The following is a 55,858-nucleotide window of genomic DNA, read 5'->3' on the forward strand; positions in this document are numbered from 1 at the left end:
GTCCGGTGCGGGTGACCGACGTGGTCCCCGCACCGGACGAGCCGGTGATGGCGATGATGGGGTGGCGCTCAGACATGGGTGTGTCCCGGGAGTTTGAAAAGCGGGGGAGGGCAGCGCCGTCAGGCGCGGAACAGGCTGCGCTCGCGAAACAGGGGGTTGTCCAGTGACTTCTGGAAGGGCTCGGCGTGGTAGCGCTCGATGCGCTCCACCTCGTTCTTCGATCCAAACACCAGGCCCACGCGCTGGTGCAGCGACGCAGGCTGCACACCCAGCACCGGCGCGCGCCCCGTGCTGGCGCGCCCGCCGGCCTGCTCCATGATGAAACCGATGGGGTTGGCCTCGTAGAGCAGGCGCAGGCGCCCGGGCTTGCTGGCGTCCTTGGTGTCGCGCGGGTAGAGGAACACGCCGCCACGCATCAGGATGCGGTGCGCCTCGGCCACCATGCTGGCGATCCAGCGCATGTTGAAGTCCTTGCCGCGCGGCCCGGTCTTGCCCGCCAGGCATTCGTCCACATAGCGCTTCACGGGGGCTTCCCAGAAGCGGCTGTTGGACGCGTTGATGGCGAACTCCTGCGTGTCTTCGGGCACGGTGAGGTGGGGGTGCGTGAGCATGAACTCGCCCAGGTTGGGGTTGAGCGTGAAGCCGGCCACGCCATTGCCCACGGTGAGCACCAGCATGGTGGTGGGGCCGTAGAGCGCGTAGCCGGCAGCCACCTGTTGCGTGCCGGGTTGCAGGAAGTCGGCCTCGGTGACGTCGCGGCCATCGGTGGCCGGCGCGCGCAGCACCGAGAAGATGCTGCCCACCGACACGTTGACGTCGATATTGCTGGAGCCATCGAGCGGATCGAACGCCAGCAGGTACTTGCCGCGCGGGTGCTGCGGCGGGATCTGGTGCGGCGCTTCGAGCTCTTCCGATGCCATGCCGGCCAGGTGGCCACCCCACTCGGTGATGCGCAGGAAGTAGTCGTTGCTGAGCACGTCGAGCTTCTTCTGCGCTTCGCCCTGCACATTGACCGACCCGCCGGCCTCCGCTGCGTGGTTGCCCAGCACGTCGCCCAGCGCACCAAAGGCCACTTCGCGCGCGATGGCCTTGCAGGCCATGGCCACGTCGAGGATGAGGGCGTTGAAGTCGCCGCTGGCTTCGGGGAAGCGGCGGCGTTGCTCGATGAGGTACTGCGTGAGGGTGCGGCGGCCGGTGAGTGGCATGGCGATCTCTTGGGATGGGGGCGTGAAGGGCTTCAAACAGGGGCGCCGACCGGTGCGCCGGCATGCCAGCGCCGCAGCGCCGCCACGGTGACCCATGGCGGTTGTGTGTCTGCCACGCCAGGGGGCAGCGGATCGTTCGGATCGCCCAGGTGCGGCAGCACCCGCAGCGCGCCGTCAAAGCCGTGGCTGGCGGTGTGCACGGTGGGCGTGACCAGCGTCTGCAGGCCGGCGGCCGTGGCCGCGCGCAGCCCGTTGTCGGAATCTTCAAAGGCCAGACAGGCCGAGGCGGGCAGCGCCAGCGCGGCGAGAACCTGCCCGTACACCTGGGGGTCGGGCTTCTTGCGCGCGGCGGTCGAGGCGTCGCCCACGGCGGCAAATTGGATGCGCCAGCCGGCGCCGAGCGGCTGGCGCAGCAGCGCATCGATGTTGGCGGGTGTGGTGGTGGTCGCAATCGCCAGACGCAGGCCGGCGCCCCGCGCTTCTCGAATCAGGCGCAGCACACCCGGGCGCAGGGGCAGCCGCCCGCCGCTCACGCGGCTCTCGTAAATGCGCGTCTTCATCGCGTGAACCCGCTCGATGGTGGCGCGTGCGGCAGCGCTTCGCGCCATGTCGGGCTCCACCGTGCGCCAGTGGTGCGCCATGCGCTCTTTGCCACCCGCCACCTGCAGCAGCCGGATGTAGGTGGCCTCGTCCCAGTGCCAGTCCAGGCCTGCTTGCGCGAAGGCTTCGTTGAAGGATTCGCGGTGCGCGGCCTCGGTGTCGGCGAGCGTGCCGTCGACATCAAAGATCAGGGCTTCAAGCATGGGGCGCACCGTCCTGCTGAAACAGGCGGCTGCCGAGAATGTCGGCCGCCTGCAAGGTGGTGAGCTCTTCGGCGGTCCATTCGCGGTCCGGTTGTGAAAACAGCCGGCTGGCCTGGCGCAGGCGCGCGCGGTCCAGCGCGTTGCGCACGCTGCGCGCATTGGCGAAATGCGGTTGCGCCAGGCGCAGGGCAAGGTAGCGCTCGAAGGCTTGCGCGGCCTCGTCGCTGAACTGGTGGTTCTGCTCGGCCAGCATGCTTCTGGAGATCTGCATGAGTTCGTCGGCGGCGTAGTCCGGGAACTCCAGGTGGTGGGCGATGCGCGAGCGCATGCCGGGGTTGGACTGGAAGAAGGTGTTCATGCGGTCGCCGTAGCCCGCGAGGATCACCACGAGATCGTCGCGGTGGTTCTCCATCACCTGTAGCAGGATTTCAATGGCCTCCTGGCCATAGTCGCGCTCGTTCTCGGGGCGGTAGAGGTAGTAGGCCTCGTCGATGAAGAGCACACCGCCCATGGCCTTCTTCAAAACCTCGCGCGTCTTGGGGGCCGTGTGCCCGATGTACTGGCCCACCAGGTCGTCGCGCGTGACGGCCACCAGATGGCCTTTGCGCACGTAGCCCAGCCGGTGCAGGATCTGCGCCATGCGGTAGGCGACCGTGGTCTTGCCGGTGCCCGGGTTGCCCGAAAAGCACATGTGCAGGCTGGGCGCCTGCGACGCCAGCCCCAGCCCGGCGCGCAGCTTGTCGATGACCAGCAGCGCCGCAATGTCGCGCACGCGCGCCTTGACCGGCGCCAGCCCCACCAACTGGTCGTCCAGCTCCTGGAGCACGGCCTGCACCTGCGTTTGCGCCAGCACGGCGCCCACCGAGCGCGGCGTGTCAACGGCGGGCGGTTCCACCGTGGCCGCCACCGGCGGTGCCTCCACCGGTGGCGTGCTGCCAGGAATGAAATAGGACATGGCTGCGCACGCTTTCAGGTCGTGTCGCGATACCGTTCACCTTCGGGCTGCAGGGCGCCGTACCCGCGTGTCGTGTAGCGCAGGCTGCGGCCATTCACCTCCTGGCGCTCCAGCATGAAGCCGGGTTCGCTGGCTGGCCGGTTGACGATGAAGCTCATGGCGATGGTCTCGACGTTGCGCGTCGAGTCGAAGGCCATCATGCGGATGTAGTGGTGCGGGAAAGCCTGGCGGCACGCGTTCAGCTCCTGCAGCACGCCGGCGGCGTCCTGCAGGTCGAACATGGGGTTGCCGTACATGCTCCAGTACGTGTTGCGCGGGTGCGGGTCGTCGGTGTATTCCACGCTCCAGGCGTAGCCGCGTTTCAGGCCGTACTCGATCTGCGCGGTGATCTCGGCGTCGGTGAGGTCGGGCAGGAAGCTGAACTGGCCTTGCGTGATGCGGCCGGTGGGGTTGGTCATCATGGTGTGCGGTCCTCTGGAATGAGTGGGGTCAGGCCATCGCGGGCGTGGCCATGTAGTCGCTCGAATCCGTGCTCTGGTAGTTGAAGCTGATCTCGCCCCAGGTATCGAGCGCGGCCTTCAGGGGGCTGCACTGCTGGGCGGCGCGCTTGAGGATCTCCGGGCCTTCCTGCAGGATGTCGCGGCCTTCGTTGCGCGCCTTCACCATCGATTCGAGCGCCACGCGGTTGGCCACCGCGCCGGCCTGGATGCCCATCGGGTGGCCGATGGTGCCGCCGCCGAACTGCAGCACCACGTCGTCGCCAAACAGGTCGATGAGCTGGTGCATCTGGCCGGCGTGGATGCCGCCCGAGGCCACGGGCATCACCTTCTTGATGTCGGCCCAGTCCTGCTCGAAGTGGTTGCCGCGCGGCAGGTCGACGCGGGTCACGCTGTTGCGGCACACGTCGTAGTAGCCCTGCACCGTGAGCGGATCGCCTTCGAGCTTGCCCACCGCGGTGCCGGCGTGGATGTGGTCCACGCCCGCCAGGCGCATCCATTTCGCGATCACGCGAAAGCTCACGCCGTGGTTCTTCTGGCGCGTGTAGGTGCCGTGTCCTGCGCGGTGCAGGTGCAGGATCATGTCGTTCTTGCGCGCCCAGTGGCTCATGCTCTGGATCGCCGTGTAGCCGATCACCAGGTCGATCATCACGATCACGCTGCCCAGTTCTTTCGCGAACTCGGCGCGCTCGTACATGTCTTCCATGGTGGCGCCGGTCACGTTCAGGTAACTGCCTTTGACCTCACCCGTCTCGGCGCTGGCCTTGTTGACGGCGTCCATCACAAACAGGAAGCGGTCGCGCCAGTGCATGAAGGGCTGGCTGTTGATGTTCTCGTCGTCCTTCATGAAGTCCAGCCCGCCCTTGAGGCCCTCGTACACCACGCGGCCGTAGTTGCGGCCCGAGAGGCCCAGCTTGGGCTTGGTGGTGGCGCCCAGCAGCGGGCGGCCAAACTTGTCGAGCCGCTCGCGCTCGACCACCAGGCCGGTGGGCGGGCCCTTGAAGGTTTTCACATAGGCCACCGGTATGCGGATGTCTTCGAGCCGCGCGGCCTTCAGTGGCTTGAAGCTGAACACGTTGCCGATCAGGCTGGCCGTCATGTTGGCGATCGACCCTTCTTCAAACAGGATCAGGTCGTAGGCCACCCAGGCGAAGTACTCGCCCGGCCGCCCCGGCACCGGCTCCACCTTGTAGGCCTTGGCGCGGTAGCTGTCGCAGGCGGTGAGGCGGTCGGTCCAGACCACGGTCCAGGTCGCGGTGCTCGATTCGCCGGCCACGGCGGCGGCGGCCTCCACCGGGTCCACGCCTTCCTGCGGCGTGATGCGGAACAGGCACAGCGTGTCGGTGTCTTTGGGCACGTAATCGGGCATCCAGTACCCCATCTGCCTGTACTTGAGCACGCCCGCGCTGTAGCGCTTTTTCGCATCGGTGATGTGGGTCGAGGCAGTGAGGGCATCGCTCATCGGGGGACTCCAGAAGTGGGTGGGGCTGAGGTGAAACCCACTGTAGGTTTCGGCGTTCATGAAGTAAATTCACCGTTCCTTGGACTTCAGTTAAGGAATTGCTGAATGAAAAACGCCACCTTCCGGCAGCTGCGGGTGTTCAGCGAGGTGGCGCGGCACCTCAGCTTTGCGCGGGCGGCGCAGGCGCTGCACCTCACCCCGCCGGCGGTGACGATGCAGATCAAGGAGCTGGAGGGGCATGTGGGCATGCCGCTGTTCGAGCGCACGGGCCGCAAGGTGGCGCTGACCACCGTGGGCGAGTACATGCTGGTCTACGCCCGCAAGATGCTGGCCACGCTGAAAGACGCCGAAGACGCCGCCGCGCGGCTGCAGAAGCTGGAAACCGGCACGCTGGTGATCGGCATGGTCAGCACGGCCAAGTACTTCCTGCCCCACCTGCTGGCCGAGTTCCGCCGTGAGCACGGCAACATCGACCTGCGCCTGGCGGTGGGCAACCGCGAGCAGCTGGTGAAGATGCTCCACGCCAACGAGGTCGACATCGCCATCATGGGACGCCCGCCCCGGGAGCTGGCCACGCGGGCCGAACCGTTTGCGGCGCATCCGCATGTGTTTGTGGCGCCGGTCGACCACCCTCTGGCCCTGGCCTCGCACGTGCCCTCATCGGTGCTTCGCGGGTACGACTTCATCGTGCGCGAGCCGGGCTCGGGCACGCGCGCCGCACTGGAGAAGTTTCTGCAAGGCAGCAACACCGAGCTGCGCGTGATCATGGAGATGGCCAGCAACGAGACCATCAAGCAGGCCGTGATGGCGGGCATGGGCCTGAGCTTCCTGTCGCTCCACACCATCGGCCTGGAGCTCAGCAACCGCCTGATTGCGGTGATCGATGTGGACGGTGCACCCGTCGTGCGCGCATGGAACGTGGTGCACACGCTCTCCAAGATGCTGTCACCGGCGGCGGAGGCGTTCCGGTATTTCGTGCTTGAGCGGGGTGAGGCGTATCTGGCCGAAAACTTTCTCGCGCACTTCGCGACGCGCGAGCAGGACGGGGCCGACAGCTGATGCGGGGCGGTGCTGCGCGCGCCGCGTTCACACCATGCCGTTGCGCCGCGCGAGTTCGACGAACAGGGCCGAGTGGTCCATGTCGGCCAGCCCGTGCTCGACGCCCTGCGCAAAAAGTTGCTCGAACAGCCCGGTGATGGGCGCCTCGAAGCCGACCTCTGCGGCGGTGGCGAGTGCGTTGCGCATGTCCTTGAGTTGCACCGCCATGGCGCCGCGCTTGGCAAAGTCGCGCTCGACCATGCGCTGGCCATGCACCTGCAGGATGCGGCTGTCGGCAAAGCCGCCGCTGATGGCCTGCTTCACGCGCGCCATGTCGGCTCCGCCCTTCTCGCACAGCAGCAGCGCCTCGGCCACCGCGCCAATGGTGATGCCCACGATCATCTGGTTGGCCAGCTTGGCGAGCTGCCCGGCACCGTGTGGCCCCACATGCACCGCCTTGCCCAGCAGCTCGAACACCGGCAGCGCCTGCGCAAAGTCGGCCGCGCTGCCCCCGGCCATGATGGCCAGCGTGCCCTGCTCGGCGCCCACCGTGCCGCCCGATACCGGGGCGTCGAGGTGGCGCGCCCCCAGCAAAGCCAGGCGCTCTGCGTGCTCGCGGGCCTGGCGCGGCTGGATGGACGACATGTCCACCACCAGCGCGCCGGCCTTCAGCCCCTGGGCGGCGCCCTGCTCAAACAGCACGTCTTGCACCACACCGCCATGCTCCAGCAGGGTGATCACCACATCGGCCTGGGCCACCGCCTCAGCCGGCGTGTCGGCCACCGTCGCGCCAAACGCTTGCAGGCGCTCGGCCTTGGCGCGCGAACGGTTCCAGACGCTGACGGTGCAGCCCGCCTCGCACAGGCGGCGCGCCATGGGAAAGCCCATCATGCCGATGCCGAGCACGGAGATGCGGGTGGGCAGGGGCGGGGTGGCGGCGGTGTTCACGGTGGGACTTGGTGCAGAGGGTGAAAAGGGTGCCGGCAGGATACGTGCTCGCGGTGGCAATGGGTCACATCGCCTGAAAAACCCCCATGACACAATGCGCGCGATGAAGACCTCTGCCTCCCCCGACGTCGCCTGGCTTGAACGCGAATACAACAACCGCGCCCGCGTGCCCGAGCACGCCGTGCATTTCGAGCGCTGGGCGCGCGACTCGGCGCAGGCGCGCGCACGCGGCCCGGCCTTGCTCGACGTGAGCTACGGCCACGGCGCCGGCGAAACGCTCGATATTTTTCGCGCGCCGCGCAAGTCCGGCACGCCGCCCGCGCCGGTGCTGGTGTTCATTCACGGCGGTTGGTGGCGCAGCCTGGACAAGTCGGACCATTCGTTCATCGCGCCGCCCTTTGCGCAGCAGGGTGCGTGTGTGGTGGTGCCGAACTACGCGCTGTGCCCGGCGGTGACCATTCCCGACATCACGCTGCAGATGGTGCGTGCGCTGGCCTGGGTGTACCGCCACATCGGCGCACACGGCGGTGACCCGGACCGCATCACGGTGGTGGGGCATTCGGCGGGTGGTCACCTGGCCGCGATGATGCTGGCGTGCGACTGGTCGATGGTGGGCGATGACCTGCCGCTGGCGCTGGTGAAGAACGCGCTGGGCATGTCGGGCTTGTACGACCTGGAGCCGGTGATGCAGACGCCGTCGGTGCAGGTCTCGCTCCAGCTGACGGCGCAGCAGGTGGCCATGGCCAGCCCGGCGCGGTTGCCGGCACCGCGCGTGCGCGATGGCCGTGGCGAATTCACGGCGGTGGTGGGCGCAGAAGAAAGCGGCGAGTTCCTGCGCCACAACCGACTGATTCAGCAGGCCTGGGGTGAGCAGGCGGTACCGGTGTGCGAGGCCTTGAAGGGCCTCAACCATTTCAGCATCGTGGATGCGCTGGCGAACCCGAAGCAGCGTTTGCACAAGACGGTGCGGGCGCTGCTCGGGGTGTGATGTGCTGCGGGCGGGCCTGTGGCCCACAAGCCCGCACCGGCCGCCTCACATCAGCAGGTGCTCGCCTGCGTTGTCGCCGCCCAGGATCACATAGTTCACCTTGCGGATGTCCATCAGCCTGGTGCCGCCCGCGTAGCTGATCGAGCTCTGCACGTCCTGCTCCATCTCCACCAGCGTGCCGGCCAGCGTGCCCTTGATCGGCTCCAGGATGCGCTTGCCTTCCACGTGCTTGTATTCGCCCTTGTTGAAGTCGCTCGCCGAGCCGTAGTACTCCTTGTACCGCTCGCCATCGACTTCCACCGTCTGGCCCGGCGACTCCTCGTGACCCGCAAACAGCGAGCCGATCATCACCATGGTGGCGCCAAAGCGGATGCTCTTGGCAATGTCGCCGTGGCTGCGAATGCCGCCGTCCGCAATGATCGGCTTGGTCGCCACGCGGGCGCACCACTTCAGCGCCGAGAGCTGCCAGCCGCCCGTGCCAAAACCCGTCTTGAGCTTGGTGATGCACACCTTGCCCGGGCCCACGCCCACCTTGGTCGCGTCGGCACCCCAGTTCTCCAGGTCGATGACCGCCTCGGGCGTGGCCACGTTGCCGGCGATCACGAAAGAGGCGGGCAGCTTCTCCTTCAGGTAGCGGATCATGTTCTTCACGCTGTCGGCGTGGCCGTGTGCGATGTCGATGGTGATGTATTCGGGGACGAGGCCCTCGGCCACCAGTTTGTCCACCGTGGCGTAGTCGGGCGCCTTCACGCCCAGCGAGATGGAGGCGAACACGCCCGCGGCGCGCATGTCGCGCACGAACTGCACGTTGTCCAGGTCGAACCGGTGCATCACGTAGAAGTAGCCATTCTTGGCCAGCCACGTGCAGATGGGCACGTCCACCACCGTCTTCATGTTGGCCGGCACCACGGGCAGGCGGAACTTGCGCCCGCCCAGCTCCACGCCGGCGTCGCATTCCGAACGGCTTTCCACGCGGCACTTGCGCGGCAGCAGCAGGACGTTGTCGTAGTCGAAGATTTCCATGTTGGATTCCCAAGCTCCAGAAAGCTGTTGTTGAACAGGTGAGCGCTTGGTCTGGCCGGCCTTTCTGGCGGTGGGCCAAAAAAAACCGGGCGCAAGAAGCTTGGGCCCGGTGCCCGATTGTAGACGCGCCGCGACCGGCCTGCCGCGCGCTTCGCCTGCCCATTTCGTTATGAGGTGTATACGGTTACCCGTATGCGCCTGGTGGCGCCAGGCCGCTTCCTACAATCGCTGCATGCTGTTTGAAGACCCCGTGGTTCCTTCCTCCCCGCTGCTGGCGGGCCTCAACACCGAGCAGTCGGCCGCCGTGATGTTGCCGGCCGAGCACGCGCTCATTCTGGCGGGGGCCGGGTCGGGCAAGACGCGGGTGCTCACCACGCGCATCGCCTGGTTGTTGCAAAGCGGGCAGGCCACGCCCGGCGGCATTCTGGCCGTGACCTTCACGAACAAGGCCGCCAAGGAAATGATGACGCGGCTCTCCGCGATGCTGCCGGTGAACGTGCGGGGCATGTGGATCGGCACCTTTCACGGCCTGTGCAACCGCTTCCTGCGCGCGCACCACAAGCTCGCGGGCCTGCCCGCCACCTTCCAGATTCTGGACACGCAGGACCAGCTCTCGGCCATCAAGCGGCTGTGCAAGCAGTTCAACGTGGACGACGAGCGTTTTCCGCCCAAGCAGATCCAGTACTTCATCAGCGGCTGCAAGGAAGACGGCCAGCGCCCCGGTGACGTGGTGGCCCGCGACGAAGAGACCCGCAAGAAGGCCGAGCTGTACGCGCTGTACGAAGAGCAGTGCCAGCGCGAAGGGGTTGTGGACTTTGGCGAGCTGATGCTGCGCAGCTACGAGGTGCTGCGCGACAACGACCCGGTGCGCGAGCACTACCAGCGCCGCTTTCGCCACATCCTCATCGACGAGTTCCAGGACACCAACCGCCTGCAGTACGCGTGGATCAAGATGTTCAGCGCGCCGCCGCTCGAAGGCCTCACGCCATCGGGCAACGCGGTGTTTGCCGTGGGCGACGACGACCAGAGCATCTACGCCTTCCGGGGCGCGCGCGTGGGCAACATGGCCGACTTCGTGCGCGAGTTCCGCGTGAGCCACCAGATCAAGCTGGAGCAGAACTACCGCAGCGCCAGCAACATCCTCGACTCCGCCAACCAGCTCATCAGCCACAACACGCACCGCCTGGGCAAGAACCTGCGCACCGACGCAGGCGCGGGCGAGCCGGTGCGCGTGTATGAGGCCACCAGCGACTTCGCCGAAGCGCAGTGGATGGTTGACGAAATGAAGCAGCTCGCGCGCGAAGACATGCCGCGCAGCGAGATGGCCGTGCTCTACCGCAGCAACGCGCAAAGCCGCGTGGTGGAAACCGCGCTGTTCAACGCCGGCATGCCGTACCGCGTGTATGGCGGCCTGCGCTTTTTCGAGCGCGCCGAAATCAAGCACGCGCTGGCCTACTTGCGCCTGCTGGAGAACCCGCACGACGACACCAGCTTTCTGCGCGTGGTGAATTTTCCGCCGCGCGGTATCGGCGCGCGCAGCATCGAGCAGCTGCAGGACGTGGCGCGCGCATCGGGCTGCTCGTTGCACGACGCGGTGAGCGCCGTGACCGGGCGCGCGGGCGTGGCCATCGGTGCGTTTGTGGCCAAGCTGGATGTGGTGCGCGAGCAGACCGAGGGCAGCACGCTGCGCGAAATCATCGAGCTGGTGCTGGCGCACAGCGGGCTCATCGAGCACTACCGTGCCGAGCGCGAAGGGCAGGACCGGGTGGAGAACCTGGAAGAACTGGTGAACGCGGCCGAGAGTTTCGTGAGCATCGAGGGCTTCGGCCGCGATGCCGTGGCCTTGCCGGTGGACGAGCTGGGCGCGCCCCTCACGCAGAGCCCGGTGAGCCAGGGGCTCGATCCGAACCTGCCATCCACCCCTGTTCGTGCCGAGCTCGGCGAAGGGCTTGGAGGGTCTTCGACAGGCTCAGACCGAACGGATCTGATCGAACCCGACACCGGCGAAACCCTGAGCCCCCTGGCGGCCTTTCTCACGCATGCAGCGCTGGAGTCGGGCGATAACCAGGCGCAGGCCGGGCAAGACGCGGTGCAGCTCATGACGGTGCACGCCGCCAAGGGGCTGGAGTTCGACTGCGTGTTCATCACCGGCATGGAAGAAGGGCTGTTCCCGCACGAGAACTCCATGAGCGACCGCGACGGGCTGGAAGAAGAGCGCCGCCTGATGTATGTGGCCATCACGCGCGCCAGAAAACGCCTCTACCTCAGCCATTCGCAGACGCGCATGCTGCACGGCCAGACGCGCTACAACCTCAAGAGCCGCTTTTTCGATGAGCTGCCCGAGGCCTGTCTGAAGTGGCTCACACCACCACAACCGGCCTGGGCTTCGCCTGGTGGCGGTGGCGGCCAATGGCAGAACGGGCGGCGCGCAGGCTTCGGGTCAACGCCCGCGCTGCAGCCGGCGTGGTCGCCGGGCTTCAAGGAACGGGGCGATCCCAAGGGCCTGGGCCAGGCCGAGCCCGAGCCCGACCGCGGCACCGACATTCGCGCCGGCCTCGCCGTGTTTCACAACAAGTTCGGCGAGGGCAAGGTGCTCGCGGTGGAGGGCACAGGGCCCGACGCGCGCGCGCAGGTCAGCTTCACGCGCCACGGCACGAAATGGCTGGCGCTCAGCGTAGCGAAGCTCACACCGATTGTGTGAGTGCTTGTCGCCGCACCGTGGCGTTACCGGCACCGCCTGCCAAGGCCCGTCCAGAGACACCAAGGGTCCGGCTTCGCCGGCCCGAGGTGTCGCCCCCCTTTCAAGGGGGGAGGCGCCGAAGGCGACGCGGGGGGTTAGCTCCCAATGACCCCGCCGTCGTTCTTGGTGATGACGATCGTGGCGGAGCGTGGGCGTTGGCCGGCGCCGTAGCCTGCGTTGGCGGGCCACTGGCTTTCGAACTTCGCTGGATCGCCCACATCGGCCATCTTGGTGTTTTCGCCCGCGTGCTGGATGTTCACGAAGATCGCGCGGCCATCGGGCGTTTCGGTGATGCCGGTGATTTCTGCGCCCTTGGGGCCGACCAGAAAGCGCTTGAGCGTGGCGGGCGTGGGCGCCTTGCCCACGTAGGTCGTCACTTGCTGGTTGCCGTAGGCCAGTGTCTTGCTGGCGCCGTCGCCACGCTGGCCGGGCAGGGCGGCGAGCAGCATGCAGTTGGTCTTGTCGGTGTAGGCGCCGTCGTCGGTCTGGATCCAGCACACGCCCGTGGCCTTGCTGAACACGAGGCCGTCGGGTGACGACAGGTCGTTGTCGTCGGTGAGCTGCGACAGGTTCACGCTGGCGCGGTCGGCGTCGGCTTCAGCGGCAAAGAGGTAGATGTCCCAGTTGAACGCCGCATCGGCCGGGTTCTTCTCGGCCAGGCGAACGATGTGGCCGTTCACGTTGCCTTTCTGTTCCTTGCCGGCCTTCATGTCGGTGTAGGCGCGGGGGTTGGCGGCGTCCACGCTGGCCGGAGTGCGGTTGCTGTTGTTGGTGAGGGTGATGTACACCTCGCCGTTTTTCGGGTTCACGCCGCCCCACTCGGGGCGGTCCATCTTGGTGGCGCCCACGGCGTCGGCGGCCAGGCGGGTGAAGATGGCCACGTCGGCCGCGCTCTTGAACTCGAAGTATGAGCTACCGGCAATGATGGGGTTGTCCATCGACAGCTCCAGCCATTCGCCTGTGCCATCGCCCTTGAAGCGCGCCGCGTACAGCGTGCCCTGGTCGAGGTACTTGTCGCCGGCGGCCAGGCGGTTGGCGGGCTGCGCATCGGCCGGGTCCCACTTGGCGCTGGAGACGAACTTGTAGATGTACTCGCCGCGCGCGTCGTCGCCCATGTAGGCCACCACGGGCTGGCCGGCGCTCACGCGAGCAAAGGTGGCGTTCTCGTGGCCCAGGCGGCCCAGCGCCGTGCGCTTGCGCAGCGCGGCGCGCTTGTCGTAGGGGTCGAGCTCGACGATGTAGCCGAATGTGTTCATCTCGTTGCGGAAGTCGTCCTTGGCGCTCGCACCCACGGCGCTGTTGTTCCAGCGTGCGTAGGTGTCGCTGGTGCCGCCGCTTTCCCAGCCGTGGCGGCTGGGGGCGCCGGCCTTGCGGCCGTAGCGGTTGAGGGCCTGCACTTGCTTGTCTTTCTTGCGCGCGTCGTCGTCCTTCGCGTCGCGGGTGAAGTAGCCAAACCAGTTTTCTTCGCCCGAGATGAAGGTGCCCCAGGGCGTGCGGCCGGTGCCGCAGTTGTTGAGCGTGCCGCGCGCCTGCGTGCCGTCGGGGCTGTACTTCGTCACCAGGTGTTCGCTGCCGCGCGCGGGGCCGTGCACGGCCACGGGCGTCATGGTGGTCACGCGGCGGTTGAAGGCCGACGCCGGCTGGTTGGCCCAGGCTTTGCCATCGGTCTGCACTTCCACCACGGAGATGCCGTGGATCATGAGCTCCTTGTCGATCTCGGCCGCCGGGCGCGGCAGCGTGGACGTGCCGCCGTTGGCGTGCAGGAAGAACGAGCTGAGCTTTTCGTCGGTGGTGGCCTCGTGGTTCATGGCCAGCAGGCCGCGCGACGCGAAGCGGTCGGAGGGCTTGCCGGCGGCGTCCAGGCCAAACCACTCGATGCCGTCGTGGTGGTCGCCCGCGCGGTTGCCGAAGTCGGCATCGGTGCCGTCGTTCTTGAAGGCGGGCGTGCTGGCGCTGAGGGGGTCGCCCAACGCGTAGATGACGCGCGCGGTGTAGCCCGCCGGCACGGTGACGCGGTCGGCCGTGGTCTTGGCCACGGGCGTGAAGCCCAGCGCCTGCACCGGGGCAACAGGGCTCGACGTGGCACAGCCGCCGAGCGCGGCGGCGCCGCCCAGCGCTGCGGTGCCTCGCAACAGCCCGCGGCGGCTCAGGCGCGCCTGCAGCACGTTGTCGAAGGCGGGGTTGTGGCTGGTGTTGGAGTCTTCGTCGTTGAAGTGGGCGTGGGTCATGGTGTTTCTCGTGAGGAGGGTCGACCCGGCGGATCATGTGCAAGCCGTGTGAAAGTGCTGTGACAGTTCGGGAGGGCAGCGCGGCGTGTCATGCGGTTGTCATCTGGCCGGCCAACACTTCAACAAATGTTGAATAATTCGGCCATGCCCAAAAAACGCTCCATGCCTGAAGCCGACGTGATCCGCGCGCTGAGCGCCCTCGCGCAGGAAACACGCCTGCGCATCTTCCGCATGCTGGTGGTGGCCGGCCCGGCCGGCGTGCTGCCCAGCCACATGGCGCAGGCGCTGGACACCACTCCCAATGCCTTGTCGTTTCACCTCAAGGAGCTGGTGCAGGCCGGCCTGGCCGACACCGAACGCGATGGCCGCAACCTCATCTACCGTGCCCGCTTCGCGCAAATGAGCGCGCTGCTGGGTTTCCTCACCTTGCACTGCTGCGAAGGGCGGCCGTGCGAAGTCCAACCGGTCGCTTGCGACCACTGCTGAGCACCGACACCATGGGCTTGTTTGAACGTTATCTGACGCTGTGGGTGGCCTGCGGCATGGCCCTGGGCGTGGGGTTGGGGCTGGCCTTGCCCGGGGTGTTCGAGGCGGTGGCGGCGCTGGAGATTGCGCACGTCAACCTCGTGGTGGCCGCGTTCATCTGGGTGATGATTTACCCGATGATGATCCAGATCGACTGGTCGGCCGTGCGGCGCGTGGGCCAGCGTCCGCAGGGTCTGGTGCTCACGCTGGTGGTCAACTGGCTCATCAAGCCCTTCACCATGGCGGCGCTGGGCATGCTGTTTTTTCAGGTGCTGTTTGCGCCATGGGTCGACCCGCAGTCGGCCAGCGAGTACATCGCCGGCATGATCCTGCTGGGGGTGGCGCCTTGCACGGCCATGGTGTTTGTGTGGAGCCAGCTGGTCAAGGGCGATGCCAACTACACGCTGGTGCAGGTGTCGGTGAACGACCTGATCATGGTGGTGGCCTACGCGCCGATTGCCGCCTTTTTGCTGGGCGTGACCGACGTCACCGTGCCCTGGGAAACGCTGGTGCTGGCCACGGTGCTCTATGTGGCGCTGCCGCTGCTGGCGGGGCTGGCCACACGGCGCCTGCTGATGCGCCGGTCCGAACACGCCGTGGTTGACTTCGTGGCCCGGCTCAAGCCGTGGTCGGTCGCGGGGCTGATTGCCACCGTGGTGCTGCTGTTTGGCTTCCAGGCGCTCACCATCGTGGCGCAGCCACTGGTGATACTGCTCATTGCTGTGCCGCTGGTGTTGCAGTCTTACGGCATCTTCTTCATCACCTGGTGGGGCGCCAAGTGGCTCAAGCTGCGGCACGACATCGCCGGGCCGGCGTGCCTGATCGGCACGTCCAACTTTTTTGAACTGGCCGTGGCGGTCGCGATTTCGCTGTTCGGGTTGAACTCGGGCGCAGCGCTGGCCACCGTGGTCGGGGTGTTGGTCGAGGTGCCGGTGATGCTGTCGCTGGTGGCCCTCGTCAACGCCTGGAAACCCGCCACCCCCGAAGGAGACTGAACCCATGAGCACCGCCATCACCATCTATCACAACCCCGCCTGCGGCACCTCGCGCAACACGCTCGCCCTCATCCGCAACAGCGGTGTGGAGCCCGAGGTGATCGAGTACCTCAAGACGCCGCCCAGCCGTGAGACCTTGCAGCAACTGGTGGCCGACATGGGCGGCAGCGTGCGCGATGTCCTGCGCGAAAAGGGCACGCCCTACGCCGAGCTGGGCCTGGGCGAGGCGCACTGGAGCGATGCGCAGTTGCTCGACTTCATTGGCCAGCACCCCATTCTGTTGAACCGGCCCATTGTGGTCACGCCGCTGGGCACGCGCCTGTGCCGGCCTTCGGAGCGGGTGCTTGACATCCTGCCCCAGCCCCAGCAGGCCGCGTTCTCCAAGGAAGACGGTGAGCGCGTAGTGGACGAGCACGGAGCGCGCGTTCATGCCCCTCGCTGACCTGCCGCAAGTGGCGGCTGAGCACTTCGCCTTGCCCGACCCTTCGAAACTGCGCGCCGCTCAGCCGGCCACGCACGCGCCGCGCATCCTGCTGCTGTATGGCTCGCTGCGTGCGCGCTCGTTCAGCCGCCTGCTGGTGGAGGAATCCGCCCGCCTGCTGCAGGCCATGGGTGCCGAGACGCGCGTGTTCAACCCGAGCGGGCTGCCCCTGCCCGACGACGCGCCCGAGGCCCACCCCAAGGTGGCCGAGTTGCGCGAACTCTCGGCCTGGGCCGAAGGCATGGTGTGGTGCTCGCCCGAGCGGCATGGCGCCATGACCGGCATCATGAAAGCGCAGATCGACTGGATTCCGCTCGCGCTGGGGGCGGTGCGCCCCACGCAGGGCAAGACGCTGGCACTCATGCAGGTCTGCGGTGGCTCGCAATCGTTCAATGCGGTGAACCAGATGCGCATCCTGGGTCGGTGGATGCGCATGCTCACCATCCCCAACCAGTCGTCGATTGCGAAGGCGTTTCAGGAGTTCGACGAGCACGACCGCCTCAAGCCCTCGGCTTATCACGACCGCGTGGTCGACGTGCTCGAAGAGCTCATGAAGTTCACCCTGCTCACGCGCGACGTGTCGCCCTACCTGGTGGACCGGTACAGCGAGCGCAAGGAGAGCGCTCAGCAGCTCATGCAACGGGTGAACCAGCGCGCGATCTGATCAGCGCGCGAGGCGCTGCAGCAGCGCCTCGCCCATGCGGATGCGGTGGCCGTTCTCCACACCGTCGCACAGGGCAAAGCCGGGTGGCGCAAAGACGAGGATGGTGGAGCCGTGTTCGAACCGGCCCATTTCGCTGCCCTTGTCGTAGCGCGCGTGGCACGGCAGCTCGTGCGGGCCGCGGTATTGCGCGTTGAGCGCCACGTCCACCGCACGCAGGCGCATGCTGGCCACCAGAATCGCCGCCACCGGCACCAGCAGCAGGGGCGTGCCGTCCTCCAGCGACAGGTGCAGTGCCGCGCGTTCGTTCTTGCAAAAGAGGCGCTCGATGCGCTTGAGCGCAATCGGATTCACATTCCACGTGTCGCCGCTGTGGTACGTCACGTGGTGCAGCGTCAGGCCCGTGGGGGCGTGAAAGCGGTGGTACATGCTGGAGGTGAGGCGCAGCGTCACGTAGGAGCCGCCACGCAGCGCGTTGATCGTTTCGGTGGCGCGCGTGCTGCGCCCTAGCAGGTCGGTCAGGGGATACGGAAATCCCTTGGCCTGGAACACCTGCGCGCCAGGGTCGTCGCCAATGCGCCCGCAGGCACCCACGATGGCATCGCACGGGCTCACCAGCACGTCGGCGCGCGCGTCCAGCGGGCGTGCGCCGGGCTTGAGCTCGCGCACGAAGCAGTCGTGCAGGCTGGCGAACGAGGTCGTTCTCGCGTCGCTCAGATCGAGATCGGTGAAGGCGCGCCACACCGCCATGGACGCGTCGCGCACCCACGGGTGGCGGATGCGGCTGAACCAGCCCATGAAGCGCGTGAGCGCCGCGCGCGGCACGCGGTTGGTGAGCAGGAAGTTGATGTCTTCGTTGAGCGCGAGGCGCTGCAGTTGCCTTGAAATGTTCATGTGTGCGTCATGTGTGCGACCTACAAACGACACACATCCACCGCCCGGGAGCGATTGCCGCATGTCTTCCTACCTTCCTTACGCCCTGCCGCTGGGTTCGCTGGTGCTGGCCCTGCCGTACCTGCGCCAGCGCCTGCAGCTCTCGCGCGCCAAGCACCGCTCGCTCGCCGGCCACTCGCGCATGGCCAAGCGCCTGGCCCGCTGGTTGCCGGGCTATGCCCACGACGAAGTGCGCTTCTTTGATTGCGACGGCGCGCCCGAAGACGTGGCCCAGCTGCGGCGTGCCTCGTTGGACACCTTGTGCGCGGGCTTCGCGCAGCGCTATGCCCGGACGCTGGCGCTGAGCGCGGATGCCCGCGAAGGCCTGGCCGACCTGCAGTTCACCGGCCGCTACCGCGTGCCGTTCCCCTTCAGCCCCATCGTGCAGGAGCGCCTGAAGGTGGGCGCCTTCGTGGCCTCGGCCGAAGGTCACCGCGTGACCGACCTGGACGGCAACACCTTCATCGACCTCACCGGCTCGTATGGCGTGAACGTGTTGGGCGTGGACTTCTACAAGGCCTGCATGGCCGAGGGCGTGCAGCTCGGTGAAGCGCTCGGCCCGGTGCTCGGCGCCTACCACCCGTGCGTGGCCGACAACATCGCGCGCCTGCGAGCCATCTCTGGCCACGAGCAGGTGTCGTTCCACATGTCGGGCACCGAAGCGGTGATGCAGGCTGTGCGGCTGGCGCGCTACCACACGCGACGCAAGCAGCTCGTGCGCTTCTGTGGCGCCTACCACGGCTGGTGGGAAGACGTGCAGCCCGGCCCCGGCAACCCGATGCCGCCGCGCGAGACCTACACGCTCAAGGACATGGACGAGAAAAGCCTGCAGGTGCTGCGCACGCGGCGCGACATTGCCTGTGTGCTGGTCAACCCGCTGCAGGCGCTGCACCCCAACCGCAACGCACCGGGCGACTCGACGCTGGTGGACGGCAGCCGCAGCGCCGGATACGACCGCGCCGACTACACCGCGTGGCTGCAGCGCCTGCGCGAGGTGTGCACCGAGCGCGGCATCGTGCTGATCTTTGACGAGGTGTTTCTGGGCTTTCGCCTGGCACCGGGCGGCGCGCAACAGCACTTCGGCGTGCGCGCCGACCTTGTCACCTACGGCAAGACCCTGGCGGGCGGCTTCCCGGTGGGCGTGGTGTGCGGCAGCGCCGCGCTCATGCGCCGCTACCGCCCCGAGCGGCCGGCCGATGTGTGCTTTGCGCGCGGCACCTTCAACGCCCATCCGTACGTGATGGGCGGCATGAACGCCTTCTTGCGACGCCTGCAGACGCCCGAAGTGCAGGCCCTGTACGAAGGGCAGGACGCGCGCTGGGACGCGCGTGCCCGGCGCTTCAACGACGTGATGGCCGGCCACGGCTTTCCGGTGCGCGCGGCGCACCTGCAAAGCATCTGGACGCTGAACTACACCGAGCCCGGTCGCTACCACTGGATGTTCCAGTACTTTCTGCGCTGGCATGGGCTGGCCTTGAGCTGGGTTGGCACCGGGCGGCTCATCTTTGGCCTGCACCTGAGCGACGACGACTTTGAAGAAGTGCTGCGCCGCTTCGTGGCGGCGGCGCAAGACATGCAGGCGCAGGGCTGGTGGTGGCGCGCGCCCGGGTTGACGCGCAAGGCCATCCGCCGGCAGGTGCTGCGCGAGATGTGGCAACACCTGCGGGGCTGATGCGCGTGACTGGCGTCAGCCGCGCTCGGCCACGCCGGGGTCGATCAGCTGGCCGCGCAGCAGATGCAGCGGCGCGCGGTGGTAGAGCTTGATGTCGTGGAACGGGTCGGTGAGGATCTTGGTCATCCACACCAGGCCGGTCTTCACGTCGGCAATGAAGAACAGGTGCACCGTGCGAAACAGCAGGCCACCCACGCCGAGTGCCAGCCACAGCGTGCCCACCTGGCGAATGAATTCGGTGCCGCTGGTGGGGGGCGCGAACAGGCCGAACACGCCCGGCTCGGCCCACACCAGCAGCGGGGTGCCGGCCCACAGCGCCATCAGCACCACCTTGCGGCGCAGGTTGTAGCCGACCTTGATGGCCTCCTTGTGTTCGTGCGTGGCCTGGTTCACGTGGTCGTATCCCTTGGGCTCGAAGAAAAAGTGCCCGGCCTGCCGGCTGGTCATGGACACCAGCCACGCGATCAGCGCGGAGAGCACCGGGTCGGTCCACAACAGCGCATAGGCCACCACGAAGCTGACAGCGCTGATCAGGTGCAGCGTCTGGTTGATGCGGCTGTGGTGGTAGTAGCGGTGGTCGTCCCAGCGCTGCAGGTCCAGGGTCTTGAAGAAATCGTTCACGGGGCGGGCTCCGGTGGGTGGCGGGGGTGTCAGGCGCATGACATCGTGGTGCGCACGTGTGAAAACCCGGTGACAGCGCCGCGTTGTCATCAGCCTGTTGCAATGCCTGCGCAAGATCGCCGCATGACGCCCTTGCACTCGGACCAGATCGTGGTGGAGGAATACCCGGCCAGCAGCCCGTCGCTGCGGTTGTCGGTGGTGAGCGAGACGTGGCCGCCCGAAATCAACGGCGTGTCGCTCACGCTGTCCCGGCTGGTGCAGGGCCTGTGCGCGCGCAACCACCAGGTGCAGCTCATCCGCCCGCGACAGACGCGCGTGGACCAGGCGTTGCAGCACGACGGCTTTGAAGAACTGCTGATGCGCGGCATGCCCATACCGCGCTACCCCCAGCTCAAGCTGGGGCTGCCCGGCAAGCGCGCACTCATCCACGCCTGGACGCTGCGCCGGCCCGACCTCGTGCACATTGCCACCGAAGGGCCGCTGGGCTGGTCGGCCCTGCAGGCCGCGCGCTGCCTGCGCCTGCCCGTGACCTCCGACTTCCGCACCAACTTCCACGCCTACAGCGAACACTACGGCGTGGGCTGGCTGCGCAAACCCATCGCGGCTTACCTGCGCAAGTTCCACAACCTCACGCAGCTCACCATGGTGCCCACGCAAGCGCTGCGCAGCGACCTGATGGCCATGGGCTTCGAGCGCGTGCAGGTGGTGGCGCGCGGGGTGGACACGCGGCTGTTCAACCCGCAGCACCGCAGCGAAGCCTTGCGCACCACCTGGGGCGCGGGGCCGTACACCACAGTGCTGCTGGCGGTGGGGCGCCTGGCGGCCGAGAAGAACCTGGACATGGTCCTGCGCGCGTTCGAGGCGATGCGTGCCGTGCGCGACGATGTGAAGCTCGTGATCGTGGGCGACGGCCCCTTGCGCGAGAGCCTGCAGCAGCGGTGTCCGCAGGCGGTGTTTGCCGGCATGCAGGCCCAGCAGGCACTGGCCACCTACTACGCCTCGGCCGACCTGTTCCTGTTTCCCAGCACCACCGAAACCTTTGGCAACGTGACCATTGAAGCGCTGGCCAGCGGCCTGGCCGTGCTGGCCTTCAACACCGCCGCCGCGGCCGACTGGGTGCAGCACGAAGGCAACGGCTGGCTGGTGCCCGTGAACGACGAGCTGGCCTACCTTCACACCGCCACCTTGCTCGCCTGCGAACCACAGCGCATCGCGCAGGCTGGCGCACGGGCGCGCACGCAGGTGGCGCGGCTGGACTGGCAGCAGATCGCCAGCGAGGTGGAAGCGCACTTTCTGCACACCCTGAGCATGCGTTGATGACGGCTTGATGAAGCCCCTGGCGCAAGGGGGATCGGTGGGGGCTTTGGTCCGATTCACGGATTCGTCACAGCCGCTGCGGACACTGCGCTGGTCTTTCAACCCTGCACGGAAACAGCCATGTCTCACGACCACGACGAGAACCTCAACGACTCCCCCAACGAGCACTTTCAGGAGGTGCTCGAGCGCGGCACGCTCACGCCCCTGACCCGCCGCAACCTCATCCGCGGTGGCGTGGGTCTGGCGGCCCTGTCCAGCTTGCCGTTTCTCGCTGCATGCGGCGGCGGTGGTGATGCCGCGCCGGCACCTGCGCCCGCTGCCCCGGGCAACCGCGCCCTGGGTTTCACGGCCATCGACAAGAGCCTGCTGGACGACGTGGTGCTGCCACCGGGCTACACCTACCGCGTGGTGCACGCCACCGGCGACCGCCTGGTCTCCAGCATCCCCGCCTACAGCAACACCGGCGCAGAGACCGACGAATGGACCATGCGCGTGGGCGACCACCACGACGGCATGGACATCTTCTACGTCACGTCCGGCGGCCAGTTCACCACCACCGACACCGGTCGCGCGGTGCTCGTGATGAACCACGAGAGCTCGGCCGACGCGCACTTCTTCCACCCCAACGGCCAGACCTCGGGCGGCGTGGCGGGCAAGAAGTTCAGCCAGTTCGACAGCTGGGACCTGGGCGTGCGCCCCGAGCTCGAAGTGCTCAAGGAAATCAACCACCATGGCGTGTCGGTGGCCGAAGTGGGCAAGAACAGCAGCGGCCAGTGGGAGTACAAGCTCGACTCGCTCTACAACCGCCGCATCACCGGCCAGTCGCCCATGCGCATCGCGGGCCCGTCGGCGCACATCGCCGACATCCGCAGCTTCATGGTGACGGCCTTTGACACCACCGGCGCCACCTCGCGCGGCACGCTGAACAACTGCGGCCATGGCAAGACGCCCTGGGGCACCTACCTGGCTTGCGAAGAGAACTGGGCCGCCTACTTCTTCATGCCCAACGGCTCGGTGGATGTGGACGCCCGCACCAAGGCCTCGCGCCAGCGCTATGGCGTGATGCGCGCGCCCAACACCGCGGTGACCGCCGGCTCGCAGGGCTGGTCGGCCACCGCCACCGCCGCCACCGACAACCGCTTTGGCCGCTGGAACGTGTCGGCCCCAGGCGCCACGGCCGCGCAGGACTTCCGCAACGAACCCAACACCTTCGGCTACATCGTCGAGATCGATCCGCTGACCAGCGGCACGCCCGCCAAGCGCGTGGCCCTGGGCCGTTTCGCGCACGAGGCCGCCGTGTGTGGCCTGCCTGTGGTGGGCCAGCCGCTGGCGTTCTACATGGGCTGCGACTCGCGCAACGAGTACATCTACAAGTTCGTGTCGACCGCGGTGTGGAGCGCGGCCGACGTGGGCGGTGGCATGACGGCCGGCGACAAGTACCTCAACGAGGGCAAGCTGTACGCAGCCAAGTTCAACGACACCGGCACCGGTGAGTGGCTCGAACTCAACATCGCCAACCCGCTGATCGCTGGCTACGCCACCTACGTGTTTGCCAACCAGGCCGACGTGCTGGTGAACGCCCGCCACGCCGCTGACGCCGTGGGCGCCACCAAGATGGACCGCCCCGAGTGGGGTGCGGTGAACCCCGCCAACGGCGAGGTGTACTTCACCATGACCAACAGCAACGCCGCCAGCCGCCCTGTGACGGGCACCAACGCCGCGAACCCGCGCTCGTACGCCGACAGCGACGGCCGCGCGCAGACCGGCAACCCCAACGGCCACATCATCCGTTTCAAGGAAACGGCCGGTGCGTCCAACGCCACCACGTTCAACTGGGACATCTTCCTGTTTGGTGCAGAAGAAGACGCCGGCGCCAACATCAACCTCTCGGGGCTGACCGCCAAGAACGACTTCTCTTCGCCCGACGGTCTGTGGTTCAGCAAGGTCACCGGCATTTGCTGGATCCAGACCGACGACGGCGCCTACACCGACCAGAGCAACTGCATGCTGCTGGCTGCCATTCCGGGCACCGTGGGCGATGGCGGTGCCATCACCGTGAACAACAGCCTGGGTGGTGTCACCGGCACGCAGAACACCTTCCTGGGTGCCGCGCTGGGTGAAGCCCGTTTGCGCCGCTTCCTGGTGTCGCCGCGTGGGGCCGAGGTCACGGGCATCACGGAGTCGGCCGATGGCCGCGCGATCTTCGTGAACATCCAGCACCCCGGCGAGAACACGCCTGCCATCGGCGCCGGCCCGTCGTTCACCTTCCAGAGCCAGTGGCCGGGCAACGCCGGGGGCGCAGCCGCCTACGGCCCTGCCGGTCGCCCACGCTCGGCCACCATCGTCATCACCCGCACCGACGGTGGCGTGATCGGCGTCTGAGGCGCAAGCCGCCCATGCAAAAAGCCCGGCAGTGCCGGGCTTTTTTGCGGGGTATCGCGCTGCTTCAGCGCGGCATGGCCGGGTGCATTGAGGCGGGTTGCTGCTCCATGTACCCACGTCCATCCTTCACCCCAGTTCGGCCCGCGATCTGCCATGCGGTGCGCTGGCCGATGAGGCGGGCAAGGAACTCCAGTTCCTCGTCGGTGTGGTTGAGGGCTGGTGCGGGTGTCAGGAAGCGGCCATTGCGCTCCTCTGCCTCGCCCCAGAACGACTGGTGGTAGCTCGACTCGGAGAGCGCGCGGTTGCCGCCGGACTCCATGTCGACCGTGCCGTAGCAGTTGCAGAAGTAGCTGCGCCCGCCCTGGTTCGGCATGACCTCGGCGTACACACCCGTGCCCCGGATGCCGGCGGTGAGCGTGGGGGTGACGATGGAGCGGCTCACGCCCCGGCCGAAGGCGCTGATGAACGCACCGTTGAAAAGCCGCAGCAGGCTGGCGGTGTTGAGCGTGTTGCCACGCTCCACGCGCAGCCGCGAGTTCTGTCGCACGTGAAAGGACGCATTGCCGATCAGGAACACCACGCGCGAGGCCACGCCGGTAAGGATTTCATCGCCGGTCTGCACGATTTGCTGGGGCAGCAGGCGCTGGCCGTTCACCAGCACATCACCCACAAACTCCACCACGTTGCTGCGCTGCTGCGCCATGGCGGCAGGCAGGCCGCCCATGGCGACCCAGGCGGCGGCGGCCTTGAGTGTGTCGCGGCGCTGGAACCACAGCACCTCGTCTTCGCGGCGGCCGTTCAGGGCGTGTTGGGTCATGCGTTTTCTCCGGTGGGCGGCGCGGGTGGGGGCGCGTCTTCAGTCACAAAGCTGTCTCGGAAGGTAAACCAGATCGAGGTGTGAAACATGGACGCCAGCAGCAGCACCGTGGGGTAGATCACGAGACTGAGCATTTGTGCGCCGCCGATCAGCACGGCCAGCAGGTTCATCACCGCGCCGACCAGCATGATCACCACCATCCAGCCCAGGCTGTACAGCAGCATCGCGCCCTTGTTGGCCCAGCAGGCCATCAAGCTGAAAAACAGGCTCTTGAGCGGCTTCACGCCATGCCAGTGCACCAGCGCCGGCGCGTGCCAGAAGGCCATGAGCACCGGCACGTACAGCAACAGCGCCGCCCACAGGCCCGGGTTGTCAAACATGGCGCGCACGCGCTCGGGCGACACCTCGCCGTCGGGCATTTCGATGGGGGCCACGTCGGCCGCGAAGAGCGCGCCGACGCCCAGCACCAGCATCAGGGCCGCTGCGTACATCGCCCCCAGCACCAGCATGGAACGCGTGTTCGCCGGGCCGGCGCGAAAGGCCGAGACCAGCGTGCTGGGCATGGGAAAACGGCCCTGCTCAGCCTCGCGGCTCGCGGCCATCAGGCCCAGGGTGGCGGCGGGCACCAGGGCGAGCGAGAGGAGCGTGCCGATCACCGGCACCAGCGAGAGCACGGAAATGGCGGCCATGAACATGAAGAACAGGCCGGCCATGGCCAGTGGCTGGCGCAGGAAGGTGCGTGCGCCCTGCTTGACCCATTGGAAACCGGTGCGGGCGGGGACGATGTGGAGTTTCATGCGAGGTGGGGGTCTCAGGCGGTCTGCAGCGCGTCGTCGCGCAGCAGGCTGTTCAGGGCCTGGGTGTCGCGCACGCGGGCACGCAGCACGCGTTCGAAATGGCGGGGGTCGTGGGGTTGCAGCATCGCCGCCTCGCGCGGCAGGTGCAGGTCCCAGAGGCGGGAAATCCAGAAGCGCAGCGCGCCTGCGCGCAGCATGGCCGGCAGCAGCTGCCGCTCGGCAGCGGTGAGGGGCCGCACCGACTGGTAGGCGCCCAGCAGCGCCAGCGAACGCGGCGTGTCCAGCGAGCCGTCGTGGTCGGCGTCGTGCAGCACGCACCAGTCGTTGAGGCAGACGGCAATGTCGAACAGGAAGGTGTCGACGCCGGCGAAGTAGAAGTCGAAAAAGCCGGAGAGCTCGCCCTGGTCGAACATCGCGTTGTCGCGGAACAGGTCGGCGTGAATCGGGCCGCGCGGCAGGGCGGCATAGGCCGGGCTCTGGGCCACATGGTTCTGGAAGGCGAGTTCGGTGCGGATGAGCGCCGCCTGCGATTCGTTCAGGAAAGGCAGCACCACCGGCACGGTGTCGTTCCACCAGGGCAGGCCGCGCAGGTTGGGCTGGCTCAGGGCGAAGTCGCGCCCGGCCAGGTGCATGCGAGCCAGCGTGCGGCCCACCGCCTCGCATTGCGCCTCGCCGGGGCTCAGGTCGCTCTTGCCACGCAGCTTGGCCACCACGGCCGCTGGCTTGCCCTGCACCTTGAACAGGATCTCGCCCCGGGCATCGGCCGCGGGCGCAGGCACCGGAATGCCGCCCTGCGCCAGATGCTCCATGAGGCGCAGGTAGAAGGGCAGTTGCTCGAAGCCCAGGCGCTCGAACACGGTGAGCACGTGCTCCAGCGTGGCGCCATCGCGCTCGCTGGTCACGAAATAGTTGGTGTTTTCAATGCCGCCCTGGATGCCTTTGAGCTCGGTGAGGTCGCCCAGGTGGAGGGTGTGGAGCAGGGCAGCGGCTTCGTCGAACGCGACTTCGGTGTAAACGGCCATGTGGCGGGCAATCAGAAATTCAGGATGCGCCAGCTGCTGCGACCGGCGTTGCCGGTGCGCTTGCCGCCGGTTTCACCGCCAGCCGCGTTGCCGTTGTCGGGCTGAATCTGGTAGGCCGGCGCGCCGTTCTTGGGTTGCACCTCGATGCTTTGCGTCTGGCCGCCCACGCGCAGCTCGTCGATGCGGGTGAGCTTGTCTTCGTGGGTGATGCGCTCGATGTTGTCGCGCGCTGTGGCGGCTGGGGGGGGTGTCTCCGCCGGGGCCACCTGGGCCAGGGCAGGCAAGGCAAGGCACAGGCCCAGGGCGAGTGCGGCGGCAGGGTGGCGGGTGATCGGGTTCATGCGGCATTGTAGGCAAGGCAGGGCGGGCGCGGCGCTCCAGGGGGCATGCCGGTTACCCGTTGAAACGCGCCTTCGGGCGCTCGGGCAGGACCCGATCTCCGCCACAATCCCCCCATGTCCGACGCCTCCACACCCGCTCCCGCCTCTGGCCAGACCCTGTTGCTGGTCGATGGCTCCAGTTACCTCTACCGCGCGTTCTTTGCCGGCGGTGAATCGATGAGCACCAAGCTGCCTGACGGCACGGAGCTCAAGACCGGCGCGATCCGCATCATGATCAACATGATGCAGAAGCTGCGAAAGGACGTGCGGGCCGATTTCGCCGCCTGCGTGTTCGACGCCAAGGGCCCGACCTTCCGGGACGCGCTGTACCCGGACTACAAGGCCAACCGCTCGCCCATGCCCGACGACCTGCGCGCGCAGATCGCCCCCATCCACGAGGTGGTGAAGCTGCTGGGATGGACGGTGCTGGACGTGCCCGGTGTGGAGGCCGACGACGTGATCGGCACGCTGGCCGACGTGGCGGCGAAGCAGGGCATTCAATGCATCATCTCCAGCGGCGACAAGGACCTGAGCCAGCTGGTGAATGAGCACATCACCGTCATCGACACCATGAACGACCGCAAGCGTGACGTGGCGGGCGTGACGGCGGAGTTCGGTGTGCCCCCCAGCCTGATGCTGGACTACCAGACGCTGGTGGGCGACCAGGTCGACAACGTGCCCGGCGTGCCCAAGGTCGGCCCCAAGACTGCCGTGAAATGGCTGACGGAGTACGGCTCGCTGGAGGCGCTGGTGGCGCGCGCGGGCGAGATCAAGGGCGCCGCCGGCGAGAACCTGCGCAATGCGCTCGACTGGCTGCCCAAGGGCCGCGAGCTGCTCACCATCAAGACCGATTGCGACCTGACGGAATACATCGCAGGCCTGCCTTCGCTGGACGCGATTGCGGTGGGCGGGCAGGACTCCGAGGCCCTGATGGCTTTTGGCGAGCGCTACGGTTTCAAGGGGCTGGTGAAGGCGCTGGCGCAGCACCTCACGCCGCCCGAGCAGATCGAGGAGCATCAGGGCAAGGGCAAAGCCAGAGGCAAGGCCGGCGACGGCTCGCCCGGGCTGTTCGACGAGCCCGACCTCAGTGGCAGCGCCGAACGCACCACCAACCTGAAGTACGACACGATCCTGACCTGGGAACAGTTCGACGCCTGGCTGGCGCGCCTGCAGGCCGCCGAGCTGGTGGCGCTGGACACCGAGACGACCTCGCTCGACGAAATGCGCGCCGAGATCGTGGGCATCAGCTTCAGCGTGACACCGGGCGAGGCCGCCTACATCCCGCTGCGGCACAGCGGGCCCGACGCGCCCGAGCAGCTGCCGCTGGACGAGGTGCTGGCCAGGCTCAGACCCTGGCTGGAAGACCCCAAGCGCCTCAAACTCGGCCAGCACGTCAAGTACGACCGGCATGTGTTTGCGAACCATGGCATCGAGGTGCAGGGCTACGCGCACGACACCATGCTGCAGAGCTACGTGCTCGAAGTGCACAAGCCGCATGGCCTGGCCAGCCTGGCCGAGCGCCACCTGGGCCGCCAGGGCATCAATTACGAAGACCTGTGCGGCAAGGGCGCGCACCAGATTCCGTTTGCCCAGGTCGATGTGGCCAAGGCAGCCGAATACTCGTGCGAAGACAGCGACCAGACACTGGATGTGCACGGCGTGCTGTGGCCACAGCTCGAGGCCGACGAGAAACTCAAGTTCATCTACGAACTCGAAATCGCCAGCAGCGAGGCGCTGTACCGCATCGAGCGCAACGGCGTGATGATCGACGCGCCCACGCTGGCCCGGCAGAGCCACGAGCTGGGCTCACGCATCCATGCGCTGGAGCAGGAGGCCTACGAAATCGCGGGCCAACCGTTCAACCTCAGCAGCCCCAAGCAGCTGGGCGAGATCTTTTTCGACAAGCTCGGCCTGCCGGTGATCAAGAAGACCGCCACCGGCGCGCGCAGCACGGACGAAGAGGTGCTGGAGAAACTGGCCGAGGACTACCCCTTGCCGGCCAAGATCCTGGAGCACCGCGGCCTCTCCAAGCTCAAGGGCACCTACACCGACAAGCTCGCACAGCTGGCGCTGCCGCGCACCGGTCGCGTGCACACGCATTACGCGCAGGCGGTGGCCGTGACGGGCCGACTCTCCAGCAACGACCCCAACCTGCAGAACATTCCGATCCGCACGCCCGAAGGCCGGCGCGTGCGTGAAGCCTTCGTGGCGCCGGCGGGGCATGTCATTGCCAGCGCCGACTACTCGCAGATCGAGCTGCGCATCATGGCCCACATCAGCGGCGACGAAGCGCTGCTGCGCGCCTTCCACGACGGTCTGGACGTGCACCGCGCCACGGCCGCCGAGGTGTTTGGCGTGGAGACCGCGCAGGTGAGCAGCGAGCAGCGCCGCTACGCCAAGGTGATCAACTTTGGCCTGATCTACGGCATGAGCGCGTTCGGTCTGGCCAAGGCGCTGGGCATCGACAACACCGCGGCCAAGAACTACATCACCCGCTACTTCGAGCGTTTTGCCGGCGTCAAGCGGTACATGGACGACACCCGCGCCCAGGCCAAAGCCCAGGGCTATGTGGAAACCGTGTTCGGGCGGCGCCTGGTGCTGCCGAGCATTCAGGCGGCCAAGGGCGCGCTGCTGTCGTCGCTGGAGCGGCAGGCGGTCAACGCGCCGATGCAGGGCACGGCCGCCGACCTCATCAAGCTGAGCATGGTGGCGGTGCAGAACGCGCTGGACGAACAGCGGCGGGGCACGAAGATGATCATGCAGGTGCACGACGAACTGGTGTTCGAGGTGCCCGAAGGCGAGGTGGACTGGGTGCGCACCGAGATCCCGCGGCTCATGGCCGGCGTGGCCGAGCTCAAGGTGCCGCTGCTGGCGGAAGTGGGCGTGGGACCGAACTGGGACCAGGCGCACTGAGCGGCTGGCGGGCCAGGTCAGTCGACATCCGGGCAGGGTTCACGGCGTGCGCGCAGGCGCGCCAGCCAGCCCGGTGACCGCGCCCCTGCGAGGCGCTTGCCGTCGATGTGCACCTCGGCGCCCGGCTCCAGTGGGTGCGGGAGCGACAGCGCCTCAGGCGGGAGCTGTGGGTGGCCATGCCGCCGCGTGCCTCGCAGCGCACCCGCGTGGGGTGTTTCCTGGGGTGTGCCCCTGCGCTGGCCTTTTCGGATGCGCAACAGGGTGTCGCCCATGTGGTCAAACGCAACTTCGACTTCCTCGGCGCGCAGCGGCAGGGGAATGGTGAGGCTCTTGACGATGGTGTCGCTCCCCAGATAGAGCATCACCACCGAGCCCGCGTGGTCGCCCTGGGCATCGGTGGTCACGCGCACGTCGCCACCGCTTTCAACGCAGTGCCACCGGTGCCGGAAGCGGTGGTCCAGCACGCGCATGGACGACTTGAGCACGATCTCGTCGCGGCGACCGAGTTTGTCGATGCTGTAACTCAGGGGCTCTCGCCGTTGGGCAAAGGACGGAATCATGTTCATGGGGAGGACATCGGTTTTCAACCTGAGGCTTGGCTGGTGTGTCGACGGTCCCTGGCGGCGCTTGAGCCTTTGTTGCGCGCAGCGCCTCAAAATAGTGCGCTGGCAGTAGACGGTCGACCGCGCGGGCGGGCCCTTGCGGAATGAACGTTTTCTGAGCGCACGCCTCTGGTATGGGAGCCGGCCCACAATGCCGCTCTGCCGAACCCCCTTCACCCTTCTTTGAGGAGACTCTCTTGTTGCACGAACAGATGTCCCAAGACCTGGCCGCGTTGCTGCCAGGCCAATCCGGCGCCGAAGGCGCGACCCGGCGCACCGCGCTGAAGGCCGCGCTGGGCGTGGGTTACGCGGCCTCCGCCCTGCCGCTGATGGCGCAGACCGCCATCAAGACCTCTGCCGAGGGCCTGACGGCCGGCGAAGTGACGATTGACGTCAACGGTTTCAAGATGCCCGCCTACCGCGCCGCACCCGCCGGCAAGACGGGCCTGCCGGTGGTGCTGGTGCTCTCCGAGATCTTCGGTGTGCACGAGTACATCGCTGACACCGCGCGCCGCTTTGCCAAGGCGGGCTACATGGCCATCGCGCCCGAGTTGTTCGTGCGCCAGGGCGATGCCCAGAGCTATGGCGAGATGGCCAAACTCATTTCTGAAGTGATCTCCAAGGTGCCCGACGAGCAGGTGCTCGGCGACCTGGACGCCACCGTCAAATGGGCGGCCGCCAACGGTGGCGACACGAGCAAGCTGGGCATCACCGGCTTCTGCTGGGGCGGGCGCCAGGTGTGGCTGTACACGGCGCACAACCCGGCGGTCAAGGCGGGTGTGGCCTGGTACGGCCGCCTGGTGGGCGACGCCACCGCCCTGAACCCACGGCACCCGGTGGACGTGGCCGCCAGGCTCAACGGCCCGGTGTTGGGGCTGTATGGCGCGGCCGACACCGGCATTCCGCTTGACACGGTTGATAAGATGAAAACCGCGCTGGCCGCTGGCAATGCCGCGGCCAAGGCCTCCAGCTTTGTGGTCTACCCGGAGGCCCCGCACGCCTTCCACGCCGACTACCGGCCGAGCTTTCGCAAGGAGCCGGCAGAGGATGGCTGGAAGCGCGCGCTGGCGTGGTTCAAGCAGCACGGCGTGGCCTGAATCCCGCCGCGCCAGGAGACCAGGGCCGCTGAAAAGCGGCCCTTTTTTGTGGCTGAATGCAGGGCCGGCTGGCCGGAAGAATCGAACAACACAACATGACCCTGATTGCGATCCTGATCGGAACCATCGCAGCCGGCGTGGGCAGCGTCTGGCTTGCAGCCTTGCTGAGCTTTGCCATGCTGGCGCGCTACACGCAGCACATGCTCAGTCTGGCCGCAGGCGCGCTCATGGCCACGGCCTTCATGCACCTGCTGCCCGAAGCGTTCGAGAGCGAAGCCGGCGCGCACGAGCTGTTTGCCATGCTGCTGGCCGGGCTGGTGTTCTTCTTTCTGCTCGACAAGGCCGAGCTCTGGCACCACGGCCACGAACACCACCAGGGCGATGCGCCTCACGAGCACGCCCATGGCCACGCGCACCATGCGCACGATCACCACGATCACCACGATCACGGGCTGCGCTCTGGCGGATGGACCGTGCTGGCTGGCGACAGCGTGCACGCGTTCGGCGACGGCATCCTGATCGCTTCGGCTTTCATGGCCGACATGCGCCTGGGCGTGGTGGCCGCGCTGGCGGTGCTGGCCCACGAAGTGCCTCACCACATGGGCGATCTGGTGGTGCTGCGGCACACCTCCCGCAACTCGCGCGCGGCGCTGGTGAAGGTGTCGCTGGCGGGCACGGTCACGGCCTTGGGCGGGCTGGTGGGGTATTTCCTGCTCACGCAATTGCAGGACTACCTGCCGTATTTCCTGGTGGCAGCGTCCAGCAGCTTTGTCTATGTGGCGCTGGCCGACCTGATTCCACAACTGCAGAAACGCCTGAGTCTGGGGGCCACTTTCGCCCAGATCGCCTGGCTGGCCTTGGGTATTGCGCTGGTCACTGTGGTCAGCGGATTGGCGCACTGAGCGCTTGCGTCAGTCGGTTGGCGTTTCGCCAAAAGAAAAGCGGAACTGGGCTCCCTGGCCGGGTTGGCCTTCACCGGCGATCTGCCCACCGTGGCGTTCGATGATGCGGCGCACGGTGGCCAGGCCAATGCCCGTGCCCTCGAACTCGCTGGGCATGTGCAAGCGCTGGAAAGGCTTGAAGAGCTTGTCGGCGTAGGCCATGTTGAACCCCACGCCGTTGTCGCGCACGTAAAACAGCTGGGGCTCGCCCGCAATGGGCGGCAGCAGCCCCCACTCGATCAGCGTTTTTTCCCGGGTGCGGCTGTACTTCAGCGCGTTGGACAGCAGGTTCTCCAGCACGATGCGCGCCAGGCGCGGGTCGCAATGGGCGGTGAGATCGGGGGCCACGCGGGTTTCGATCTCGCGCCCGGGGTGCTTGTGGCGCTCCTGCGCGAGGATGCTCTCGACCATGTCGCTCAGGTTCACGCTGCGGCGTTCGAGCACGCCCTGGCTCACGCGCGCCAGCGCCAGCAGATCGTGGATCAGTGAGCCCATGCGCTGGGTCGAGGCCAGCACGCGATCGAGCAGCTGGCGCTCCTGCGCACTCAGGCGCGGCCCGACTTCCTCGTCGAGCAGGCGCGTGAAGCCATCGATGGCGCGCAGGGGCGACTTCAGGTCGTGCGACACGGAGTAGGCGAAAGAATCCAGCTCGGCATTGAGCTGTTGCAGGTCGGCCGTGCGCTCGCGCACGCGCTGCTCCAGCGTCTCGTTGAGCCGCTGGATCTCGCGATCGCGGCGCAGGCGCACCAGCTCGGCATTGGCCCGGCTGGCGAAGATGGCAATCAGGGCCTGCGTGTCCTGCCGCAGCTCCACAGGCTTGCGCCACAGCGCAAAGATCACGCCGATGGCGGTGCCGTCCGCGTCGCGCAGCGCCTTGCCGAGGTACGCCTGGCAGCCGGATTCCACCAGGCTCGTGGCGCGCGGAAACTGCTCGGCCAGGCCGCTGGTGCAGATCAGCATGTCTTGCATCTGCAAGGAGCGTTCGCAGGGCGTGCCTTCGATGGAGAAGGTGAAGTTGGGACGGGCCTGCCCGTTCTGGCGGATGGCCAGGCTGCGCACGCGACCGTCGTCGCGGCATTCGCCCACCACCACCATGTCGGAGCCGATGGCTTCGCACAGGTGGCGCGTGAGGGCGCTGAAGAAGGCCTCGCCGGTTTCGGTGGCCACGCCGCGCGCCACGTTGAGCAGCAAGGCCTCGCGCTGCTTTTCCTCGCTGATGTTGACGGTGCACGCCAGGATGCTGGGTTCGCCGTCGAGGTCCAGCAGCTCGGCCCACACGCGTGCGTCCACCAGCGAACCATTCTTGTGCCGCATGCGGGTTTCATAGCCGTCGATGTGGCCGTCGCGCAGGAGTTGCGCCACGAAGGCTTCGCGGTCCTGCGGCGTCAGCCAGGCGCCGATTTCCACCGAGGTCTTGCCCTTGATCTCATCGGGCATCAAGCCTTGTGCGCGGTCCTGGGCGCGGTTGACGTCGATGATGGCGCCGTCCGACAGCCGCGTGATCGTCATGTTCAGGGGGCTGAAGTGGAACGCTTTGGCAAAGCGCTCTTCGGAGCGGCGCAGGCGTTCCATCACCTCGTTCTGGGCGCTCACGTCGTGGATGCTGGTGATGATCAGCTTGTCTTCGCGATCGTTGCCCATCTCGCTGGAGATCAGGGCCTCGAAGGTGCTGCCGTCGGCGCGCAGGCCGCGCGCCGGGTATTGCTCGGCGCGGCGGTTGGCGAAGAGCAGGCTCATGTACGCCTCGCGCTGTTGCGGGTCCGACCAGAGGAAGCTGTCTTCCCTTCCCAGTGCCTGGGCGCGGGTGAATCCGTAGCAGCGTTCAAAGGCGGGGTTGACGTCCAGGATCATGCCGGAGCGTGCCGACTGCGCGATCATGGGGCTCGGGCTGTTGTGGAAGATGCGGGCGAAGCGCTCCAGGCTGCGGTCGCGCTGCTGTTCGGTTTTTCTGCGCAGCTCCAGCTCTTCACGCTGGCGCTCGAAAGCCTCCCTGAGCTGGCGACCGCTGTGGTAGACCATCACACCCACGACGATCACCGTGGCCGAGTGGGTGATCCACACCCGCAGTCCCACCTCGAAATAGGGCGTGGCGCTGAACCACCCATTGACCTCTGCCAGGGTGAGCACACCGAGCGCCCCCACACTGGCCGCCACGGTGGCGATCAGCGCGTTGCGCCCGAGGAATGTGCCGGCGCCAGCCACTGCCGCGACAAACAGGAAACCCACCGCTGTTCGCACCGAGCCGTAGGTGATCACCGACATGATCGCGGTGCACAGCGTGCCCACCACCACCAGGTGGGCGACGTACCGCATGCGGTTCGAGCGCACCAGCGCGTAGGCCACGCCCGACACCACCGCCAGGCAACCCGCAATCCATGCTTCGCGTTGTCCGGGGCTGGCCACCACGAAATCGATCAGCATCACCACGACGGCTGCCAGACCGGTCAGCAGTGCCAGCAACTCCAGCACTCTTTTTCGCTGCGCTTCGGTGGGAAGCGTCCCGGGCAAATTGTCGGGCGGACGGGTCGGGTTCGCTGGCATGGGCAAAGGGGTTTTCTGGTGGCTTCAACCCTGTGCGATGGGCGCACCCGGGGTGTTGCACCACTCACTCCAGCTGCCCGCGTAGAGCCGTGTGCGACCCATGCCCGCCATCTCCATGGCCAGCAGGTTGGGCACCGCGCTCACGCCGCTGCCGCAGTGGTGCACCACCGTGGCCGGATCGCGGCCCGCAAGCAGCTGCTCGAACTCGGCGCGCAGCTGGGCGGCGGGTTTGAATCGGCCGTCAGGCTGAACGTTGTCTGCAAACGGGCGGTTGAGTGCACCGGGAATGTGGCCCGCCACGGGGTCCAGCGGCTCCGTTTCTCCGCGAAAGCGCGCACCGGCCCGGGCATCAATGAGGGACATGGCGGGTCGTCCGAGTGCGTTGGTAATGTCCTGGGTGTTGACGAGCGACGCGCGTTCGTCTTGCAGTTCAAACGTGGCCGGCGCCACCGTTGGGCCGGGGCCGCTTTGCACCGCCCCGCCAGCGGCCTTCCAGGCCGCCAGGCCGCCGTCGAGCACCGCCACGGCCTCATGGCCGCACCACTTCAGCATCCACCACAAGCGCCCGCTGGTGGTGATCGCCTGGCGGTCGAGCACCACGGCCTGCACGCCGTTGCCCAAGCCCAGCGCGCCCATTCGGGCGGCGAAGGTGGCGCGCGACGGCAGGGGGTGGCGCCCGCCGCTGGCGCGGTCGGGGGCGACCTTGTCGCTGAGATGGCGGTCCAGGTGAACGTGGACCGATCCCGGGATGTGCTCGCTCTCAAACTGGGCCTGGCCCGCATCGGGGTTCATCAGCTCGTGGGTGCAGTCGAACACGCAAAGGGGCGTGCCGCTGGACATGAGCGCTTGCAGTTGTGGGGCGGTGATGAGGGTGGTGTACATGGCCGGATTGTGGAGCAGTCACAAGTCAATGTTCTTCGGCGGGTGCATTGGGCACAGTGCGGGTGCGCAGCACCGTGGCCGTGATGCCGCTGACGATGATCAGGGCCATGCCCAGCCAGCCGATGAGGGGCAGCTGTTCGCCGAAGAAAATGATGCCGTAGATGCCCGCCATCACGATGCCGGAGTACTGCAGGTTGGCCACCACCATGGTGGCGCCGCGCGAGTAGGCGCGCGTCATGCACAGCTGGCCGAAGAGCGCTAGCACCCCGATGGGCAGCAGCCACAGCGCACTGGGCCAGTGCCATGGACTCACACCCACGAAGAGCATGCCCAGCCCGCCTGCGAGCACGGCACCCACCGAAAAATAGAACACCGTGCGGCTCTCGGGTTCGCCCGCGCGCGACAGCGCCGCCACCTGGAGGTAGGCGAACGCGGCAAAGATGCCGGAGAGCAGCCCCACCAGCGCGCCCAGCATCTGGCTTTCTGCCAGCGTGGGGCGCAGCATCATCGCGACGCCGGCGAACCCCGCGAGCACGGTGAGGAACAGGGGCCCTTGCTGGCGGATCGGCGCGTTGCGGCCCTGCACGAGCAGCGCGCCACCTAGCAGGAACGCCGCGATCCACACGCTGCTCATGTAGTTCAGCGTCATGGCCGTGGCCAGTGGAAGGGCGGCAATGGCAAAGAACCAGGCAGTCAGCGAGATGGTGCCGACGATGCTGCGCCAGACATGCATCATGGGCACCTGGGTGCGCAACGACACGCCGTTCACGCGTGTCATGCCGATCAGGAAGACCATGCCCACGAGGCCGCGGTAACACACGATCTCGAAGCTGTTGAAGTGGCTCGACGCGAACTTGATGCACACGCCCATGGTGGCGAAGAGCACCGAGGCGAGCAGCATCCACAAGGCCTGCATGGTTCAGGCCCCCGTGGCGGGTGAGACGCAAGTGGACAGACCGATCGCCTCAGTCCGCCAGTGGACCTGCCATCTGGCGGCGGTACCACTCATGGAAATGCTGCATGCCGTCTTCCATCGGGCTCTGGTAGGGGCCGACCTCGTTGTCACCGCGCGCCAGCAACGCTTTGCGGCCGGCATCCATGCGCTCGGCAATCTCGTCGTCCTCGATGCAGGTCTCCATGTAGGCGGCCCGCTGGGCTTCGACGAACTCGCGCTCGAAAGCCGCGATTTCTTCCGGGTAATAGAACTCCACCATGTTCAGGGTCTTGTCCACGCTGACCGGATGGAGCGTGGACACCGTCAGCACGTGGGGATACCACTCGACCATGATGTGCGGGTAATACGTGAGCCAGATCGCACCGTGCTCGGGCATCTTGCCCTGGCGGTACTGCATGAGCTGCTCGTGCCAGCGTTGGTACACCGGGCTGCCGGCTTTGCCCAGCAGGTTGGCGGGGCCCACCGTCTGTACCGAGTACGCCGGCTTGAGCTCCCAGCGCAGGTCTTCACAGGTGACGAACCCGCCCAGGCCCGGGTGGAAGGGAGCGACGTGGTAGTCCTCCAGGTAGACCTCGATGAACGTCTTCCAGTTGTAGTTGCACTCGTGCAGCTCCACATGGTCGAGCACCATGCCCTCGAAGTTGAGGGCGGCACGCGGCCCCATGTTCGCCAGATCGGCCTGCACATCGCGGCCGTTGTCCTCGAACAGCAGGCCGTTCCACTCGCGCAGCGGGTAGTTGTTGAGGTTCAGGCAGGGGTCGTGCTCGAAGTGCGGAGCGCCCAGCAGGCGCCCGGCCTGTTCGCCGTGCGTGCCGCTGTAGGTCCAGCGGTGCAGGGGGCAGACGATGTTGCCGCCCGCGCTGCCACTGCGTGTCTCGCTCAGGTTGCCGCGGCCGTTGAGCATCATGGCCTGGCGGTGGCGGCAGACGTTGGAGACAAGCTCGACGCCCTTGTGCGTTTGCACCAGCGCGCGCCCGCCGGCTTCCTGCGGCAGCACGTGGTAGTCCCCCACGTTGGGGACGGCAAGTTGGTGCCCCACATACCGGGGCCCGCGCTGGAAGAGGGTTTCCTTTTCGCGCTGGAAAAGCGCCTCGCTGAAGTAGCTGGAAACTGGTAGTTGGCTTGCGGCCTGCTGCAGTTGAAGACTTAAATCAGACATGTGGTCCTGACCTAGAGACTCCCCCTATGAAGGGGCAGGGTAAGCGCTGTGCTCGTCAGACGAATTCGCGCGGGATGGGTGGGTGTTGCGTCCCTCCGGACAAGGCCTGTCCGTGGTGAAGAGATGGGAGAAAAAAAGAACGCGGATTGTACCCCGGGGGGCAATGGGCCCGCCGGGCATAAAATGCCGCTTTATCAAGGCCAGCTTCAGCACATCACGGTCGGGCCATGTCGCCCGCCCGGTCCCACGACGCAAGCGGTCGTGTGGCCTGCGAAGGGCCCCAGCACACAGGATCCATGCCCACTCCGTCCCCCTCTCGCGCCGCCCGTACCGTCTCGTCGCCCAGTGCCCCGGCCTCTTACGAGGCCGCTCTGGAAGAGCTGGAGCAACTGGTGGCCCAGCTCGACGCGGGACAACTCCCGCTGGACCAGTTGCTCACGCGCTACCAGCGCGGTGCCGAACTGCTGGCTTTCTGTCGCGCGCGGCTTGAAGATGTCGAGAACCAGATCAAGGTCCTCGAAGGTGGCGCACTCAAACCCTGGGACGCCGCGTGAGCGCCGCGTTGTCCGACACCCGCGACTTCGCGGCCTGGCGCCTCGCACAGCAGGACGCCGTGGAGCGTGCGCTGGAGCGCTGGGTGCCTGCCGATGCGCCCGCGGGCCTGGGCGACGCCATGCGCTATGCCGTGCTCGATGGCGGCAAGCGCTTGCGCCCGCTGCTCGTGCTGGCCACCTGCGAGGCCGTGGGCGGGCAGGCGGCTGCGGCCCTGCGAGCGGCCTGCGCTGTGGAGCTCATCCACGCCTATTCCCTGGTGCACGACGACATGCCCTGCATGGACAACGACGTGTTGCGCCGTGGCAAGCCCACGGTTCATGTGCGGTTTGGCGAGGCCCAGGCCTTGCTGGCAGGCGACGCCTTGCAGGCGCTCGCTTTCGAGCTGCTCGTGCCGGACGACGGCAGCGTGAGCGATGCCATGAGTGCGCGCCTGTGCCGGCTGCTGGCGCTGTCGGCCGGTGCGGACGGCATGGCCGGTGGCCAGGCCGTTGATCTGGCCAGCGTCGGCGTTGCCCTGGACCAGCCGTCGCTGGAGGCGATGCACCGGCGCAAGACCGGCGCCTTGCTCAAGGCCAGCGTGACCATGGGCGCTGCCACCGGCCACACACCGCCCCAGACCCTGGCCTTGCTGGCCGAGTACGGTGCCTGCGTGGGCCTGGCGTTTCAGGTGGTCGACGACATCCTGGACGTGACTGCCGACTCGGCCACCCTGGGGAAGACCGCTGGCAAGGATGCTGCGGCCGACAAGCCCACATTCGTTTCCCTGATGGGACTGGCGCAGGCCCAGGCCTACGCCGACCGCGTGCTGAGCCAGGCCCATGACGCCCTGGGCCGTTGCGGCCTCGCGCACACCTCCACCCTGCACGCCCTGGCCGACTGGGTGGGGCGGCGTGTCTCCTGAGCCCGGCGCCGGACCCAACCAACATGACCCAAGCGACACCCCCCATGAGTTCCCTGCTGTCGTCCATTGAATCCCCTGCCGACGTGCGCCGCCTCTCGCGCGCACAGCTGCCCCCGCTGGCCGAAGAGCTGCGCTCCTTCCTGCTGCAGAGCGTTGCACGCACGGGGGGGCATCTGAGTTCCAACCTCGGCACGGTGGAGCTCACGGTGGCGCTGCACTATGTGTTCAACACGCCGGAAGACCGGCTGGTGTGGGACGTGGGCCACCAGACCTATCCCCACAAGATCCTCACGGGTCGGCGCGACCGCATGGACACCTTGCGCCAGCTCGGTGGCATCAGTGGCTTCCCGCGCCGCGAGGAGAGTGAGTACGACACCTTCGGCACCGCGCATTCCTCCACCAGCATTTCGGCGGCGCTGGGCATGGCCATGGCCGCCAAGATCCAGGGCGACTCGCGCAAATCCGTGGCCATCATCGGCGACGGCGCCATGACCGCGGGCATGGCCTTCGAGGCGCTGAACAACGCGGGTGTGGCCGATGGTCGCCTGCTCGTGGTGCTCAACGACAACGACATGTCGATTTCGCCGCCGGTGGGTGCGCTCAACCGCTACCTCGCGCAACTCATGAGCGGCCAGTTCTATGCGGCCGCCAAGAACGTCGGCAAGCAGGTGCTCAAAGGCGCGCCGCCCTTGTTCGAGCTGGCCAAGCGGTTCGAAGAGCATGCCAAGGGCATGGTGGTGCCGGCCACGCTGTTCGAGAAGTTCGGCTTCAACTACATCGGACCGATCGATGGCCACGACCTCGGGTCGCTCATTCCCACACTCGAGAACATCCGCCACCTGCTCGACACCGACAGTGGGCCGCAGTTCCTGCACGTGGTCACCAAAAAAGGCCAAGGTTACAAGCTCGCCGAGGCGGACCCCGTGGCCTACCACGGCCCCGGCACGTTCGACCCCGCCGTGGGCCTGACCAAGCCTGCCAAGCCGCCCAAGACCACCTTCACGCAGGTCTTCGGCAAATGGTTGTGCGACATGGCCGAGGCCGACGCGCGGCTGGTGGGCATCACGCCGGCCATGCGCGAGGGCTCGGGCATGGTGGAGTTCGAGCGCCGGTTCCCGGCCCGCTACTTCGATGTGGGCATCGCCGAGCAGCACGCCGTGACCTTCGCAGCAGGTCTGGCGTGTGAGGGCATGAAGCCGGTGGTGGCCATCTATTCCACCTTCCTGCAGCGCGCTTACGACCAGCTCATTCATGACGTGGCCCTGCAGAACCTGCCGGTGGTGTTTGCACTGGACCGTGCGGGCCTGGTGGGTGCCGATGGCGCCACGCACGCCGGTGCCTACGACATCGCCTACCTGCGCTGCGTTCCCAACATGGCGGTGGCCTGTCCGGCCGACGAAGCCGAGTGCAGGCAATTGCTGAGCACCGCGTTTGCCCAGAACCAGCCGGTGGCGGTGCGCTACCCGCGTGGCGCGGGGGCTGGCGTCGCACAGCCCGCCGGGCTCGAAGGCTTGCCGTTCGGCCGTGGCGAGTGGCGCCGCAAGGGACATGGCATTGCGATTCTGGCCTTCGGGACGCTGCTGTATCCCGCGCTTGGAGTGGGCGAGAAGCTGGGTGCCAGCGTGGCCAACATGCGTTGGGCGAAGCCCCTCGATCTCGAGTTGCTGCGCGAGCTGGCGGCGACGCACGATGCCCTCGTGACCGTGGAGGAAGGCAGCGTGATGGGCGGGGCCGGCGCTGCCGTGATGGAGGCGCTGCATGCAGAGGGCTTCGAGCTGCCCGTGCTGCAGCTGGGGCTGCCCGATGTCTTCACCGAACACGGCGATCCTGGCCGGCTGCTGGCTGGCTTGGGGCTGGATGAAGCGGGCATCGAACGCGCCATACGTGAGCGTTTCTCCAGCCTCCTGTCTCCGGTGGTGAAGGCCGTGGGCTGAGCGCCCACCCGCTGCGCAAGCCCGGTTTTGCAGGGTATCCACCCTGTAGAACGCGCTCGTTTGTGCGAGGGCATCACCTACAATCCCGGCTCCCCTCCACCCACACGCAGCAGCACACCGCTCGCTGCGTGTTTGTTTATTCATCGACGGGGTGGCCGCGGATCATTTTTCACAAGAAATGGGACACACGATGGACGCATTGCTCCGCTTCTCTCGCGCCGTTGACGCGCTCAATGCCTGGGTTGGCAAGTACGCCATCTGGCTGATCATGGGCTCGACGGTCATCAGCGCCGTCAACGCGCTCGTGCGCTACATCTTCAACACCAGCTCCAACGGTTTCCTGGAAATCCAGTGGTACCTGTTTGCCTGGTCTTTCCTCATTGCAGCGGGCTTCACCCTGCTCAACCGTGAGCACGTGCGCATCGACGTGATCAACAGCCGCCTGCCCAAGCGGGTGCAGATCTGGATCGACATCGTGGGCTTTGCGTTCTTCCTCACGCCTGTGTGCCTGCTGGTGCTGTTCTATGGCGTGCCGGTGCTCATGGAAAAGTTCGCTTCGGGCGAAATGTCGGGCAACCCCGGCGGCCTGATCCGCTGGCCGGTGTGGCTGGCGATCCCGGCAGGCTTCGTCCTGCTCATGCTGCAGGGCTGGTCCGAGTTGATCAAGCGTGTGGCTTTCCTCAATGGCCGTGGCCCCGATCCGACCATCAAGGCCGGTGAGAAATCCGCCGAGGAAGAGCTGGCCGAAATCCTTCGCCAACGCGAAGCGGCCAAAGCCGCCCCCGCTTCCCACTAACCGGCGGGGATATCGATCATGGAATTCATTGCTGCGAACTTCGCCCCGATCATGTTTGCGGGGCTCATCATGTTCCTGCTGCTGGGTTTTCCGGTGGCCTTCAGCCTGGGCGCCTGTGGCCTCGCGTTCGGCATCCTCGGGATTGAGATGGGCGTGTTCCCCTCCTCGGTGCTGGCCTGGTTGCCACAGCGTCTCATCGGCATCATGGCCAACGACACGTTGCTGGCGGTGCCCTTCTTCACGCTCATGGGCCTGATCCTGGAGCGCAGCGGGATGGCTGAAGACCTGCTGGACACCGTGGGTCAGGTGTTTGGCCCGATGCGCGGCGGCCTGGCGCTGGCCGTGGTGCTGGTAGGCGCCATGCTGGCCGCCACCACCGGCGTGGTGGCCGCTTCGGTCATCTCGATGGGTTTGATTTCGCTGCCCATCATGTTGCGGTATGGGTACGACCGTCAGTTCTCCAGCGGCGTGATCGCGGCTTCCGGGACGCTGGCGCAGATCATTCCGCCATCGCTGGTGCTCATCATCATGGCCGACCAGCTCGGCCGCAGCGTGGGCGACATGTACAAAGGCGCGTTCATTCCCGCCTTCATGCTGGTGGGCTGCTATGTGCTTTACATCGCCTGCCTGGCTTTCCTGAAGCCTGCCAGCGTGCCTGCGCTGCCGCTGGAGGCGCGCATCTACCGCGAGCCCAACGGCAGCGGCGGCTACCAGTCGTTGCTGGTGGTGATGGTGATCTCGTTCATGGTCTCCATCGTGCTGGCGCGCTACATGCCCGAAGTACACACTTGGTGGCTGGGCCAAGAGGTGACGTCCGTACCCACCGACGAGAAGATCGTGGTGGCCATGGGCGGGGGGGCGTTTGTGGCGCTCATGATTGCGCTGGCCAACAAATACGCCAAGCTGAACCTGCTCTCGCGGCTGGCCGAGCGCGTGACCTTCGTGCTGATCCCGCCGCTGCTGCTGATCTTCCTTGTGCTGGGCACCATCTTCCTGGGCATTGCCACGCCGACCGAGGGTGGGGCCATGGGCGCCATGGGGGCCCTGATCATGGCGCTGGTGCGCAAGCGCCTGAGCATGCAACTGCTCAAGCAAGCGCTGGCCACCACGACCAAGCTGGGCAGCTTCGTGATGTTCATCCTGATCGGTGCCACGATCTTTGGCTTGGTGTTCCAGGCCGCCGATGGCCCTATCTGGGTGGAGCACCTGCTCTCGGATCTGCCCGGTGGGCCGGTGGGGTTCCTGATCGTGGTGAACATCATGATCTTCTTCCTCGCCTTCTTCCTCGACTACTTCGAGCTTTCGTTCATCGTGGTGCCGCTGCTGGCGCCCGTGGCCGACAAGCTGGGCATCGACCTGATCTGGTTCGGGGTCTTGCTGGCGGTGAACATGCAGACCTCGTTCCTGCACCCACCCTTCGGGTTCGCTCTGTTCTTCCTGCGCTCGGTGGCGCCCGACAAGCCGTACGTCGATCGCGTGACGAACAAGGTGATGGACCCGGTCACCACGATGCAGATCTACAAGGGTGCCATTCCCTTCCTGATCATTCAGCTCTTCATGGTGGGCGTGCTCATCGCTTTCCCGGGTCTGGTCACCGGCAACCTCGACAAAGCCGGGGACTACGACCTCAAGGCGGTGGGCGAGCAGATGCGCGACAGCCTCAATCCCGCGGCGGACGGCGAATACGGCAGTGGCGGTGGATACGGCGCCGACGAGAAAGCCGAACCCGCAGAAGGTGGTGAGGCGCCACCAGCTGCACCCGCCGACGGCGCGGGTGGTGCTGCGGCAGACACCAAGCCCCTGGCGGAAGACGACCCCATGAAGGCCATGCAGGACGCCCTCGGGCGCAAATGATCACCGCTGACGGTGCGCGGCCCGTGAATGGCTGAGAGCGTCGAGGGAAAACCCTCGGCCGCTTCGCCTCTCGGACGCCATCGTTATCAATAGAATCGAATATCGTTTTGTCTCGGCGCCCGCCCTTCAGTGGGGGCGCTTTTCTTTCAAGCTTTTTCAAGCAATCCTGGAGCAATCTCAATGGATCGTCGTTCTATCGTGAAGAGTGCAGGTCTGGCCGGTGTGCTGGCCGCTGGTGTGGCACCGGCCGTGCACGCGCAAGCCGCCGTGCGCTGGCGCCTGGCCTCGAGTTTCCCGCGTTCGCTGGACACCATCTTCGGCAGCGCCGAGAAGCTGTCGCAGACCGTCAAGGCCCTGTCGGGTGGCAAGTTCGAGATCTCCGTGCACCCCGCTGGTGAACTCATGCCAGCCTTCGGTGTGGTCGATGCCCTGCAAGGTGACAACATCGACATGGCCCAGTCGGCCGCCTACTACTTCACCGGCAAGGACCCCGTTTTCGCCTTCAGCTGCGCGGTACCTTTTGGCCTGACGGCACGCCAGAACACCGCCTGGAAACAGCACGGCAACGGCGGCAAGCTGCTCGACGAATTCTTCGCCCAGTACAACTTCAAGACCGCCAGCGCCGGCAACACCGGCACGCAGATGGGCGGCTGGTACCGCAAGGAAATCAAGACGGCCGCCGACCTCAAGGGCCTGAAGATGCGCATGGGTGGCGGCGTGTTCGGTGAAGGCATGGCCAAGCTCGGCGTGGTTGCTCAGAACCTGCCAGCCGGCGACGTGTACCAAGCCCTGGAAAAGGGCACGCTGGACGCGGCCGAATTCGTCGGCCCGCACGACGATGCCAAGCTCGGTTTCAACAAGGTCGCTCCGTTCTACTACTACCCCGGCTGGTGGGAAGGCGGCGCCGATCTGGAGTTCTTCATCAACCTGAAGAAGTTCAACGCGCTCTCCGATGAGAACAAGGCGATCCTGAATGCGGCCATGGCCGTTGCCGCCACCGACATGACCGCCAAGTACGATGCCGTGAACCCGATCGCCCTGAAGAAACTGGTGGCCGAGAAGACCCAGCTCAAGGCCTTCCCCAAGGCCGTGATCGACGCTGGCTTCAAGGCTTGCATGGAAGTGTTTGCCGAGCACGAGGCGAAGTCGCCCACCTTCAAGAAGATCCACCAGGACATGCGCGCCTTCCAGCGCGACCAGATCCTGTGGAACCGCTTCTCGGAGTTCCCGTTCAACCAGTACATGAGCGGCGTGAAGATCTGATCTTCAGGAGCGCATCGGTGGGCCGGCGTAGCCGGCTCCACCGTGTACCCCAAAGTTGGCCCGCTGCTTGCAGCGGGCCTTTTTGTTCCCACCGACGCTTTTCCGCCTTTGCCTTCCATGAAAATTGACGTCCGCATCCTGGATCCGCGCCTGACCCGTCAGATGCCTCTTTACGCCACGCCAGGGAGTGCCGGCCTGGACCTGCGGGCCTGCCTCGATGCGCCGCTGGAACTCGCGCCCAACGCTTGGCAGCTCGTGCCCACGGGGCTGGCGATTCATCTGGCCGACCCGGGTTATGCCGCCTTGATCCTGCCGCGCTCAGGTCTGGGTCACAAGCACGGCATCGTGCTGGGCAATCTGGTCGGCTTGATCGACAGCGACTACCAGGGACAGCTCATGGTGAGCGCGTGGAACCGCAGCGACGTCGCCTTCACCATCGAGCCCATGGAGCGCATCGCGCAGCTGGTCATCGTGCCGGTGGTGCAGGCGCAATTCAACGTGGTGGACGATTTCGCCTCCGCGAGCGAACGCGGCACCGGCGGCTACGGCTCGACGGGGCGCGGCTGACCGCCTTCAGTGCAGGGTGCGCGGGCCCGGTGGCGTGATACCCGGGCCTTGCAGCTCGTCGGGCTCGTCCACCTGCATACGGAAGAAACCGGTGCCCAGCGTGCCTTTGCCCACTTCGCCTTCCTGCGCCTCCCGCACCGCGTGCACCTTCAGGCTGATGCGCAGCGCGATCCCGGCCAGCGGGTGGTTGCCGTCGAGCACCACATGCTCGGGGTAGATGTCGCTCACAAAATACAGGCGGTCCCGAGGCGCTGAGGGGTTGCACCCGGGCGGCAAGCCTTCGAAGCCCATGCCTTCCTCAAGCTCGTCGGGGAACAGGTGGCGTGGCTCCAGAAACAGCAGGCGATCGTCGTAGTCGCCAAAGCCGTCGGCGGGCTCGAGGTGCAGGTCGACCGTATCGCCTGCCGAATGGTTCAGCAAGGCTTCTTCGATCTTGGCCAACAGGTCGCTGCCTCCGACCAGAAACTCCACGGGTTCGTCGAGCACATCGAGCTCTTCACCCAGCGTGTCCTTGAGGGTCCAGGTCAGTGCGACCACGCATTGTTGGTTGATTTTCATCCGACAATTGTCCCATGCCCCACACCTCGACATCCAGACCGCCCATCTCCACCGCGCCCGCGCCCGATCTTCCCTGCGACTTGCTGGGGGGCCTCACCCCGGCGCAGTTCATGCGCCGCCACTGGCAGAAGAAGCCCCTGCTCATTCGAGGCGCGGTGACCGCAGGCTTGCCGCTCTTGAACCGGCAGCAGCTGTTTGATCTGGCCGCCAGCGAAGCGGTCGAGTCGCGCCTGATCGTGCGCAAGCCGCACGGCTGGACGCTGCGGCATGGCCCGCTGGCGCGCTCGCAGTTGCCCCCCCTCAAGCAGCCGGGCTGGACGCTGCTCGTGCAGGGTGTGGACCAGCACCTGGAGGCTGCGCATGCACTGCTGCAGCGCTTTCGCTTCGTGCCGGATGCGCGCCTGGACGACTTGATGATTTCCTGGGCCAGCGACACCGGCGGTGTCGGGCCACACTTTGACAGCTACGACGTGTTCCTGCTGCAGGCCAGCGGACAACGGCGCTGGCGGATTGGCCGACAGAAAGATTTCTCGTTGCAACCCGACGTGCCGCTCAAGATCCTCAGCCACTTCGAGCCTGAAGAAGAACATGTGCTCAACCCGGGTGACATGCTGTACCTGCCTCCACGCTGGGCGCACGACGGTGATGCGGTGGGCGGCGACTGCACCACCTGTTCCATTGGTTTTCGCGCGCCTCAGCGTGGTGGACTTGCTGGTGAACTGCTGCAGCGCATGGCCGACGAGCTCGACGACGACACGCTTTTTCGCGATCCGCAGCAGACCGCCACAGCCCACCCCGCGGCCATGCCCGTCGCCCTTGAGGCGTTTGCCGCAGACGCCTTGCAGCGTTTGCTCGCCGAGCGTGAGTCGCTGGCCTGTGCGCTGGGCGAAGTCATGACGGAGCCCAAACCGCGCGTCTGGTTCGATGAGCCGGAGGGCGACTGGGCGCTCGGGGCGGTCCGCCTGGACCGGCGCACCCGCATGATGTACGACGACCGCCACATCTTCATCAACGGTGAGAGCTTTCGCGCAGGCGGCGCCGACGCCCGTTTGATGCGACTGCTGGCTGACCAGCGGGTGCTGGATGCCCGGCACGTCGCGCGCGCCAGCGAGGATGCGAAAGCCCTTTTGCAGGACTGGTTCGAGGCAGGCTGGCTGCGCCGGCTCGACCCCGCCTGATCAGCTGTCGCGATGGCCTGTGGAGCGTCCCATGACCGAACCCGTCCATGCAAGCCCACCATCGCCGTTGCCCGAGGGACGGCTGTCGGGCCGCACGGCTTTCGTTGACCTCGTGCGGCAGGCCCTGGCGGTTGCGGCCCAGGAAGGCTGGATGCGGATCGTGCTGTGCGACCCCGACTTCACCGACTGGCCGCTGGGCGAGCGCGAGGTGGTGGCTTCGTTGAATGCCTGGGCTCGCCGTGGACGCACCCTGCAGCTGTTGGCGCGCGACTACAGCGCGCTTCGGCTGCAACATCCTCGTTTCGTGCAATGGCGCACCACCTGGTCGCATCTGGTGGAGGCACAGGGATGCGCGAGCGCGTCGGCCGATGAGTTGCCCAGTGTTCTGTGGTCGCCCGGGTGGACGTTGCAACGCCTCGATACGGTGCGATGCACCATGGTGGTGAGCCGCGATGCCGAGCGCCGTGTGGCCCTGCAGGAACAGCTGCATCAGTGGTGGCTGAAGGGATCGTCGGCTTTTCCGGCGTCCACGCTGGGGCTGTGAAAAAGCGTAAAAAATGCCAGCGCACGAACGGGTGCACCAGATGAGGGCGGTATCATCCGCGCCGGTTCAATCCCCTTCATTCATAGGAAACGTCATCATGAAAAAGTCCATCCTGCTCGCCAGCCTGCTGGCCGCCATCGCCCTGTCTGCCTGCGGCAAGAAGGAAGAAGCCCCTGTGGCCGCTCCGGCACCTGCTGCCGCACCTGCGCCTTCCATGGCGGGTGCTGCCGAGTCCGCCAAGGAAGCGGGCGCTGCGGCCGCCGATGCTGCCAAGCAAGCCACCGCCGCCACCGTTGATGCCGCCAAGGAAGCAGGCGCTGCCACCGCCGATGCCGCCAAGGCTGCGGGCAACGCCACGATGGACGCCGCCAAGGACGCGGCCGACAAGGCCAAGGAAGTGGCCGCTGATGCCAAGGCCGCTGTCACCAAGCCTTGATCGATCGAGGTCTTCGGTCCCAAAGAAAAAGCCGCCATCGGGCGGCTTTTTCTTTGGGCGAACGCTGCTTACTTGAGATCTTCCGCCAGGAGCTTCGCAATGCGCTGGGCCGCGGCAGAGGCGTCCGGCCGGCCCTGGCTGTCGAGCACGGACACTGTCGTCTTGTTCTCGGCGCTGCGCACCGCCACGCGATAACGCTCGGTAGAGGCCTCGGTCTTCGAGGCGCCAAAGAGCTTGGAGAAGAAGCCGGGTTCCTTCGCGTTGACCACGGGTTCCACATAGCGCACGAAGTACAGGCCCTGGCTGCGGTCGCGGTCTTCCACGGTGAAGCCGGTGCGGTCCAGCGACAGGCCCACACGGCGCCAGGCGCGGTCAAAGTTGTCGTCGAACTGCACGACCGGTACGTTGTTCACCGTGGTCACACGCGCTGCGGCCTGCACCGGTGCGGTGGCGGCCACCGCCTGTGCCTGCGCTTCCGTCACGCCCAGCTTGACCATCAGGCGGCGCAGGAATTCGGTTTCGAGTTCCGGGTCGGCCGGACGTGGCTGCCACACGGTCTGGTCTTTTTCTTTCGTGGAGTACACCTCCACCATGCCCCGGTGGCTGATGTAGATCTCGGTGGCGCCGCTGGCCGTGCGCTCCAGACGCGTGCGGAAACGGTCGCGTTCGCCCGTGGAGTAGAGGTTCTCGAACACCCTGCCGATGGTGGACCGGATGAAGTCCTGGGGCAGCTTGGCGCGGTTTTCGGCCCAGTCGGTTTCCATGATGCCCAGACCTTCCTGGTCCAGGTCGAGCAGGAAGCCGTTTTCCTGCCAGAAGTCGCGCACCGGGCTCCAGAGCTTGTCGGCCGGGCGGTTGACCACCAGCCAGCGCTGGTTGCCCGCGCGCTCGATGCGCACGTCACCGACGTTCACCGCGGCGGTGCTGGCGGCTGTGGCCTGGGCGGGTTGGGCGGTCTGGTAGCCGCTGGCCGTGACCACCGAACCGGGCACGTTGTAGCGCGACTCGCGGCTGAGCTGGCTCAGGTCGGGTGGCACGTCCAGCGTGCTACCGCGCTTGGCGCTTTTGTAGTCGATCTTGTCTTCCTGCAGCATCGAGCAGCCCGAGACCACCAGGGTGGCGGCAGCCAGCAGGCCCAGGCGGGTCAGGAAGCCCGCGCCGAAGACCGGGGAGGTCGATGCGCGCAGGGTCGGGGACGGGGTGCGGTTGGACATGAATGGGGCTCGTTGGAACGGAAGAGGGAACGGAGCGGGCCGGGTGGCCTGCCTCAGGAGAGAAGGCCCGCCTGGCGCAGCGCGCCTTCGACCACAGGCTCCAGGCTGCGGGTCATGGGGGTCATGGGCAGGCGCATGGTCTCGTTGCACAGACCCAGGCGGGCCATCGCCCACTTGAGCGGGATCGGGTTGGCCTCGACGAACAGGTGCTTGTGCACAGGCATCAGCTGGAACTGGATGGCCATGGCGCGTTTGACATCGCCGGCGATGGCGGCCATGCACAACTCGTGCATCAGGCGCGGAGCGATGTTGGCGGTGACGCTGACGTTGCCCTGGCCACCGCACAGCATGAGCGCCACGGCGGTCGGGTCGTCGCCGGAGTACACGGCAAAGCCTTTGGGCACATCGCGAATGAGCCACTGTGCGCGCTCGATGTTGCCCGTGGCTTCCTTGATACCGACGATGCCGGGCACCTGGGCCAGGCGCAGCACGGTGTCGTGGGCCATGTCGGCCACGGTGCGGCCGGGCACGTTGTAGAGCACCGTGGGCAGGTCGCCCACCGCTTCGGCGATGGCCTTGAAGTGCTGGTACTGGCCCTCTTGTGTGGGCTTGTTGTAGTAGGGCACGACCTGCAACTGGCAGTCGGCGCCCACGCTCTGGGCGAAGCGCGCGAGCTCGATGGCTTCTGCGGTGGAGTTGGCGCCGCAGCCGGCCATGATGGGCACGCGCTTGTCACCGTGGGTCTTGGCCTGCTCGACCGCCACGCGGATGATTTCGCAGTGCTCTTCGACGGCCACGGTGGGCGATTCGCCCGTGGTGCCGACAACGCCGATGCAGTCGGTGCCTTCGGTGATGTGCCAGTCAATGAGTTTGCGCAGCGTGGGGTAGTCCACGCTGCCGTCTTCGTGCATGGGCGTGACCAAGGCCACGATGCTGCCGGTGATGGGTTTCATAGGCTTAGGGCTCAAATGGAGCGTCAACCCTGCTTTGCCTCATGGGGGCAGGCAGCGCGCGCAAGTCTTGCATTCTACCCAGCGGCGTCCAGTGGATACCGGGGTGGCGAAGGGGGCGTTGGCGGGCGTTTTCGCACAGCCGCAATGCGTTGCACGAAGCGTTCGGGGCGGTCGCAGAAGCCATCTTCGAAAGCCACCACGTGCAGACCCTCGCAGGCGCGCAAAAGTTCGCCGGGCTGCAGCAGGAAATCGGGCCGCGAGGGCTTGCCCACGCTCTCGTTGCCCGCTGCGAAGGTTTCATAGAGCAGCACGCCGCCCTCGGCCACGCTGGCCACAATCACCGGCAGCAGTGCGCGCCAGAGGTAGTTGGTCACCACCACCGCGTCAAAGCGTTCGTCCGGGAAAGGCCAGGGCCCGTTCTCGATGTCGGCCAGCACCGCGCGGCCGAGCGGCTGCACCGCCCCGATGGCCTCGGGTGAGCGGTCCACCCCCGTGACGGCATGGCCCCGTTGCGCGAACCAGCGCATGTGCCGGCCATGGCCGCAAGCGACGTCCAGCACCGAACCGCCTGCGGGCACCAGATGCGACCATCGCTGCACCCACGCCGAAGGCGCTTCGGTGCCGTGCATCAGAAGCAGCTCCAGAGTTGATCGGCGAGGTTCACCAGGAAGTCGGGCCGGTGGTACAGCGCAAAGGTGCCCAGCAGGGCGGCGACCACGCCGGTCCACACCAGGGCGCGCTGCCACACGTGAGCCGCCGCACGGCCGCCCGAAGGCGGCTCAGCCCCCTTGGGGGGCAGCGACCCGCGCAGCGGCAGAGCGTGGGGGTCCAGATTCACGCCGCCGCTCCCACGCGCTGAGGCGCACGCGCGATCGGCGTTTCACGCACCGGCAGATTCACCAGACCAGCGAACACGCCCAGCGCAATCGCGAGGTACCACACGATGTTGTAGCTGCCGGTCTGGTCGTACAGCACACCGCCCAGCCACACGCCCATGAAGCTGCCGATCTGGTGGCTGAAGAAGATGAAGCCTCCCAGCATGGACATGTGCGCCACACCGAAGATCTGCGCCACCACCGCGTTGGTCGGTGGAATGGTGGAGAGCCACAGCAGGCCCATGACAGCGGAGAACACGTACACGCTCATGGGGCTGAGCGGTGCGATCAGGAAGATGGCAATCACCGCGGCGCGCGCGAAGTAGATAAACGCGAGGATGTGCCGCTTCGCCATGCGCTGGCCCAGCACGCCGGCGGCGTAGGTGCCGATGACGTTGAACAGGCCGATGAGCGCCAATGCGTAGCTGGCGACCTGGGGCGACAGCCCGTTGTCTTTCAGGTAGCTCGGCATGTGCACGCCGATGAACACCACCTGGAAGCCGCACACGAAGTAACCCGCCATCAGCAGCTGGAAGCTGCGGTAGCGGAACGCTTCGCGCAGTGCCTGGGCGATGGTCTGTTCGCGTTGTGCAGGCGCGCCGCCGGCAAACCCGGGCTCGCGCAGGCCCAGCGCCAGCGGCATGATCAGCAACACCGCCGCACCCAGGAACAGCAGCGCCTGCTGCCAGCCAAACTGGCTGATGAGCCAGCCTTCGACCGGCACCATGAGGAACTGGCCAAACGACCCGGCCGCCGCGGCCACACCCATGGCCCAGGAGCGTTTTTCGGCGGGAATCTGGCGGCCGATCACGCCGTAGATCACGGCATAGGTGGTGCCGGCCTGGGCGGCTCCGATCAGCACACCGGTGGTGAGGGCAAAGGTGGTAGAGGTGGTGCTCAGCGCCATGCCGGCCAGCCCCAGTGCATAAGCCACCGCACCGCCGATGAGCACCCGGAAGGCGCCAAAGCGGTCTGCGGCCATGCCGGCGAAGATGCCGAACACGCCCCAGGAAAGGTTCTGGATCGCCAGCGCGAAGGAAAAGGTTTCGCGCGTCCAGCCCTGCGCCTGGGTGATGGGCTGCAGCCACAGGCCGAACCCGTGGCGGATGCCCATGGAGAGCGTGACGATGAAAGCGCCGCAGGCGAGCACCTGCAGGGCGGAGAGACGGGGCGGGTTCTGGAGGGGCGTGGCGGACGACATCCGGCGACTTTAGCGAAGAAGGGCCGATCTCGCCTGTCGCCTGGATCGCTGCCGGCTTGAAATTTCTGGTGCCGACTGATGCAGCCAGGGCATGGGTGTCTGCAAGCCATCTGAAGGCATGTATTTCCATACAGCCTTTTGAGCCTGCCGGGCATACAATCCGCCCCCATGGCGACCCAAACACCCAACGAATACTCCGAAGGCTCGATCCGCGTCCTCAAGGGGCTGGAGCCGGTCAAGCAGCGGCCGGGCATGTACACCCGCACCGACAACCCGTTGCACATCATCCAGGAAGTGCTGGACAACGCGGCCGACGAGGCCCTGGCCGGGCACGGCAAGAAGATCAAGGTCACGCTGCACGCCGACCAGTCGGTGAGCGTGGAAGACGACGGTCGGGGCATCCCGTTCGGGCTGCACCCGGAGGAAAAGGCACCGGTGGTCGAGCTGGTGTTCACCCGGCTGCATGCAGGTGGCAAGTTCGACAAGGGCAAGGGCGGCGCCTACAGCTTTTCGGGCGGCCTGCATGGCGTGGGTGTGAGCGTGACCAATGCGCTGTCCACCCGGCTGGAAGTGACCAGCTTTCGCGAAGGCCAGGTGGCCAGGCTCGCGTTCTCTGCCGGCGATGTGACCGAATCGCTGGTGATCACACCGAAGGGTGAGGGCGACCGCAAGCAAGGCACCACGGTGCGCGCGTGGCCCGATGCGAAGTATTTCGAGTCGGCTGCGCTGCCCATGGGCGAGCTCACGCACCTGCTGCGAAGCAAGGCGGTGCTGATGCCCGGCGTGAGCGTGACGCTGGTGAACGAAAAGACCAAAGACACCCAGACCTGGCTCTACAAGGGCGGCCTGCGCGACTATTTGCAGCAGACCCTGAGCGCCGATCCGGTGATCCCGCTCTTCGAGGGTGAAGGCTTTGCCGACAGCGGGCACGACAGCTTTGCCGAGGGCGAAGGCGCCGCGTGGTGCGTGGCCTTCACCGAAGACGGTCAGCCCGTGCGCGAGAGCTACGTGAACCTGATCCCCACCAGCGCGGGCGGCACGCACGAGAGCGGCCTGCGCGACGGCCTGTTCCAGGCGGTGAAGGGTTTCATCGAGCTGCACGCGCTGCTGCCCAAAGGTGTGAAGCTGTTGCCCGAAGACGTGTTCGCGCGCGCCAGCTATGTGCTCAGCGCCAAGGTGCTCGACCCGCAGTTCCAGGGCCAGATCAAGGAGCGCCTGAACTCGCGCGACGCGGTGCGCCTGGTGGGCAGTTTTGTGCGCCCGGCGCTCGAGCTCTGGCTCAACCAGCATGTGGACTACGGCAAGAAGCTGGCCGAGCTGGCCATCAAGGCGGCGCAGACGCGCCAGAAAGCCGGCCAGAAGGTCGAGAAGCGCAAGGGATCGGGTGTGGCCGTGTTGCCCGGCAAGCTGACCGACTGCGAAAGCAAGGACCTCGCGCACAACGAGGTGTTCCTGGTCGAGGGCGACTCGGCCGGTGGCAGCGCCAAGATGGGCCGCGACAAGGAAAGCCAGGCCGTGCTGCCCTTGCGCGGCAAGGTGCTCAACACCTGGGAGGTCGAGCGCGACCGGTTGTTTGCCAACACCGAAATTCACGACATCGCGGTGGCCATCGGCGTGGATCCGCACGGCCCGAACGACACGCCGGACCTGAGTGGCCTGCGCTACGGCAAGGTCTGCATCCTGAGCGATGCCGACGTGGATGGCTCGCACATCCAGGTGCTGCTGCTCACGCTGTTTTTCCGGCACTTTCCCAAGCTCATCGAAGCGGGCCACGTGTTCGTGGCACGCCCGCCGCTGTTTCGCGTGGATATTCCCGCGCGGGGCAAGAAGCCGGCGGCCAAGCAGTACGCGCTGGACGAGGGCGAGCTGCATGCCATCCTGGACAAATGCGCCAAGGACGGCGTGCCGCCCGAAAAGTGCCAGATCAGCCGCTTCAAAGGCCTGGGCGAAATGAGTGCCGAGCAGCTGTGGGACACCACCCTGAACCCCGACACGCGCCGCCTCATGCCCGTGGTGCTGGGCGCCATTGACTTTGCCGGTACCGAAGCCCTCATCACCAAGCTCATGGGCAAAGGCGAAGCCGCCTCGCGCCGCGAGCTGATGGAGTTGCATGGCGACTCCGTCGAAATCGATATCTGAGTTTGAGCATCCATGTCCGACCTGAATACCCCTGAACTGCCCTTGTCCGAGCCAGACGATGGCATGAACCTCGCCAACTACGCGCAGCGCGCGTACCTGGAATACGCGCTCTCGGTCGTGAAAGGCCGTGCGCTGCCGGACGTGTGCGACGGCCAGAAGCCCGTGCAGCGGCGCATTCTCTACAGCATGGACCGCATGGGTCTGGGCTTCAGCGGGCCCAACCGCAACACCGCCGCGCGCCCGGTGAAGAGCGCGCGCGTGGTGGGCGACGTGCTGGGCCGCTTTCACCCGCACGGCGACCAGGCCGCGTACGACGCGCTGGTGCGCATGGCGCAGGACTTCGCGCAGCGTTACCCGCTGATCGATGGCCAGGGCAACTTCGGCAGCCGCGACGGCGACGGCGCCGCCGCCATGCGCTACACCGAAGCGCGGCTCGCCAAGATCACCACGCTGCTGCTCGACGAAATCGACGAAGGCACGGTGGACTTCGTGCCCAACTACGACGGCTCCACCGTGGAGCCCAAGCAGTTGCCCGCGCGCCTGCCGTTCAACCTGCTCAACGGCGCCAGCGGCATTGCCGTGGGCCTGGCCACCGAAATTCCCAGCCACAACCTGCGCGAAGTGGCCGACGCCTGCGTGGCGCTGGTGAAGAACCCCAAGCTCGCCGACGACGAACTGTTTGCGCTGATGCCCGGACCCGACTACCCGGGCGGCGGCCAGATCATCAGCCCGGCCAGCGACATCGCCGACGCGTACCGCACCGGCCGTGGCAGCCTGAAGGTGCGTGCGCGCTGGAAGATCGAAGACCTGGCGCGCGGCCAGTGGCAGCTGGTGGTGACCGAGCTGCCACCGGGCGTGAGCACGCAGCGCGTGCTGGAAGAAATCGAAGAGCTCACCAACCCGAAGGTGAAGGCGGGCAAGAAAGCGCTCACACAGGAGCAGACACAGCTCAAGGCCAGCATCCTGATGGTGCTGGACAGCGTGCGCGACGAGTCCAGCAAGGATGCGCCCGTGCGCCTGCTCTTCGAGCCCAAGAGCAGCCGCATCGAGCAGCAGGAGCTCATCACCGCGCTGCTGGCCCACACCAGCCTGGAAACGTCGGCGCCGATCAACCTCACCATGGTCGGGCTCGATGGCCGGCCCACGCAGAAGTCGCTGCGGCAGATGCTCACCGAGTGGATCGAGTTCCGCCAGGGCACCATCACCCGCCGTTCGCAGCACCGCCTCACCAAGGTGCTCGATCGCATCCACATCCTTGAAGGGCGGCAGCTGGTGCTGCTCAACATCGATGAGGTCATTGCCATCATCCG

The 55,858-nt window shown here is 66.7% G+C and carries 50 protein-coding genes (1 of these 50 cut by a window edge); 25 read left to right on the top strand and 25 right to left on the bottom strand.

The window, feature by feature from the left end; all coding sequences use genetic code 11:
- Positions 1-119 precede the first annotated feature (119 nt).
- Genes KXJ60_RS18330 through KXJ60_RS18350 form a run of 5 tightly spaced genes read right to left on the bottom strand, consistent with a single transcriptional unit; the run spans position 120 to position 4,922 of the window.
- Entirely contained in the window at positions 120-1,205 is a 1,086-nt protein-coding gene (locus KXJ60_RS18330; protein WP_291131265.1) for a class 1 fructose-bisphosphatase, read from the bottom strand.
- Positions 1,206-1,237: 32 nt separating this feature from the next.
- Complete coding sequence (locus KXJ60_RS18335) at positions 1,238-2,008, bottom strand: HAD-IA family hydrolase (RefSeq protein WP_291131267.1); 771 nt, start codon at positions 2,006-2,008, stop codon at positions 1,238-1,240.
- Positions 2,001-2,963, bottom strand: coding sequence for a CbbX protein (gene cbbX / locus KXJ60_RS18340; protein WP_291131269.1), 963 nt, complete (start codon positions 2,961-2,963; stop codon positions 2,001-2,003). Before cbbX ends, KXJ60_RS18335 begins: the two co-directional genes overlap by 8 nt.
- Before the next feature lie 14 nt (positions 2,964-2,977).
- The gene (locus KXJ60_RS18345; protein WP_291131271.1) at positions 2,978-3,424 is read right to left on the bottom strand and encodes a ribulose bisphosphate carboxylase small subunit; all 447 of its coding nucleotides are present in this window, start codon (positions 3,422-3,424) and stop codon (positions 2,978-2,980) included.
- A 28-nt stretch (positions 3,425-3,452) separates the two neighbouring features.
- Positions 3,453-4,922, bottom strand: coding sequence for a form I ribulose bisphosphate carboxylase large subunit (locus KXJ60_RS18350; protein WP_291131273.1), 1,470 nt, complete (start codon positions 4,920-4,922; stop codon positions 3,453-3,455).
- 105 nt (positions 4,923-5,027) lie between these two features.
- On the opposite strand from KXJ60_RS18350, the gene KXJ60_RS18355 reads away from it, so the two are divergent.
- Positions 5,028-5,981 carry a LysR family transcriptional regulator gene (locus KXJ60_RS18355; RefSeq protein WP_291131275.1) on the top strand — a complete coding sequence of 318 codons (954 nt, stop codon included), beginning with the start codon at positions 5,028-5,030 and terminating at the stop codon, positions 5,979-5,981.
- 27 nt (positions 5,982-6,008) lie between these two features.
- Here the strand turns inward: KXJ60_RS18355 and KXJ60_RS18360 are convergent, their stop codons facing one another.
- Entirely contained in the window at positions 6,009-6,908 is a 900-nt protein-coding gene (locus KXJ60_RS18360; RefSeq protein ID WP_291131277.1) for an NAD(P)-dependent oxidoreductase, read from the bottom strand.
- 103 nt (positions 6,909-7,011) lie between these two features.
- Between KXJ60_RS18360 and KXJ60_RS18365 the strand changes: the two genes are divergently transcribed.
- Positions 7,012-7,896 (top strand): alpha/beta hydrolase, encoded by an 885-nt coding sequence (locus KXJ60_RS18365; protein ID WP_291131279.1) that lies wholly within the window; start codon positions 7,012-7,014, stop codon positions 7,894-7,896.
- Positions 7,897-7,941: 45 nt separating this feature from the next.
- Here the strand turns inward: KXJ60_RS18365 and KXJ60_RS18370 are convergent, their stop codons facing one another.
- Positions 7,942-8,919 (bottom strand): GMP reductase, encoded by a 978-nt coding sequence (locus KXJ60_RS18370; protein WP_291131280.1) that lies wholly within the window; start codon positions 8,917-8,919, stop codon positions 7,942-7,944.
- Between the two features lie 232 nt (positions 8,920-9,151).
- Between KXJ60_RS18370 and KXJ60_RS18375 the strand changes: the two genes are divergently transcribed.
- Positions 9,152-11,620 carry a UvrD-helicase domain-containing protein gene (locus KXJ60_RS18375; protein ID WP_291131282.1) on the top strand — a complete coding sequence of 823 codons (2,469 nt, stop codon included), beginning with the start codon at positions 9,152-9,154 and terminating at the stop codon, positions 11,618-11,620.
- Positions 11,621-11,754: 134 nt separating this feature from the next.
- Here KXJ60_RS18375 and KXJ60_RS18380 read toward each other — a convergent pair whose 3' ends face one another.
- A complete protein-coding gene (locus KXJ60_RS18380; RefSeq protein ID WP_291131284.1) occupies positions 11,755-13,887 on the bottom strand; it encodes a PhoX family phosphatase in 2,133 nt (710 codons plus the stop codon).
- Between the two features lie 162 nt (positions 13,888-14,049).
- Between KXJ60_RS18380 and KXJ60_RS18385 the strand changes: the two genes are divergently transcribed.
- Genes KXJ60_RS18385 through arsH form a run of 4 tightly spaced genes read left to right on the top strand, consistent with a single transcriptional unit; the run spans position 14,050 to position 16,552 of the window.
- Complete coding sequence (locus KXJ60_RS18385) at positions 14,050-14,373, top strand: metalloregulator ArsR/SmtB family transcription factor (protein ID WP_291131522.1); 324 nt, start codon at positions 14,050-14,052, stop codon at positions 14,371-14,373.
- Positions 14,374-14,384: 11 nt separating this feature from the next.
- On the top strand, positions 14,385-15,407 hold the full coding sequence (gene arsB, locus KXJ60_RS18390; RefSeq protein WP_291131524.1) for an ACR3 family arsenite efflux transporter: 1,023 nt from the start codon (positions 14,385-14,387) through the stop codon (positions 15,405-15,407).
- Between the two features lie 4 nt (positions 15,408-15,411).
- Positions 15,412-15,849 carry an arsenate reductase (glutaredoxin) gene (gene arsC, locus KXJ60_RS18395; RefSeq protein ID WP_291131286.1) on the top strand — a complete coding sequence of 146 codons (438 nt, stop codon included), beginning with the start codon at positions 15,412-15,414 and terminating at the stop codon, positions 15,847-15,849.
- Entirely contained in the window at positions 15,836-16,552 is a 717-nt protein-coding gene (arsH, locus tag KXJ60_RS18400) for an arsenical resistance protein ArsH (RefSeq protein ID WP_291131287.1), read from the top strand. Before arsC ends, arsH begins: the two co-directional genes overlap by 14 nt.
- Here arsH and asd read toward each other — a convergent pair whose 3' ends face one another.
- Positions 16,553-17,443, bottom strand: coding sequence for an archaetidylserine decarboxylase (gene asd, locus KXJ60_RS18405; RefSeq protein ID WP_291131288.1), 891 nt, complete (start codon positions 17,441-17,443; stop codon positions 16,553-16,555).
- A gap of 61 nt (positions 17,444-17,504) precedes the next feature.
- Here asd and KXJ60_RS18410 point away from each other — a divergent pair, with 61 nt between their 5' ends.
- Positions 17,505-19,154 (top strand): aminotransferase class III-fold pyridoxal phosphate-dependent enzyme, encoded by a 1,650-nt coding sequence (locus tag KXJ60_RS18410; RefSeq protein WP_291131289.1) that lies wholly within the window; start codon positions 17,505-17,507, stop codon positions 19,152-19,154.
- Positions 19,155-19,169: 15 nt separating this feature from the next.
- On the opposite strand, the gene KXJ60_RS18415 is transcribed toward KXJ60_RS18410, so the two are convergent.
- A complete protein-coding gene (locus KXJ60_RS18415; RefSeq protein ID WP_291131290.1) occupies positions 19,170-19,775 on the bottom strand; it encodes a hypothetical protein in 606 nt (201 codons plus the stop codon).
- A 123-nt stretch (positions 19,776-19,898) separates the two neighbouring features.
- On the opposite strand from KXJ60_RS18415, the gene KXJ60_RS18420 reads away from it, so the two are divergent.
- The gene (locus KXJ60_RS18420) at positions 19,899-21,092 is read left to right on the top strand and encodes a glycosyltransferase family 1 protein (RefSeq protein WP_291131291.1); all 1,194 of its coding nucleotides are present in this window, start codon (positions 19,899-19,901) and stop codon (positions 21,090-21,092) included.
- 120 nt (positions 21,093-21,212) lie between these two features.
- Positions 21,213-23,474, top strand: a complete 2,262-nt coding sequence (locus KXJ60_RS18425; protein WP_291131292.1) for an alkaline phosphatase PhoX — start codon at positions 21,213-21,215, stop codon at positions 23,472-23,474.
- Positions 23,475-23,538: 64 nt separating this feature from the next.
- On the opposite strand, the gene KXJ60_RS18430 is transcribed toward KXJ60_RS18425, so the two are convergent.
- The 4 genes from KXJ60_RS18430 to KXJ60_RS18445 are packed head-to-tail and all read right to left on the bottom strand — an operon-like array spanning position 23,539 to position 26,451.
- A complete protein-coding gene (locus KXJ60_RS18430; RefSeq protein WP_291131294.1) occupies positions 23,539-24,291 on the bottom strand; it encodes an iron dicitrate transport regulator FecR in 753 nt (250 codons plus the stop codon).
- Positions 24,288-25,088, bottom strand: a complete 801-nt coding sequence (locus KXJ60_RS18435) for a BPSS1780 family membrane protein (RefSeq protein ID WP_291131295.1) — start codon at positions 25,086-25,088, stop codon at positions 24,288-24,290. Before KXJ60_RS18435 ends, KXJ60_RS18430 begins: the two co-directional genes overlap by 4 nt.
- Before the next feature lie 14 nt (positions 25,089-25,102).
- Positions 25,103-26,110, bottom strand: coding sequence for a homoserine kinase (locus KXJ60_RS18440; protein WP_291131297.1), 1,008 nt, complete (start codon positions 26,108-26,110; stop codon positions 25,103-25,105).
- 11 nt (positions 26,111-26,121) lie between these two features.
- Positions 26,122-26,451 (bottom strand): hypothetical protein, encoded by a 330-nt coding sequence (locus KXJ60_RS18445; RefSeq protein ID WP_291131299.1) that lies wholly within the window; start codon positions 26,449-26,451, stop codon positions 26,122-26,124.
- 114 nt (positions 26,452-26,565) lie between these two features.
- Here KXJ60_RS18445 and polA point away from each other — a divergent pair, with 114 nt between their 5' ends.
- Entirely contained in the window at positions 26,566-29,403 is a 2,838-nt protein-coding gene (gene polA, locus KXJ60_RS18450; RefSeq protein WP_291131300.1) for a DNA polymerase I, read from the top strand.
- Between the two features lie 17 nt (positions 29,404-29,420).
- On the opposite strand, the gene KXJ60_RS18455 is transcribed toward polA, so the two are convergent.
- Complete coding sequence (locus KXJ60_RS18455) at positions 29,421-29,969, bottom strand: hypothetical protein (RefSeq protein WP_291131302.1); 549 nt, start codon at positions 29,967-29,969, stop codon at positions 29,421-29,423.
- A 233-nt stretch (positions 29,970-30,202) separates the two neighbouring features.
- Between KXJ60_RS18455 and KXJ60_RS18460 the strand changes: the two genes are divergently transcribed.
- Together KXJ60_RS18460 and KXJ60_RS18465 are read left to right on the top strand one after the other, a co-directional pair.
- Entirely contained in the window at positions 30,203-31,102 is a 900-nt protein-coding gene (locus tag KXJ60_RS18460) for a dienelactone hydrolase family protein (protein ID WP_291131304.1), read from the top strand.
- Between the two features lie 95 nt (positions 31,103-31,197).
- Positions 31,198-32,004: a ZIP family metal transporter gene (locus KXJ60_RS18465; protein WP_291131305.1), complete on the top strand. Its 807-nt coding sequence runs from the start codon at positions 31,198-31,200 to the stop codon at positions 32,002-32,004.
- A gap of 9 nt (positions 32,005-32,013) precedes the next feature.
- Here KXJ60_RS18465 and KXJ60_RS18470 read toward each other — a convergent pair whose 3' ends face one another.
- The 4 genes from KXJ60_RS18470 to KXJ60_RS18485 all read right to left on the bottom strand — a co-directional run bounded on the left by KXJ60_RS18470 (position 32,014) and on the right by KXJ60_RS18485 (position 37,580).
- Positions 32,014-34,503 (bottom strand): PAS domain S-box protein, encoded by a 2,490-nt coding sequence (locus KXJ60_RS18470; RefSeq protein WP_291131307.1) that lies wholly within the window; start codon positions 34,501-34,503, stop codon positions 32,014-32,016.
- A gap of 105 nt (positions 34,504-34,608) precedes the next feature.
- The gene (locus KXJ60_RS18475) at positions 34,609-35,466 is read right to left on the bottom strand and encodes a sulfurtransferase (RefSeq protein ID WP_291131309.1); all 858 of its coding nucleotides are present in this window, start codon (positions 35,464-35,466) and stop codon (positions 34,609-34,611) included.
- 25 nt (positions 35,467-35,491) lie between these two features.
- On the bottom strand, positions 35,492-36,382 hold the full coding sequence (locus tag KXJ60_RS18480; RefSeq protein WP_291131311.1) for a DMT family transporter: 891 nt from the start codon (positions 36,380-36,382) through the stop codon (positions 35,492-35,494).
- 49 nt (positions 36,383-36,431) lie between these two features.
- The gene (locus KXJ60_RS18485; RefSeq protein ID WP_291131313.1) at positions 36,432-37,580 is read right to left on the bottom strand and encodes an aromatic ring-hydroxylating dioxygenase subunit alpha; all 1,149 of its coding nucleotides are present in this window, start codon (positions 37,578-37,580) and stop codon (positions 36,432-36,434) included.
- Positions 37,581-37,876: 296 nt separating this feature from the next.
- On the opposite strand from KXJ60_RS18485, the gene KXJ60_RS18490 reads away from it, so the two are divergent.
- The 7 genes from KXJ60_RS18490 to dut all read left to right on the top strand — a co-directional run bounded on the left by KXJ60_RS18490 (position 37,877) and on the right by dut (position 45,450).
- The gene (locus KXJ60_RS18490; RefSeq protein WP_291131315.1) at positions 37,877-38,134 is read left to right on the top strand and encodes an exodeoxyribonuclease VII small subunit; all 258 of its coding nucleotides are present in this window, start codon (positions 37,877-37,879) and stop codon (positions 38,132-38,134) included.
- A 59-nt stretch (positions 38,135-38,193) separates the two neighbouring features.
- Positions 38,194-39,036, top strand: coding sequence for a polyprenyl synthetase family protein (locus KXJ60_RS18495; protein ID WP_291131526.1), 843 nt, complete (start codon positions 38,194-38,196; stop codon positions 39,034-39,036).
- A 44-nt stretch (positions 39,037-39,080) separates the two neighbouring features.
- A complete protein-coding gene (dxs, locus tag KXJ60_RS18500) occupies positions 39,081-40,970 on the top strand; it encodes a 1-deoxy-D-xylulose-5-phosphate synthase (RefSeq protein WP_291131316.1) in 1,890 nt (629 codons plus the stop codon).
- Between the two features lie 190 nt (positions 40,971-41,160).
- The gene (locus tag KXJ60_RS18505) at positions 41,161-41,766 is read left to right on the top strand and encodes a TRAP transporter small permease subunit (protein WP_291131318.1); all 606 of its coding nucleotides are present in this window, start codon (positions 41,161-41,163) and stop codon (positions 41,764-41,766) included.
- A gap of 18 nt (positions 41,767-41,784) precedes the next feature.
- A complete protein-coding gene (locus KXJ60_RS18510) occupies positions 41,785-43,620 on the top strand; it encodes a TRAP transporter large permease subunit (RefSeq protein ID WP_291131320.1) in 1,836 nt (611 codons plus the stop codon).
- A gap of 180 nt (positions 43,621-43,800) precedes the next feature.
- Positions 43,801-44,883, top strand: coding sequence for a TRAP transporter substrate-binding protein DctP (dctP, locus tag KXJ60_RS18515; RefSeq protein ID WP_291131321.1), 1,083 nt, complete (start codon positions 43,801-43,803; stop codon positions 44,881-44,883).
- Positions 44,884-45,000: 117 nt separating this feature from the next.
- Positions 45,001-45,450 (top strand): dUTP diphosphatase, encoded by a 450-nt coding sequence (gene dut / locus KXJ60_RS18520; RefSeq protein ID WP_291131323.1) that lies wholly within the window; start codon positions 45,001-45,003, stop codon positions 45,448-45,450.
- Between the two features lie 6 nt (positions 45,451-45,456).
- Here the strand turns inward: dut and KXJ60_RS18525 are convergent, their stop codons facing one another.
- Complete coding sequence (locus KXJ60_RS18525) at positions 45,457-46,008, bottom strand: peptidylprolyl isomerase (RefSeq protein ID WP_291131325.1); 552 nt, start codon at positions 46,006-46,008, stop codon at positions 45,457-45,459.
- A gap of 110 nt (positions 46,009-46,118) precedes the next feature.
- Between KXJ60_RS18525 and KXJ60_RS18530 the strand changes: the two genes are divergently transcribed.
- From KXJ60_RS18530 to KXJ60_RS18540, 3 genes are all read left to right on the top strand, one after another.
- The gene (locus KXJ60_RS18530) at positions 46,119-47,186 is read left to right on the top strand and encodes a cupin domain-containing protein (protein ID WP_291131528.1); all 1,068 of its coding nucleotides are present in this window, start codon (positions 46,119-46,121) and stop codon (positions 47,184-47,186) included.
- 31 nt (positions 47,187-47,217) lie between these two features.
- Positions 47,218-47,730 (top strand): hypothetical protein, encoded by a 513-nt coding sequence (locus KXJ60_RS18535; RefSeq protein ID WP_291131326.1) that lies wholly within the window; start codon positions 47,218-47,220, stop codon positions 47,728-47,730.
- Positions 47,731-47,827: 97 nt separating this feature from the next.
- Positions 47,828-48,166, top strand: a complete 339-nt coding sequence (locus tag KXJ60_RS18540; RefSeq protein WP_291131328.1) for a hypothetical protein — start codon at positions 47,828-47,830, stop codon at positions 48,164-48,166.
- Positions 48,167-48,234: 68 nt separating this feature from the next.
- Here the strand turns inward: KXJ60_RS18540 and bamC are convergent, their stop codons facing one another.
- The 5 genes from bamC to KXJ60_RS18565 form a co-directional block, all read right to left on the bottom strand.
- Complete coding sequence (bamC, locus tag KXJ60_RS18545) at positions 48,235-49,260, bottom strand: outer membrane protein assembly factor BamC (protein ID WP_291131529.1); 1,026 nt, start codon at positions 49,258-49,260, stop codon at positions 48,235-48,237.
- A gap of 173 nt (positions 49,261-49,433) precedes the next feature.
- Positions 49,434-50,333, bottom strand: a complete 900-nt coding sequence (gene dapA / locus KXJ60_RS18550) for a 4-hydroxy-tetrahydrodipicolinate synthase (RefSeq protein WP_291131330.1) — start codon at positions 50,331-50,333, stop codon at positions 49,434-49,436.
- A gap of 74 nt (positions 50,334-50,407) precedes the next feature.
- Complete coding sequence (locus tag KXJ60_RS18555; RefSeq protein ID WP_291131332.1) at positions 50,408-50,962, bottom strand: class I SAM-dependent methyltransferase; 555 nt, start codon at positions 50,960-50,962, stop codon at positions 50,408-50,410.
- On the bottom strand, positions 50,962-51,171 hold the full coding sequence (locus tag KXJ60_RS18560) for a hypothetical protein (RefSeq protein WP_291131536.1): 210 nt from the start codon (positions 51,169-51,171) through the stop codon (positions 50,962-50,964). Before KXJ60_RS18560 ends, KXJ60_RS18555 begins: the two co-directional genes overlap by 1 nt.
- On the bottom strand, positions 51,168-52,409 hold the full coding sequence (locus KXJ60_RS18565) for an MFS transporter (RefSeq protein ID WP_291131334.1): 1,242 nt from the start codon (positions 52,407-52,409) through the stop codon (positions 51,168-51,170). Before KXJ60_RS18565 ends, KXJ60_RS18560 begins: the two co-directional genes overlap by 4 nt.
- Before the next feature lie 168 nt (positions 52,410-52,577).
- Here KXJ60_RS18565 and KXJ60_RS18570 point away from each other — a divergent pair, with 168 nt between their 5' ends.
- Together KXJ60_RS18570 and parC are read left to right on the top strand one after the other, a co-directional pair.
- Positions 52,578-54,548 (top strand): DNA topoisomerase IV subunit B, encoded by a 1,971-nt coding sequence (locus KXJ60_RS18570; protein ID WP_291131335.1) that lies wholly within the window; start codon positions 52,578-52,580, stop codon positions 54,546-54,548.
- Positions 54,549-54,560: 12 nt separating this feature from the next.
- A protein-coding gene (gene parC, locus KXJ60_RS18575; RefSeq protein ID WP_291131337.1) for a DNA topoisomerase IV subunit A crosses the window boundary here: on the top strand, positions 54,561-55,858 show its 5' portion. The gene runs 1,054 nt beyond the window's last position; 1,298 of the gene's 2,352 nt are visible here — the first part of the coding sequence; the start codon lies at positions 54,561-54,563; its stop codon lies off the right edge, out of view.

This window comes from Hydrogenophaga sp. (genome assembly GCF_019264445.1).
Classification (GTDB): domain Bacteria; phylum Pseudomonadota; class Gammaproteobacteria; order Burkholderiales; family Burkholderiaceae_C; genus Hydrogenophaga.

What these genes read in the sequence shown, in the direction of transcription:
- KXJ60_RS18555 (WP_291131332.1), bottom strand. Translation starts at nt 50,962, where the DNA reads ATGCACGGCACCGAAGCGCCTTCGGCGTGGGTGCAGCGATGGTCGCAT.
- cbbX (WP_291131269.1), bottom strand. Translation starts at nt 2,963, where the DNA reads ATGTCCTATTTCATTCCTGGCAGCACGCCACCGGTGGAGGCACCGCCG.
- KXJ60_RS18440 (WP_291131297.1), bottom strand. Translation starts at nt 26,110, where the DNA reads ATGGCCGTTTACACCGAAGTCGCGTTCGACGAAGCCGCTGCCCTGCTC.
- KXJ60_RS18345 (WP_291131271.1), bottom strand. Translation starts at nt 3,424, where the DNA reads ATGATGACCAACCCCACCGGCCGCATCACGCAAGGCCAGTTCAGCTTC.
- KXJ60_RS18455 (WP_291131302.1), bottom strand. Translation starts at nt 29,969, where the DNA reads ATGAACATGATTCCGTCCTTTGCCCAACGGCGAGAGCCCCTGAGTTAC.
- KXJ60_RS18385 (WP_291131522.1), top strand. Translation starts at nt 14,050, where the DNA reads ATGCCTGAAGCCGACGTGATCCGCGCGCTGAGCGCCCTCGCGCAGGAA.
- bamC (WP_291131529.1), bottom strand. Translation starts at nt 49,260, where the DNA reads ATGCTGCAGGAAGACAAGATCGACTACAAAAGCGCCAAGCGCGGTAGC.
- KXJ60_RS18510 (WP_291131320.1), top strand. Translation starts at nt 41,785, where the DNA reads ATGGAATTCATTGCTGCGAACTTCGCCCCGATCATGTTTGCGGGGCTC.
- KXJ60_RS18485 (WP_291131313.1), bottom strand. Translation starts at nt 37,580, where the DNA reads ATGTCTGATTTAAGTCTTCAACTGCAGCAGGCCGCAAGCCAACTACCA.
- KXJ60_RS18570 (WP_291131335.1), top strand. Translation starts at nt 52,578, where the DNA reads ATGGCGACCCAAACACCCAACGAATACTCCGAAGGCTCGATCCGCGTC.
- KXJ60_RS18425 (WP_291131292.1), top strand. Translation starts at nt 21,213, where the DNA reads ATGTCTCACGACCACGACGAGAACCTCAACGACTCCCCCAACGAGCAC.
- KXJ60_RS18525 (WP_291131325.1), bottom strand. Translation starts at nt 46,008, where the DNA reads ATGAAAATCAACCAACAATGCGTGGTCGCACTGACCTGGACCCTCAAG.
- KXJ60_RS18380 (WP_291131284.1), bottom strand. Translation starts at nt 13,887, where the DNA reads ATGACCCACGCCCACTTCAACGACGAAGACTCCAACACCAGCCACAAC.
- KXJ60_RS18410 (WP_291131289.1), top strand. Translation starts at nt 17,505, where the DNA reads ATGTCTTCCTACCTTCCTTACGCCCTGCCGCTGGGTTCGCTGGTGCTG.
- KXJ60_RS18330 (WP_291131265.1), bottom strand. Translation starts at nt 1,205, where the DNA reads ATGCCACTCACCGGCCGCCGCACCCTCACGCAGTACCTCATCGAGCAA.
- KXJ60_RS18355 (WP_291131275.1), top strand. Translation starts at nt 5,028, where the DNA reads ATGAAAAACGCCACCTTCCGGCAGCTGCGGGTGTTCAGCGAGGTGGCG.
- KXJ60_RS18420 (WP_291131291.1), top strand. Translation starts at nt 19,899, where the DNA reads ATGACGCCCTTGCACTCGGACCAGATCGTGGTGGAGGAATACCCGGCC.
- arsC (WP_291131286.1), top strand. Translation starts at nt 15,412, where the DNA reads ATGAGCACCGCCATCACCATCTATCACAACCCCGCCTGCGGCACCTCG.
- KXJ60_RS18465 (WP_291131305.1), top strand. Translation starts at nt 31,198, where the DNA reads ATGACCCTGATTGCGATCCTGATCGGAACCATCGCAGCCGGCGTGGGC.
- KXJ60_RS18375 (WP_291131282.1), top strand. Translation starts at nt 9,152, where the DNA reads ATGCTGTTTGAAGACCCCGTGGTTCCTTCCTCCCCGCTGCTGGCGGGC.
- KXJ60_RS18370 (WP_291131280.1), bottom strand. Translation starts at nt 8,919, where the DNA reads ATGGAAATCTTCGACTACGACAACGTCCTGCTGCTGCCGCGCAAGTGC.
- dxs (WP_291131316.1), top strand. Translation starts at nt 39,081, where the DNA reads ATGAGTTCCCTGCTGTCGTCCATTGAATCCCCTGCCGACGTGCGCCGC.
- KXJ60_RS18540 (WP_291131328.1), top strand. Translation starts at nt 47,828, where the DNA reads ATGAAAAAGTCCATCCTGCTCGCCAGCCTGCTGGCCGCCATCGCCCTG.
- KXJ60_RS18430 (WP_291131294.1), bottom strand. Translation starts at nt 24,291, where the DNA reads ATGACCCAACACGCCCTGAACGGCCGCCGCGAAGACGAGGTGCTGTGG.
- KXJ60_RS18530 (WP_291131528.1), top strand. Translation starts at nt 46,119, where the DNA reads ATGCGCCGCCACTGGCAGAAGAAGCCCCTGCTCATTCGAGGCGCGGTG.
- arsH (WP_291131287.1), top strand. Translation starts at nt 15,836, where the DNA reads ATGCCCCTCGCTGACCTGCCGCAAGTGGCGGCTGAGCACTTCGCCTTG.
- arsB (WP_291131524.1), top strand. Translation starts at nt 14,385, where the DNA reads ATGGGCTTGTTTGAACGTTATCTGACGCTGTGGGTGGCCTGCGGCATG.
- polA (WP_291131300.1), top strand. Translation starts at nt 26,566, where the DNA reads ATGTCCGACGCCTCCACACCCGCTCCCGCCTCTGGCCAGACCCTGTTG.
- KXJ60_RS18445 (WP_291131299.1), bottom strand. Translation starts at nt 26,451, where the DNA reads ATGAACCCGATCACCCGCCACCCTGCCGCCGCACTCGCCCTGGGCCTG.
- dut (WP_291131323.1), top strand. Translation starts at nt 45,001, where the DNA reads ATGAAAATTGACGTCCGCATCCTGGATCCGCGCCTGACCCGTCAGATG.
- KXJ60_RS18490 (WP_291131315.1), top strand. Translation starts at nt 37,877, where the DNA reads ATGCCCACTCCGTCCCCCTCTCGCGCCGCCCGTACCGTCTCGTCGCCC.
- dctP (WP_291131321.1), top strand. Translation starts at nt 43,801, where the DNA reads ATGGATCGTCGTTCTATCGTGAAGAGTGCAGGTCTGGCCGGTGTGCTG.
- KXJ60_RS18535 (WP_291131326.1), top strand. Translation starts at nt 47,218, where the DNA reads ATGACCGAACCCGTCCATGCAAGCCCACCATCGCCGTTGCCCGAGGGA.
- KXJ60_RS18480 (WP_291131311.1), bottom strand. Translation starts at nt 36,382, where the DNA reads ATGCAGGCCTTGTGGATGCTGCTCGCCTCGGTGCTCTTCGCCACCATG.
- KXJ60_RS18475 (WP_291131309.1), bottom strand. Translation starts at nt 35,466, where the DNA reads ATGTACACCACCCTCATCACCGCCCCACAACTGCAAGCGCTCATGTCC.
- KXJ60_RS18335 (WP_291131267.1), bottom strand. Translation starts at nt 2,008, where the DNA reads ATGCTTGAAGCCCTGATCTTTGATGTCGACGGCACGCTCGCCGACACC.
- KXJ60_RS18365 (WP_291131279.1), top strand. Translation starts at nt 7,012, where the DNA reads ATGAAGACCTCTGCCTCCCCCGACGTCGCCTGGCTTGAACGCGAATAC.
- asd (WP_291131288.1), bottom strand. Translation starts at nt 17,443, where the DNA reads ATGAACATTTCAAGGCAACTGCAGCGCCTCGCGCTCAACGAAGACATC.
- KXJ60_RS18565 (WP_291131334.1), bottom strand. Translation starts at nt 52,409, where the DNA reads ATGTCGTCCGCCACGCCCCTCCAGAACCCGCCCCGTCTCTCCGCCCTG.
- KXJ60_RS18505 (WP_291131318.1), top strand. Translation starts at nt 41,161, where the DNA reads ATGGACGCATTGCTCCGCTTCTCTCGCGCCGTTGACGCGCTCAATGCC.
- dapA (WP_291131330.1), bottom strand. Translation starts at nt 50,333, where the DNA reads ATGAAACCCATCACCGGCAGCATCGTGGCCTTGGTCACGCCCATGCAC.
- KXJ60_RS18350 (WP_291131273.1), bottom strand. Translation starts at nt 4,922, where the DNA reads ATGAGCGATGCCCTCACTGCCTCGACCCACATCACCGATGCGAAAAAG.
- KXJ60_RS18435 (WP_291131295.1), bottom strand. Translation starts at nt 25,088, where the DNA reads ATGAAACTCCACATCGTCCCCGCCCGCACCGGTTTCCAATGGGTCAAG.